Origin of the sequence: Lacrimispora sp. 38-1 (assembly GCF_049890855.1) — a bacterium.
Taxonomy (GTDB): Bacteria; Bacillota; Clostridia; order Lachnospirales; family Lachnospiraceae; genus Lacrimispora.
Window position 1 is genome coordinate 1 of the sequence record NZ_JBANEW010000066.1, and the last position, 57,671, is coordinate 57,671.

Consider the following 57,671-nt stretch of genomic DNA (forward strand, 5'->3'; position numbering starts at 1 on the left):
ATTGCCGGACAGTTCTTTCTCTTTTTAATGATGCACCATCTCTTCATAAAATTCATAGGCTTCTTTATCAGTAAAGCCTTCGTGAACAATTTTCCTGACTGCTGCACACATTTCAACGGGATTTTCACTCTGGAATATGTTTCTTCCCATGTCAACTCCCTTTGCGCCATGGCTGATGGAAAGATAAGCAAGCTCCAGCGCCTCTTTCTCCGGAAGCTTCTTTCCTCCTGCTACCACAATGGGAACCGGACAGGCTGCCACAACCTCTTCAAAATTCTCACAGTAATAGGTTTTAATGATGTTTGCACCCAACTCCGCAACAATTCGTGTAGCCAGCTTAAAGAAGCGGTCTGTGCGTTCCATCTGTTTGCCCACTGCTACAACGCCCATGGTAGGAATGCTGTAGCGGATACCTAAATTAACCGCCTTTGAAAGATTGTCAAGACTGGAAAGCTGTCCATCTGCTCCGATAAAGGTCTGAATCGCCAGACAGTCCGCATTCATACGGATTGCATCTTCAATGTCCACAGCCAGAATTTCATGAGAAAGGTCCTCATCCAGCATGGAGGAACCTGATGTTGTTCGAAGAGCAATACCTTTCTTTCCTGCAGCAGGTACACAGCTTCTGATCGCCCCTCTGGTTCCCATTAAAACATCCACATATGGAAGAATCTTAGGTACAACCAAATCCAGACGTTCCAGACCTGCGGCAGCTCCCATAAAATATCCATGGTCAAATGCAAACATGACCGTATTCTGGCTGGTTTCATCAAAGATATTAGACAGATGCTTTTTCATACCCCAGTCTAAATTATTTGCCCCTTTTACGTGAAACGGCTTATTATTTCCAAAGGGAACCTCCGTATAATAATTGTGTGCAACTTTTACGCCATCAAGATCTGCCATTTTCATTTTCTCCTATTCGTTTTATTCAATTTGCCTCAAATCAGAAATCATAATTGTTCATATTATCTTTGTTAAATATGGTCCGTTCCGGAAGAAGTACAACTCCGTTGTTCACCTCACCGGTAGATTCCCCTTCTACCAGACAGTCATTTGGCAGCACTTCCACAGTACCGATTTTCGGAATGTCTACCTTATCGCCTACCTTTAACTGATTTCCTGCTGATATGTATGCTGCCAGGTAGCTGCCGATTGCACCTTGAACCTGACAATCCCAGAGCCCCCACTGTTCGATAATTCCCGCATTGCAGTAATCCTTGATGGACATGGGGGAAGCGAAGCCGGTGATTGTGACATTCTCTTTTGTAAGCCCTTTGTTCTGAGCCGCCTTACACTGGCCCGGCAGCGCTGTTGAGTCATTGCAGATTATCAAATCGATGTCCGGATTGGCCTCCAGAATAGATGCACCAATGGAAACAGCTTTTTCTGCATCCTGCTCGGAATAGTAATTATCAGGTGCTACATTTTCCCAGTTTGGATAATTTTCCTTAATATACGCTTCTCCTGCCGCCTGCCAGGAATTCTGATCGGCAACTGTTGCCTGGGAATAATGCCAGCAATATTTAATCTTATCAGCTTTTATATCCTTTCCCCTCTTTGTCAGAGAATCCGCTCCCATATCAACCAGCATCTTTCCAAGTATATCCGGAGTACCCTGGGATACCATCAGGGTACGGGCTGTACTTGATACGTCAGAATCCCAGGTAACCACAGTCACTCCTGCTGCTGACGCTTCCTTCAGTGCCGAATCAAGTCCGGTTGCATCTACAGATGAGACACAGATTGCATCCACTCCGCTTGCCACCGCGTTATTAATTACTGAAACCTGATCTGCCACAGCCGCATTGGGACTTCCCTGATAATCTACGTTTATTCCCCATTCTTTTCCGTATTTCTGAGCCCCTTTTCCTGCTGATTCAAAAAACGCATTACCTGTCAGTTTTGGTATGAATACCACTGTCTTTCCGGCGATATCGGAAGCCTTACCATTGTCTTTGACTGCCTCAGCTTTGGTTTCAGCAGCTTTTGCTGCTGCCTCAGTTTCCCCTCCGGATTTGCTGCACCCTGTTACTGCAGTTACTGCCAGCATTCCTGCCACTACAAATGCAATTGCCTTCCTCATAAGAAAATCCTCCTTCTTTTATATAACTCTTTATAAATGAGGCGTAACCCTCTAATTACCTCTCCCGTTCCATTTCATTTTCATAAGATAAGTTTTTAATTGCGGACGGTTAAACACAGCCCGCCCTATTATGATTACCAGTAATAGAATTCCAACCGGTATATCAAGATACTGCTGACTCACTTTAAAGCAAAGAGGCAGACCAAATCTTAATGTACCGATGGCAATTGCCGCCAGCGCCGTTCCAGGGACACTGCCCTTACCGCCCGTACTTAATGTTCCGCCAAGCACTACTGCCGTAATGATGGGCAATGTCAGTGTTGCTCCGATATCACTTTTGGCTGTCCCTAAATAAGAAGTCAGAATAATCCCTGCTACAGACGCACTGACTGCTGAAAGCACATATGTACTCATAATAATCAGTTTTGTGTGTATTCCTGAATATTCTGCTGCATTTTGATTGACACCAACTAAAAACACCTGTCTGCCGTAGCGGGTTTTATGCAAAAGGAGGTATGCCAGAACCGCAAGTATCAAAAAAATAATAACCTGGCTGGGGATAACTCCAAACAGCTTAAATTTGGACAGCTTAAGAAAGCTTTCCGGAAACCCGTTAATTCCTTTATAGCTTTCTGTTGCAGACAGTTTTGAAACCAGAAGCCCAATTCCCGTATAAAGAAAACTTCCGCCCAGAGTGACTACCATAGGCTGAACCTGGCAGTACGCAATAAAAAATCCTGAAATTCCGCCGCATACTCCTGCAGCTGCCATTGCAAGAAAAGAAGCCGCCCAGATATTCACCCCTCCATCCTGCCAGGCTACACCAAGTATAATGGAGGACAATCCAACAATGGACCCTGCCTGAATGTCAATTCCTCCTGTGATCATTACAAAGGTTACAAACAAAGAGATGATGCAGATGGAAATAATATCATTCATGCTGCCAAACAATACTCTTGGCATTAAAAATTTACTGTTTTTTGTTGCAAAAATAACAATTTCAAGTACAATCACCAGAAACAGAATGAATTCCCACTTTTTCCATATCTGCTTCATTTTCAGGGAAAAAGAAGTTCTCATGATTTTTTTCCTCCTTTTTCAGCGGTTCTGGCAGACAAAATATCATGCCGGTTTTTTAGCGCTGCACGGTTTAAAACAGTCGTATTTATTACTACAATCGTCAACAGCAGAAAACCTGTAATGGTATTGTCGTAATCTGATGAAAAGCCTAAGAAGACAAGAATTCTGCTGATGGAAGACATGATCACCGCTCCAATGGATGCACCAGCCAGACTTCCAATACCGCCAGTCAGGCTTAAGCCCCCCAATACACACGCCGCTATTGCTTTCATCTCATATCCATTACCTGCGGTGGGAGTGATAAATCCAATTCTGGAAGCATAAATTATCCCTGCTATTGATGCAAACACTCCGCATAGCACATATGCCATGATCTTGGTTTTATCCGCCGGTATTCCTACCAGTGTAGCTCCAGCGGCATTATCTCCCACTGCCACAAAATATTTTCCTTTCCTGGTTTTCGTAAGAATCAAATGTCCAATAATTACAATTACAAGTGCTGCTCCATAAAAATATGTAACATTGCCTGCCAAAAAACGATTTGATAAAATAGTGAAATCCGCCGGCAGATTTTCTACCCAGGCACCCTTTGTGTATACATAAACAATGCCCCTGACAACTCCATTGACACCCAGTGTAAAGATCAGAGACGGTATGTTTAATACCGCAACTCCTATTCCATTGATCAGTCCGACCAGCGCTCCCACTAAAATTGATGCAGACAAAGCTGCTCCAATTCCGTAACCATCCCGGAGCAGTGTGGCACCCACAGCAGCTGATAGTCCAAGCACCGAACCAATTGATACATCAATTTCCCCTGTCAGGATAACGAATGCAATTCCTGCCGAAAGAAAAGTGAATACAACACTGTCATTAAAACAATTGATTATCGTTTCCGGTTTCCAGAAGCTTTGATTGATCAAACCTACCAGAAAAAAGCACTGTCAGGAACAGAAAGCTGTTTATTTCCCGGTTTTTTATAATTTTCCTCATCCCTTCACCTGCTTTCCTTCACCCACACCAAAGGATGCTGCCATCAGTCCGGACTGGGTAATTTCATGCTTTTTCAGTTCCCCTCTGATTTGCCCCTGATACACTACGACAGCCCGGTCTGATAATTCTACAATTTCTTCCATATCGGAAGAAATCAGCATAACAGCTACCCCCAGTTTTTTAAGTTTATGAATAATCCCATATACATCCTTTCGGGCCGCTGCATCAATACCTCTTGTGGGTTCATCAAGGATCACCAGTCTGGGACCGGTTGCCAATGTCCTTCCAATGACTATTTTCTGCTGGTTTCCGCCGGATAAGCTGCCTGCAGACTGATCCTGTCCTGTTATCTTAATTCTGAAATCATCTACGTATTTGCTGGTTATTTCGTATTCCGTCTTTCTGTTAACAAATAGTTTCCCCATTGATTTCCCAGTAATCAGTGCAGAGGTCATATTTGCAGCCACATCACTGATTCCAAACATTCCGTTAAGACGGCGGTCCTCCGGAACATAGTTGATACCAGCCTTTAATATCTCTCTGGTAGAAAAACCGGTCACATCTTTTCCATCCAAAACGGCCGTTCCGGAAAGCACTTTATCTTTGCCAAATACAGTTACAGCCAGCTCTGTACGGCCTGCACCGACTACTCCGGCCACGCCGAGAATTTCCCCCGGATAGACATTCAGACTGATATCCCGAAATCCATAACCCGAATAATTTTTCAACTCAAAGACAGGCGCCAGCCCGCTATAATCCAGTTCTTCTGCCTCCTGCCTTTCAGCCTCCTTGCAGTCAGCAGGGAGCAGCCCCTTAACCAGCATCTCCCTGGTGAATTCAGTAATTTTTCCCTTCAGCGTAATAACACCGTCTCTCATGATTGCCACATGGGTTGCAATTTGGAATACCTCTGTCAGGCGGTGGGTGATATAGATCATACCAATTCCTTTTTTCTTTAAATCTTCCACAATCTTAAAAAGGCTTTCTACTTCATCAAATGTAAGCGCACTGGTGGGTTCGTCCAGGATCAGAACCCTTGCCTGTCTCATCAGTCCTCTTAAAAGCTCTACCAGCTGCTGCTCTGCTATGGATAAGCTCATAGCCTTCCTTCCCAGATCCAAATCCCAGCCGATTTCATCCTTGATTTCTTTCAATCTTTTTTTAAGAATCCCTGATTTTTCACAGAATCCAATCAGGATATTCTCCTCAACTGTCATATTAGGAAACAGCATAGGTTCCTGAGGTACCATATAAATACCCTTTGCCAGAGAAGCACTTGGCTTGAAAACAGTCATCTTTTCTCCAGCAATGGAAACACTCCCTTCATCAGGCTGATAGATGCCCATAATTATTTTCATCAAAGTACTTTTTCCAGCTCCGTTTCCCCCGATCAATGCCAGCACTTCGCCTTCACCCACGCTTATATCAATTCCTTTTAAAACAGAATTGAGTCCAAACGTTTTTATAATTCCGCTGGCAGTAAACAGTTTTTGATCCTGATACGCTGCTTCTGAATATTTTGTCATTTTTCCCCACCCGCTAATTTGAGATATTTGTTTCAATGCTAAACTTTTGTTACAGTCATCATCATACATGATTCCATACAGCTTGTCAATAGGCTTCAAAAAATTCTATAGTGCTTTTTCACTAATATTTCAATTATTATCTTCATATTTTATGCATTTATTTTGTTTTTTTCACGTTTTATATCATTTTTTTATTTTTAGCTCAGCACTATTGACAGATGATATGCAAATTGTTATACTACATATAGTTGCAAACATTTTATTTATACAACAACTTTTGTAACAATCATAAGAAACCGGAGATGAACAGAATGAACTACGAAGATTCCCTTATCGTCAAGACAGCATGGTATTATTACATAGAGAATATGACGCAGCAAAAAATTTCGGAGCGGCTCGGTATTTCCCGCATGAAGGTAATAAAACTGCTGGATAAAGCGCGGCAGAACGGGGTAATACAGTTTAAAATTTCACAGGAGCGCAGCCATCACCTGCAGGTCGAACAGGACCTGATCAGCAGATGGAATTTAAAAGATGCATTTGTAGTACCAGCCTCACCCGATGATTCCTGCGCGAATGATACAGTTGCCAAAGCTGCAGCCATGTACATCAATGACCGGATCACGGATAATACCTATATCAACATCGGTTATGGGGACACTCTAAGCCGGGTTTTAAACCATTTGGCAACGGTGACGGAAGCACCTGTTTCTGCCGTTTCTCTGACCGGCGGAGTCAGCTACTATCTCCCCAATACCTTTTCAAGCGTTTTTAATGCAAAACTTTATTTATATCCTGCACCATTAATTGTATCAACCAAGGAACTTTGTAATGCAATGCAAGGTGAGCCCTCCATTCAGGAAATCTCCCGAATGGTAAATCTGGCTTCTATGACAGTTATAAGCATCGGAGGAATTAATGAAGATGCAACTATTATAAAAAATGGGATTTTCACAAAAAATGACTTTCTTTACCTTTCCATGCAGGGAGCTGTTGGTGACCTTTTGAGCCATTTTATAGACAAAGATGGAAATCCGGTTGAGACAGATATTGAGGAACGGCTTTTAAGCACCCCCCTGACCACACTCCGCGCTCTTCCAAACGTAATTGGAGTAGCGGCCGGAAGCAGCAAGGTGAAAGCAATCCGGGCTTCTTTAAGTGGCGGATATTTAAATACACTGATTACTGATGAAGAAACCGCTCTGAGCCTGCTGGCTGAAGATCCCGGCTGATAACAAAAACAAAATGGAGGTATCTGCATGTCATCAAATTATCTTTTAGCTATTGACGCCGGAACCGGAAGTGTACGTGCCGTATTGTTTGATCAAAAAGGTAACCAGATTGCCTGTGCCCAGACGGAATGGGAGCACAGAGAAGACCCTCTCTATCCTGGAAGCATGAATTTTGACTGGGTGCATAACTGGGAGCTTGCAGCCGCCTGTATTCACCGGGTCATAACCGGCAGCGCTGTGAATCCCCTGGAGATTGCCGCAATATCCACCACCTGTATGAGAGAAGGTATCGTTCTCTATAATAAAGAGGGTATTGAAATCTGGGCCTGTGCCAACGTCGACGCCAGAAGCAATGATGAAGTAGAACAGCTAATCCGCCAGGATCCGGAACTGGAACGTCTCCTGTATGAGGAATCCGGTCAGTCTTATGCTTTGGATGCCATTCCAAGACTTCTCTGGGTGAAGAATAAGCTGCCGGAAATTTATGAAAAAACCGCTCAATTAGGGATGTTTAACGACTGGCTTTGCTATAAATTAACCGGAATTCTTGCTGTTGAGCCAAGTAATGGCTCTACCTCCGGACTGTTTAACTTAAAATCCCGGACATGGGATCCTTTAATCAACCAGAGGTGCGGCTTACGGACCGATTTGTTTCCTCCTGTAAAAGAATGCGGTACTGTGATCGGGAAAACCATTTCCGGACTGGAGCAGTCTACCGGACTTTCAGAGGGAATTCCCGTGGTTGCAGGAGGCGGGGATGCTCAGCTGGGCTGTATCGGGGTGGGCGTTGTAAACTCAGGAGATGCCGCAGTCTTTGGCGGAAGCTTCTGGCAATATGAATACAATACGGACACACCTGTTATGGATCCTCTTTGCCGGGTCCGTGTCAACTGTCATGCCATTCCTTCTCTCTGGCAGTACGAAGCTCTGGCATTTAAACCGGGTCTTGTGATGCGCTGGTTCAGGGATAGTTTTTGTCTTGCAGAAAAAAAAATTGCATTGGAAACCGGAAGATCTGTTTATGATCTGATGAACGAAGAAGCAGAAAAAATACCACCGGGATGTTACGGAATGATGTGTGCATTTTCAGATATCATGAATTTTATGAACTGGAAGCATGCAGCTCCTACCTTCTCTAATTTTGAACTCGATTCTGACAGATTTAATCATTATACCTTTTACCGGGCAATCCTGGAAAATACGGCTTTCATTACAAAAGGGCATTTAGAGCTTGTAAAAAGTACCACCGGACATTTACCAGAAGAAATTACTTTTGCAGGAGGAGCCGCAAACAGCAGTCTCTGGGCACAGATTTTGTCGGATGTTCTGGGGATTCCGGTTAAAATTCCAAAAGTCAGGGAAGCGACCGCCTTAGGTGCCGCAATTCTTGCAGGTTATGGAATCGGTTTATATCAGGATATATCACAAACAGCAAAAGATCTTGTTATCATAGAACAACAGTTCACACCTGATATGGAAAATCATAGAATTTACGAGGGAATTTACGGAGCATGGAAAGAATTTTACAGCACACAGCTGTCACTTTGTGACCGGAAAATCACAAAGAATATGTGGATTGCCCCAGGCTTATAAACAGAAGTAAATAAAAAGGAGATAAAAAGTATGTATATAATAAATGAATCTGAAAAGGAATACCGGTTCGGAGACAGCGGGCCCAAATATCTAATGAAAGGACCCCGCATGAATTTTGCAGTAGTTCAGTTTCAGCCCGGTGAAGACTTCACTGCACATTACCACAATGTGATGGAAGAGAATTTCTTCATTCTGGAAGGAGAAATAAAAATTGTTGTGGATGGAGTAACTTATCATTTAAAGCAGGGGGATTTTATACATATTGAACCATCAGAGATCCATTACTGCTTTAATCCGTTTCAAACCACAGTGAAAATGATTTCCACTCTGGCACCATATCAGGATTCGGATAAGGTTGAGCTTAAAGATTATACGTTTTAATGTTACTGTTATGCAGATAAGAGACAGCGTTTTGCTGTCTCTTATCTGCTGAATGCTCTTATTTTTCATTTAGGATTGTTCCGGCCAATCTCAGGCAGCTCCACTTTTTATCATTCCAAAAACTCTACATATCCCAAATTGCCGTTTATACGGATTCGGTCTCCATCCTTTATTTGTTTTGTGGCATCAGTCACGCCCACCACCGCAGGCAGACCGTATTCCCGTGTGATGACTGCACCGTGAGTAGCCATTCCCCCTACCTCCGTGACAAGTCCGCTTATGGAGATAAAAGCCGGGGTCCAGCTGGGATCGGTAAATTTTGTCACCAGAATATCGCCTTTTTCTATTTTTCCGGCTTCCTTTAAGTCCAGGACAACTCTGGCCCTGCCCTCCGTTATACCGCCCGAGACAGCAAGCCCAGGTAGTGCACCCTTAGGAACCTTGCGTTTGTATTCCCCTTCCACCACTTCTCCGTCAGAAAAGATGAGGCGGGGCGGAGTCAGGGACGCGTACTTTTCATAATCTGCACGCAATTTATCAATTTTTTTATAATCGGGTTCCTGCTCTCCGGCAAATATGCAGGCAAGTTCCGGAAGACTCATATAGAAAACATCATCAACTCTTCTTAATCCGCCTTTTTCCACAAGCTTTTCAGATTCCCGGATAATCGCCTGTTTGTATTCCCAATAGCGTTTCATCCAGTAATATTTCGGGGATTCCCGCAGGCCCAGGAAATTCCGGTAAAAGGAAAGCTGTTTTGCAAGCTTCCCGGCTTTTCTTTTCCCCCATTTCTTTTTGGCAGCCAGTACCATAGCCTTTACTGCTTCCCCGCTTTCTTTTTGTCCCTGAATCAGCCGTTGCTCCGCGTGGCCTTTGGGTAGTCTTATATCGGCCAATACGGTAGGCAGGATTTTTCCCGGAGCTTCGGCAAAACGGGGTTTTGCAACATCGATTTCCCCGGGGCAGCGCATTCCATAACGGGAGAAAAATTCTTCAAAAGCTTTTGCTGCCTTCTCTCCGCCCTGCCGCCTGCGCAATTCATCAATGCTAAACCAGTCTCCGGCTGTTTCAAGGTATTTTACAACCTCCGGATAATCTCTGGCTGCGTCTGCTATATGGCTGACATAAAATCCCATTTCTGATGTGATGTTTCCCTTTATGGATTTTGATATATCAACGCTCATATTGTCTCTCCCAAGGAGGACTTTGCCAGCTTTATCAATAGGCTTCGTGAGGTAGAAAGTGACTAAAAGAGGTCCTAATCCTTCCGGGTCAAACAGGCTTTTCATGAGATTATCCGTGTCGTTTACAATGTAATCGACCACTGCTTTACCCGTCAGGTGTTCAAGTCCTTTTTTTGTTTTTTGGATTATCGCTTCCATGCGGCGGTTGTAGCCGTCAATGACGGCCGGATCGTTTTTCCTGTAGATTCTGAATCCGGCAGTTATGCACCTGAACACATCCGCCGGTATTGCAAAGTCGCTTTTCTGGCCTTTGGGAATGGATTTTATATAATCTTTTCTTTCCAGGACCTGATTGAATGCGTTACACATAAGCTCATCGGAGTTGGAAAGCTTCTGCCGCACCAGGGCTTTGCCTACCGGGCTGTTAAGGTTATGGGTAATTTCCATATAAGGACGCCCGCCGATTTCCGTAACCTTTACAGTTTTTGACATTAATTTCCAAAGAGACATACCGAGGGGCAGCATGGTGTCTGTCATCATCTGTAAATGACCGGCGGAGATAAAACAGCGTTTAAAGCCATCGGGTGATGGAGGGCAGGGAAAAAGGGTGGTGATTGCCCGGGACTGGACGATGTAGAACCTCTCCCCGTCAAAGCACCATTCGATGTCCTGAGGACTGCCAAATTCCTTTTCGATCTTTTTTCCTATGGCGGAAAGGGCGGTTACTTTAGCTTCCGTAAGACATGCCTCTGCGCCGCTTCTTTTCTTTACAGTGCCTCCCTTGACCGTCCATGTTACCGGAGTCTTACGACCGGATACCAGCTCTTCCCCAAGTCCTTCCACTGCTTCAATGGCAGTTGTAAAACGGTCTGAGGTTATGGGATCAGCAGTAAACATGACCCCTGCCGCCTTTGCCTCCACCATTTTTTGCACAACTACAGCCATCAGGACTTCGCCTTCATCAAACCCGTTTTTTGCCCGGTAGGAAACTGCCCGCTGATTATACAGGGAGGCAAAACAGTTGATGACTGCTTTTATTACAGCTTCAGAACCGGAAACGTTTAAATAAGTGTCCTGTTGACCTGCAAAAGAAGCATCCGGCAAATCCTCGGCTGTGGCAGAGGAACGAACGGCAACCAAGCTGTTATCTCCAAGACCGTCATAGGCAGTCTGGATTAATTTTACTGCCTGAGCGGGTAAAGTAAGTCCGGCAATAGCGGATTTTATGTCACCCTGGGCATGAATGACGGCCGGCTGGATAAAGTTTTTATAAAATTCTGTAGTAATAATAAAACCATCCGGAACCTTTTCAGGGAAACATCGGGCAAGTCTCGAAAGGCTGGCTCCCTTGCCCCCGGACATCATGATGGCGCCTGCCTCTTTATCCTGAATTTTCAGTATATACATCACAGGTATTCCTCCTTATACAGATTGCATTTCAACATGTGTATGGTTTTTTCCAGTTCTTCAGTGATCTCTCCAAGATCACACCGGCCATCGGACATTTCATGGGCATATCCTTCCGCCATAAGGAACATCAGGCGCATGACCACATCAATGTCCACACCTTCCTTAAATTTGGCCGCATCCTCCTTTTTCACCACCAGGCTATAAGAAAACTGCTGGGCTTCCGGCATGATCTTTTTTGTGATGTCAATTACTTCTTCATCCGTTTCATCAAACATACTGATTATAAATTTCAGTATGTTCGGATATTTTTTCAGTATACTCATTTTCATTCTTGAAGCTGCAGTGATGCGCTCAAACAAATCGCTGCATACATCAATTTTATTCCGTTTGTATGCATCAACCATAACAGTTCTTACGTATTCTGACAGGTAAAGGTATAAATCCCTTTTTGTGCCAAAATAATGGAACAGCATGGGCTTGGATACTCCGCTGCCTTTGGCAATGTCCCCCATGGAGGCTTTCTTGTATCCATGCTTTCCAAAACACTTTAACGCTGCCTCAATGATAGGCTGCTGCTTTTCTTCTGACAATTCTTTTAGTTTTTCCATATTTTCACCTTCTAAAATAATATTGACCGATTCGGTTCATAGTTTTATTATAGCGTCATGAACCGATTTGGTCAATACAAGAATATCTACATGTATCGTTAGTTTGGCTAATTTTAGGGAAAGAAGTATCAGATGGTTTCACATTAGAAGAGCATAATATACATTGAAGGTGAAACAATCAGAAACATCACTACATTTGGATAAGAGCCAGGGGAAATCATCAGAATCAAAGATTGGATAAAAAACAGATAAATTGTATCTCAGCTCAATTCCTGTTCAGAGCAGCTCCGGGCAACCAGGGAGGAAAATTGTAGACGAAACACGAAAAAGGAAATATAATGTAAAGTGCTGTTATATCCCAAACTGCACAGCAGGAAGGGGGTGCAACAGTTGGAATACATATTAACCCTTATGCTTTCGGTCATAGCAGGCGTAGTGACTCATTACGTTTGCAAATGGCTCGACCGAAAGGACAAATAACAGTGAGCATAAGAAAACCCAGGGATGGCAGTCCCTGGGTTTTCGTTTGTGCAACAATTGAAATACATAATCCCTTTGTATCTTTATTTTATACCTAAAGTACTTGCGTGTCAACCGTTGTGTCTAAAAGTATCTCAAAGTATCTCAAAACATTCGCAGCTGCCAGGATTATAAAACCATGCACCACAAAGGAATCGTCACCAGGGATAGCAGGGTGGTCACCACCACGCATTTGGTGGCAAAAATATAATCTCCATCGTACTTTGCTGCCAGTATTGCAGTGGTGCTTCCTGCCGGCATACCCGTCAGCAGCACCGATACGCCGGATATCATCGGACTCACAGGAAAGAGGCGGCAGCATATAAAAACCAGAAAGGGAATAAAAAACAGACGAATAAATGTATACTTCATAATCCCCTTATCAAAAATACTGCCTGCTTTCACCTCTGCAAGAATTGTTCCGATTAAAACCATGGAAACCGTTGTGGTACAGCCGCCCACATTTCGAATGGTATTTTCTAAAAATACAGGCATTGATATCTGGGTAATCATAAAAAACAATCCGATATATACTGCAACGATACAGGGGTGGGTAAGAACCTTCTTTACCACGGTCTTCTTATCCGGACTTTCTGTAAAATAAGAGACTCCCGCAGACCACATGACAATTCTCTGGGGAACGAGAAAGATGGACGCATACATCAGTCCCTCTGCCCCGTAAACCCCTTCTGCAATTGGATTTCCCATAAAACCGGCATTAGAGCAGACCGTTCCATACTGAAGCACCTTCTTACGCCGCTCCGGTTCCTTTCTATAAAAGGTATTGGCTATTATCAGACAGCCAAACTGAATCAGTGTGGCAATCACCAGAATAACCGCAAAACCTTTTAAAATATCCATATTAAATTCAATGAGAAAGGAACTGATGATGTTGCACGGCAGGATGAGATCAATAACCAGATCTGTCAGCACCTGTTTTGCACTGTCCGGAAGGATTCCCAGTTTTCTTAAAACTACTCCGGATGCAACCAGCAAAAACAGCATACCCTGGAGGTTTATGAGACTGCTATTTATCATAATTTTCACTCTTCTTTTGTTTTCATATATTCATCCATGGCTTCTGCCACTGTTTTGGAGTAGGCCACAGCCTCAACGACTGTTCTGGCTCCAAGCACTACGTCACCTGATGCAAAGATACCAGGTATGGTTGTCTGCCCATTGTCGTCTGTCATAAGCAGACCGTTCTGGCTGGCTTTTAAGCCCTCGGTGGTATTCACCAGTTTGCTCTTTGGACCCTGGCTGACAGAAATAATGGTGGAATCGGCAAAAATCTGCTCCCTCTCCTCACCCAGTCCTGTCTGTTTTCCATCTGCATCGTGAAGAACCTTAACAAATACAGGACCATTATCCGTTATTTCCACGATCTGCATTCCGAATTGAAATTCAGCACCGTCCAGTCTGGCATAGGCTGTTTCATGTTCACTGGCATTGCTTGCCATACCTCTTGCATAAAGAGTCACTTTTCTGGCGCCGTGGCGAATGGCAGTTCTGGCCACATCCATGGCGGAATTGCCCATTCCTATGATGGCAATGGTATCTCCCAGATGATAGGCGTCCGGATTAGCAAGATAATCAATGGCATAATGGACATTACCCAGAGATTCTCCCTTTACTCCAAGAGTTTTTGGTCTCCATACACCGGTTCCGATAAAGATGCTCTGATATCCATCCCGAATCAGATCTTTTATTTCCAGCGCTGTACCAATTGCTGTATTCGGACGTATTTTCACACCGATTTCCAGCAGTTTTTTCTTATAACGCTCCAGTATGGATTTGGGAAGGCGGAATTCAGGGATACCGTATTGTAAAACTCCTCCAACCTTATCTCTGGCATCAAAAATGGTCACACTGTAGCCCTTTTTTGTAAGCAGGATAGCAATGGTTATACCGGCCGGTCCTGCACCGATCACCGCCACCTTCTTCCCGTTTTCAGGCAGACATTCAATCTTCATCTGATCAAAAATTGTATCAGAAATATAGTTTTCAATACTGCTGATATGGACAGGCTGGCCCTTTTTCCCTAATATGCAGTGGCCTTCACACTGCTTCTCATGGTTGCAGACCAGAGAACAAACCAGAGACATGGGATTATTTTCAAATACCATCTCTCCTGCTTTATTTAAATTTCCCTCTTTAAATGCCTGAATCATCTGGGGAATGGCAGTCTGTATGGGACACCCCTGCCGGCATAATGGTTTTTTGCAGTTTAAGCATCTGTTTGCTTCATCAATTACATGTACAGCCATATTTATTTTCCTTTCGTTTTGCTCTCTATTATTCTTTCCGGTTTCAATTGTTCTTATGTTGCACATTGTATACAATGCAATGTGCTGGACACATCATATCACACTCAAAATCAGAAAATCAATAGGCTGCATGCATGTATAAAAAAAAATAAATTATGACAAAAAAATATCGATTTATCAAGGATTCTTATTAAAAAAAGAGAATTCAAAGCCTTTATGCCCCCATGAAAACAGGCGGCAAAAAACCTTAAATTCTCTTACCTGGTGATTATTTACCCTCGTAGGTAATCATCGCTTCCACATCATATCCGGTAAGTCTGTCTCTTCCGTTTAATCCTGCAAGCTCCATGATAAAACAGATCTTAACCACTTCACCGCCAAGCTCTTCAACCAGCTTGATGATCGCTTCAATGGTTCCTCCGGTTGCAATCAGGTCATCAATAATAACCACCTTCTGTCCCGGTTTAATGGAATCTTTGTGTATCTCCACAGTTGCCTTACCATATTCCAGTTCATAATCAGCAGAAAGAACCTCTCTCGGAAGCTTTCCCTTCTTACGCACAGGTATAAATCCCTTGTGCTCTGCATAGGCTACCGGCACACCAAAAATAAAGCCTCTGGACTCAGGCCCGATTACAGAATCATATTCCACTCCTTTTAACATCTGACGAATGCCATCCACAGCCATGGTAAGTCCGTCCGGGTCTTCCAGAATGGTAGTCACATCACGGAATACAATTCCTGCCTCCGGAAAATCCGGAATGCTTGTGACATAATCTTCTAATTTCTTCATCTTTTATCCCTCATAATCATAAAATTTTCCTGCAGCTTTTCACGCCGACTCACCTATTATAGCGCAAAGAGTCTTCACAGGCAAATATTGTTTTATATTCTTCTATATTATATTCCGGCTAGCTTCTTGGGTGCGCCCCTGCGTAGGTACGCCGCACGGTTTCCTTCTGGGCATAGTTCATATACATCTGTGTTGTAGCCATATCAGAATGGCCAAGCATGGCCTGTACCGCATGAATATCCGCACCGTTGCGGAGCAGATGGGCCGCGAAAGAATGTCTTAACGTATGAGGGGTAATATCGGACTGAATGCCCGCCTTATCACCATAATATTTAATGATCTTCCAGAATCCCTGACGGCTCATGGGTTTTCCGCTGCAGTTGGTAAACAGCCAGTCCGATTCCTGTCCCTTTAAAAGAGTCTGTCTGCCCCGTTCCATATAGGCGGAAAGAGCGAGCTTTGCCACCTTGCCAAAGGGTATCATACGCTCCTTATGCTCATCCCGGCATGTGATATAGCCCACGGTCAGATTCACATCCCTGCTCTCTAAATGAATCAGCTCCGACACCCTGATTCCTGTTGCATAAAGAAGTTCCAGCATGGCTCGGTCTCTCAGCTCTTTGGGGGAGTCCCCGTTTGGCTGGCTTAAGAGGCAGTTGACTTCATCTACAGTCAATATGGTCGGCGCCTTCTTCTCAACCCTGGGCGCCTTTAAAAGCTCTGCCGGATCTCTGGATATCAGACCTTCCCTGCATTCATAATGGAAAAATGCCTTCATGGAAGCCAGACAGCGTGAAATGGTAGTAGTCGCTCTGCCTTCTTTTTCCAGAAACAGGATATAGGAGTTTAAACTTGTCTTCGTCACCTTGTCCACTTCCATAATTCCCTGCTTCCCCAAAAAAGAAGCCATCTGAATTAAATCTCTCTGGTAAGACACCTCAGTGTTTTTTGATGTTTTTTTTATCTCTCTTAAATAAATTATAAAATGATTAATATCGGCTACCATTTCAATATCCCCTGACCTTCCGGTTTCAAAAAATGCCCTAAAATAAGGCTTCTTCCTAACATTATATAGACTATTTTCGATAAAATCAAACACATTTTTTGAGCAGAAAAAGCACTTTACATAACATATACCAGATATTGGTGGCACGCATCGTTATTTCGCAAGATATGGTAACTTTTGGTCAATCATTTTACATTATTTTTTTTAATAGTCCCCTGATTATAAGACAATTTTTAAAAAAACGGGATTAATCCAGGTCTCCAGGGCACTTCCCAGTACAGACAGAAGAAGAATGAAAAAAAGTACGGCAGCCCGAAACCGCTTCCCCTTCTGCAGGCCCCAGTACAGCAAAAGAGTCCACAGCGGCAGATAGCAGAGCCACTGAGGCATGACTGTCATGAAAAAAAACGGCAGTCCCATTAATCCTTTCTGTACGGTAATGACAGACATGACAAATCCCATGGAAAACCCCAGTCCTGCAGTGAACAGACAGTATAAAAAAACCGCATACGCAGTCATCCCGATCAGCAAGGCAATCAGGATCTGAATTATTCTCTGTCTTAAGACTTCCAGGAAAAGCCCCATGCTCTCCTGCCCACTTACGCTTCTGTTTCTGTCTAAAAGCCCCAGATAATAAACTGCTTCATTCTCAAAAGAAGAATACCAGAAATTGGCAATGACTGTTCCTGCCATCAGACCGATAAAAAAGCAGACCAGATACCGGTCATCCGCTCTGACTTTCGTTGATACGGGAATATATCCGCTCCTTACAGCTCTCCTCTTTAGTCCGGATTTCAATCGCATCAGATAATCAGCCATAAAAATCCCCCTACAGGTCTTGTCATAATTTATGCCTGCAGAGGGTCTGTTTATTCCCTTATTTTACATCATACTTCCTGGCATATGCCAGTATCGCCGCAATGGTCTTTCCGTCTGTAATCTCTCCCTGGTAGATCTTTTCTTCCAGATCCTTTACTGTCCATTCTTCCACTTCAATATATTCATCTTCATCTAAATTTTGTCTGGACGGCTCTAAATCCCGTGCCACAAAAATATCAATTACTTCATCACAGAACGCAACCGTAGTATTGACTCTTATGAGAAATTCCAACTTCTCTTTTTCTGTCTTAAATCCGGTCTCTTCCTCCAGTTCTCTGTGGGCACAGTCAATCTTCGGCTCCTCAGGAAAATTCAGTGCTCCCGCAGGAACTTCCAGAGTATAGCGGTCCAGTGCATTGCGGTACTGCCTGACCATAAGTATCGTTCCATCTTTTGTGACCGGAACTACTGCTGCCGCTCCAATATGATGAATAAAATCCCAGTGCGCCAGATGTCCGTTTGCATCTACTGTATCTTCGTAAATTTTCAAAATGCTCCCCTGATATTTAAGGGTTCTGTTTAATCGTTTTACCGGAAGCTGATCCATAATAGCTTCTCCTTTCCTGTCATCGTCCTATATCTTCTCACATTTCTTAAAGCAGGCATCTGATGCCTTTATCACCGCATTGCGGAAACCATATTCCTCTAAAGCAGAGACTGCGGCAATGGTGGTTCCTCCAGGGGAACAAACCTTGTCCTTGAGTGCTCCCGGATGCTCCCCTGATTCCAGCACCATTCTCGCACTGCCGGCCACAGCCTGTGCAGCCATCTCATATGCCGCATCACGTGGCAGACCGTATTTTACGGCGCTGTCAGCCAGTGCCTCTATAAACATATAAACATAGGCCGGAGAACTGCCGCTGACACAGACCACCGCATTCATCAGGCGTTCTTCTACTATCCGCATCTTACCAAGGGAAGTGAAAATGCCGGCAATGGCCTCCTTCTCTTCCTCTGAAAAAGCCTTTTCTTCATAGCAGACTCCTGTCATGCCTTCTCCCAGCAGTGCAGGGGTATTGGGCATGGCGCGAACCACTCTTTTTTCGTCTCCCAGCTTTTCCTTAAGCTGGATCGTGGTAATTCCGGGTGCAATGGATATAATGACATTTTTTTCCGTCACCACATCCCGCAGTTCCCCCAGAACCGGGTTAAAATACTGGGGTTTTACCGCCAGAACAATATATTTTGTAAGGCCTGCACACTCCTGGTTTGATTTTACCCAGTCAATGCCCAGTTCCTTTGATACTTCAGCACAGCGGTCCTGATTTACATCAGTAAAGATAATATCCTCTTTTTCATATTGCTTCAGCAATCCTCTGGCAATTGCGTATCCCATATTTCCGATTCCAATAATTCCTATTTTCGCCATCTGATATCCTCCTGCTTTTAACTGCTATCAATTAGCACCATTCTAACACCATTTTTTTAAATGTCAATGAAGGAAGATATTAATTGACAAAATTGAGATAATAATATATGATTAAACAGTTATAGTGTGTTACTGATTAATCAGGCATTAACTATGCATGAATATTTTTGGAATGTTTATGCTGGTTAGTGCTTTTTTTGTGTCCGGAGACTAAAAAGCTTCCTAATAAGCATTTCAAAATCAAAAATTATTATAATTAAGAAGTTGAAAGGAGTCTTATTAATGAAGGACAGGATTTTTGGAGTATTACAAAGAATTGGCAGATCATTTATGTTACCAATAGCAATTTTACCGGTTGCTGGTCTGCTGCTTGGAATAGGTGGTTCTTTTACTAATAAAACCATGTTAGACGCCTATGGACTTACAAGAGTCATGGGCGAAGGAACCGTTCTCAATGCATTGTTACAGATCATGAATAGTGCAGGTAATATTGTATTTTCGAATTTACCAATTATTTTTGCAATTGGTGTTGCGATTGGTATGGCAAATAAAGAGAAGGAAGTTGCAGCTTTGGCTGCGACAATTGCATTTTTTATTATGCATGCTTCTATTAGCTCATTAATCAGTATTCATAATAATGGAGAAGGTCTTTTAGCAGGTGCTACAACTTCCGTTTGCGGTATTCCATCCTTGCAGATGGGTGTTTTTGGAGGCATTATTGTAGGGTTAGGAGTAGCCGCACTTCATAATAAATTTTATAAGATACAGCTTCCGCAGGTGCTGTCATTTTTTGGCGGAACACGATTTGTACCGATTATTTCCGGAGTGGTATATGTTTTTGTAGGTATTCTTATGTATTATGTCTGGCCGGTTGTTCAGATGGGAATATTTGGAGTAGGAAACGTTGTTTTAAATAGTGGTTATGCCGGAACATGGGTTTATGGGTTTATGGAAAGGCTTCTGATACCATTTGGTCTTCATCATGTATTTTACCTGCCATTCTGGCAGACAAGTATTGGTGGAAGGTTAGAGGTTTCAGGTAAAATGATCGAAGGTGCGCAGAATATTTTCTTTGCCCAGCTTACAGATCCCACTGTAAAACATTTTGCTGTTTCGGCTACACGTTTTATGTCAGGAAAATTCCCTCTTATGATTTTTGGACTTCCAGGAGCAGCACTTGCCATGTACCGTACTGCAAGACCTGAAAACAGAAAGGTTGTCGGAGGATTATTATTGTCAGCAGCACTTACCTCAATGCTTACAGGTATCACGGAGCCTCTTGAATTTACGTTCTTATTTGTTGCTCCTTTACTTTACGGGATTCATTGTGTTCTGGCAGGTGCATCTTATATGATCATGCATATATGCGGTGTTGGTGTAGGCATGACCTTTTCCGGCGGATTTATTGATATGTTCTTATTTGGTATCCTTCAGGGAAATGCAAAGACCAGCTGGATATGGATTGTAATAGTCGGGATTGGATATTTCCTGTTTTATTATATTCTATTCTCATACTTAATCAGGAAATTTGATTTAAAGACACCAGGCCGTGATAAGCAGGAAGAAATAAAACTGTATACAAGAGCCGATGTAAATGCTCAAAAGAATGGAAACAATGAAACCCCGGAAGACGTTGTTTCAGCAGGCATCTTAAAAGGCCTTGGAGGAAAGAAGAATATAGCTTCCGTGGATTGTTGTGCGACAAGACTTCGCTGTACAGTAACAGATGGAAATCTTGTTAACGATGATGTGTTAAAGGCAACAGGTGCCAGTGGAGTCGTGCATAAAGGAAACGGCGTACAGATTATATATGGTCCCAGAGTGACCATTATTAAGTCAAATTTTGAAGACTATTTAGAGACTGCACCAGAGGAAACAGACTTTGATTATACAGGAAACCACGATTCGTCAGAAAGCGTAAAATCTAAGAAAGATAAAAAGGTGATCAATTCCATAATCATTTCCAGCCCGTTTACAGGAGAGGCTGCAGATATTACCACTGCACCTGATGAAGGATTTGCAAAAAAAATGATGGGAGATGGTGCAGTCGTTACACCAACAGAAGAAATAGTTACTGCACCTGAAGATGGGGAAGTCTGCTTCGTTTTTGATACAAAACATGCGATAGGTTATCAAACGGACCTTGGTGTCACAATGATTATCCATGTAGGAATCGATACGGTCAAACTTGCTGGAAAAGGATTTGAGGTATTTGTGGAAAATGGACAAAAGGTCAGGAAAGGGGATAAGCTCCTTAAAATTGATTTAGAGTACTTAAAAACAGCAGCACCATCTGTATGCTCTCCTGTCATCTGCACAGAACTTAAGGATAATCAGGAGATCAGACTAATTGCAAATGGTAAGGTTAAAGCAGGCGAACCATTATTTGCAGTGGATACTTTTGAATAAGTATTTGTGAAATGCATATTGTGAATGTCCTATTCTTTCCGTTTTATTCATGGTAAAATGGAAAGAATAGACATACAGAGAGGATGGCGTTTACGATATGTACCGCATAAGTAAGATATTAAATAACAACAGTATAATCGCAATTGATATGAATGATAATAAAGAATATATTTTATTGGGAAAAGGAATTGGATTTGGGAAAAAGGTATCGGAACGTTTTGAGGCACCAGAGGATTGCTCTGTTTACTCTTTACAGGAAAAGTCAGAACGAGGTACGAACAGAGAGCTGGTTAAGAGCGTTTCACCTGAATACTTTGAATATGCCAATGCAATTTTAGATGAGGCAGAGAAAAGGGTTGGAAAGCTTGACCGGAGCATCCTGTTTCCAATGGCGGATCATATTTCATTTGCGGTACAGAGAATCCAGAATGGGGAGCAGATATATAATCCGCTAACAGAAGATATAAAAGCCTTATTCCATAGCGAATTTAAGGCAGCACTGGTTTTACGGGATATACTAAAAAATGAAAAGAACATTGATATAGATGATGATGAGATCGGATATGTTTCCCTGCACATTCATGCAGCAAAAGAGGATATTCACACCTCAATCTCGATGAAGATGGCTGAGGCGGTAAGAAGATGTATCAACATCATTGAAAATGAAAAAAATTGTAAGATCGATGTGATGTCCCTGTCTTATAACAGGCTTATGGCCAGAATCGTAAAGAACGAAGAATTAAAGTTGAATATCAATGACTATCTGGAATTTAAGATTCCGGAATCCTTTACAATAGCAACTACAATCTGTGACGAGTTAAGCATTGCATTAAAACTGGAAATAAAAGAAGTAGAAATCGGTTATTTAGCCATGCACATAGAACGGGTAATCATGAGTGAAGAATAAACACTTGTGGACGGCCATATGGCGATTGATGTGATCTGAACAAATTAAATTTCAAATTACGTATTGACATTTTCATTTTAATCTCATATACTGTAGCAAAGCAAAGTAATAAACTGTTGAGCAGGAGTAAGTAAGATCTCTTCATCATGCACAGAGAGCTTCCGGTTGGTGAAAGGAAGCGTTGATGTCTGGTCTGAATGGACCTGCGAGGGCGGCTTGAAACCGGTATTTATCTCCGGTAGTAGATGCTGACGGGTTTCCTATCCGTTATCAAGGGGAGGCACATGTTGGTGTGTTATAAGCGGGAGAAGTCTATCTTCTCCAATCAGGGTGGTACCGCGGAACGAGTCACTACAAGCTTCCGTCCCTCTTATCCATAGAATTATGGAAGAGGGACGGGAGCTTTTTTTATTAAAAAATCTTAATCAGGAAAGGAGCCAGTATTATGATTATCACACCGGATTGCAGGGAGATTGAAGCGCTTGGCGCTTCCTACCCTGTCATACCAGTCTGCAGGGAAATTTTCGCAGACATTGTAACCCCCATCACTCTGCTGAGAAAAATCGGGGCATTAAGCAGAAAACACTTTCTGTTAGAAAGCATTGAGGGCGGCGAAACCTGGGGACGCTACTCCTTTCTTGGTTATGACCCTGTCATGAAGGTCAGCTGCCAGGACCATGTGGTCACCATACGCCGTTACGACAGCATCACAGGAGCTGGTCAGGATGAGGTATTTAGATCAGACACTCCCTTTTTAGTTCTCCGGGACATATTAAAGGATTACCGCTCTCCGAAAATTTCCGGACTTCCGCCATTTACCGGAGGCTTTGTGGGTTATTTCGCTTACAGCATGATTGGTTATGCAGAGCCTGTCCTGTCTATCAAAAAAGGGGACTGCAGCGACTTTGATCTGATGCTGTTTGACACAGTGATTGCCTATGACCATTTGAAGCAGAAAATAAGCATCGTGGTAAATATGAAGACGGACCGGATTATGGAAAACTATGGGGCGGCCTGCACAAGACTGGAAAGTATCGCACGGATGATCGGAGAAAATACTCCCCTGAAAAAATCAGCCGTACAGGAAAGGCCTGATTTTCACTGTAACGTTTCCAAAGAGGAATACTGCCAAATGGTTGAAAAAGCGAAGGAATACATCGTGGACGGAGATATTTTTCAGGCTGTCTTATCCAGACAGTTTAAAAGCGAATATCACGACAGCCTCTTAAATGCTTACCGGGTGCTTAGGACCACCAACCCTTCCCCTTACATGGTCTATCTTCACATGGATGAGACAGAGATTATCAGCACTTCTCCTGAGACTTTAGTCCGTTTAAAAGACGGCAGACTGACTACCTTCCCCGTAGCCGGTTCCAGACCACGGGGAAGCAGTGAGGAGGAAGACCGACAGCTGGAAGAAGAGCTGCTTGCCGATGAAAAGGAGCTGTCCGAGCACAATATGCTTGTGGATTTAGGACGGAATGACTTAGGGAAAATCGCTAAGTTTTCCACCGTAGAGGTTACCGGATATAAAATGATCCACCGTTTTTCCAGGATCATGCACATCTGTTCCCAGGTGGAGGCAGACATAAGATCAGACTGTGACGGACTCTCCGCAATTGAAGCGGTACTTCCCGCAGGCACTCTCTCCGGTGCACCGAAGATCCGCGCCTGTGAGATTATCGAGGAACTGGAGCGGGAACCACGAGGTATCTACGGGGGCGCGCTGGGATACATTGATTTTACCGGAAACATGGATACCTGCATTGCCATACGAATGGCTGTGAAGAAAAATGGAACGGTAACCGTTCAGGCCGGCGGCGGAATTGTGGCTGACAGTGTTCCGGAGCTGGAATATGAAGAATCAGGAAACAAAGCAAAGGCTGTAATCCACGCAATTGAAACGGCTGGGGAGGTGAATGACTGATGATACTGCTGATTGATAATTATGACAGCTTCTCCTATAATCTGGTCCAGCTGTTCGGTTCCATTGAACCGGATATTAAAGTCATAAGAAATGATGAACTGACTGTGGAGGAAATCCGTCTCTTACATCCCTCCCATATTATACTCTCTCCAGGTCCTGGATATCCAAAGGATGCGGGTGTGTGCGAAACGGTGGTAAAGGAACTTTCCGGAACTGTTCCCATTCTTGGTGTCTGTCTGGGACACCAGGGCATCTGTGAAGTATACGGGGCGAATATCACCCACGCAAAAAAACTGATGCACGGGAAGCAGAGCCTGATTGACATTGATACCTCAGATCCCATATTCAGGGGGCTTCCAGATACAATACCTGCTGCCAGATATCATTCCCTGATTGCCGAAAAGGGCTCCCTTCCGGACTGCCTGTCAGTGATCGGAACTGACTCCATCGGTGAAGTCATGGCAGTAAAACATAAAGAGTATGCGGTCTACGGACTGCAGTTTCACCCGGAATCCATACTCACACCAGATGGAATGACCATTTTAAAAAATTTTCTGACTATTATATAAAGGAGGCAAACCCAATGATTCAGGAAGCAATCCACAATGTAATTGAAGGACAGGACTTGAGCTTTCAGGCTGCAAGAGAGGTTATGAATGAAATTATGAGCGGGGAAACTACTCCGGCCCAGATGGCAGCATTTTTAACGGCTCTTCGTATGAAGGGTGAGACGATTGATGAGATCACCGCCTGCGCCACAGTCATGAGAGAAAAGGCGATGAAGCTGGAACCGGATTTTCCGGTTATTGATATCGTAGGCACAGGAGGCGATGAGGTTGGAACCTTTAATATCTCCACTACCAGCGCCTTTGTAGTGGCTGCAGGAGGTGTTCCGGTTGCAAAGCACGGGAACAGAAGCGTTTCCAGCAAAAGCGGCGCTGCGGACGTTTTGGAGCAGCTGGGAGTCAACTTAAATCTCACGGCAGAACAGTCGGCAAAGGTTTTAAAGGAGACGGGAATGTGTTTTCTCTTCGCACAGGTTCATCATTCTTCCATGAAGTATGCAGGTCCTGTCAGAAAAGAGCTTGGAGTCCGTACCATATTTAACATTCTTGGACCCTTATCAAACCCTGCAGGCGCCACCATGCAGCTTTTAGGTGTATACGATAAAAAGCTGGTGGAACCACTTGCCCAGGTATTAAGCAACTTAGGAGTGAAGCGGGGGCTGGTTGTCTGCGGATCAGACGGACTGGACGAAGCAACCGTAACGGGTCCAACCCACGTCTGCGAAATCCGTTTCGGGGAGTTGATTTCATATGAAATTACTCCGGAGCAGTTTTCCCTAAGCCGCAGCAGCCTTTCCGACTTACTGGGCGGAACTCCTTCCGATAATGCCAAAATTACAAAGGAAATTTTAGAGGGAACACTTCGCGGTCCAAAACGGGATATTGTGGTTTTAAATTCCGCCCTCAGTCTTTATCTTGGCATTGACAACTGCACCATATCCGACTGCATTCAGACTGCTTCCGACTTAATTGATTCCGGAAAAGCAGCTGCAAAACTGGAAGAATTTGTAAAAGCAGTGAATGAGGTGGCTTTATGATCCTTGATACCCTGGCCGCAGCCTCAAAAAAGCGGGCGGAGGAGGCGAAAAAAACGATTCCGCTCAGTAAGATGGAAAAGATGGCATACAGTGCCTTTGACGCAGGACAGAGGGAATCTGATTTCTCTTTTGAGCGGGTGATTACCTCTCCCGGAATCTCCTTTATCTGCGAAGTAAAGCGTGCCTCTCCCTCAAAAGGGATGATTGCACCGGAATTTCCTTACAGGGAAATTGCCATGGAGTATGAAGCAGCTGGCGCAGATGCCGTTTCCGTACTGACAGAACCGGAATACTTTCTGGGAAAAGGGGAATATTTAACCGAAATCAGCAAGTCTGTTTCCCTTCCTCTTCTGAGAAAGGATTTTACCGTAGATCCTTATCAGATACTGGAAGCGAAAGTGCTTGGCGCCTCGGCAGTTCTTCTTATCTGTACTCTTCTTAATACCGGACAGCTGAAAGAATACTTAAAAATCAGTGACAGCCTTGGACTCAGCGCTCTTGTCGAAGCTCATGATGAGGAAGAAATCCACAGCGCACTTTCTGCAGGAGCCCGGCTGATCGGAGTCAATAACCGGAACTTAAAGACGTTCGAGGTTGACTTTGAAAATTCCATCCGTTTAAGAAGCCTTGTGCCTGCAGGAACCGCATTCATTGCTGAAAGCGGAATACAGACCCCCGACGATGTAAAGCGGCTGTATCAGGCAGGTGTAAACGGAGTCTTAATCGGAGAAAGCCTGATGCGCTCTCCTGACAAGAAAAAGATTCTTCAGGAAATGAGGAAAGCGGCCAATGATGAATTTTGAAAAGAAAATTAAAATCTGCGGCCTCACAGGAAAAGAAGATGTGATTGCCGTCAACACCTATCAGCCGGATTACGCAGGTTTTGTTTTTGCACCAGGAAGGCGGCAGCTGAATTTCAGGCAGGCTGAATTCTTAAGAAATGATCTGCTCCCTGAAATTCCGGCTGTAGGAGTCTTCGTAAACAGTCCGGCAGACGAGATCATTTCCCTGGTAAAAAGTAACATTATTCAGCTGATTCAGCTTCACGGGGAGGAACATGAGACGGATATTCTGGAACTGAAAAACAGATTAGACCGTCCGGTCCCCATTATTAAAGCAATCCGTGTCCAGTCCGCGGCTGATATTTCAGAAGCGGAAAAGCTTTCTGCAGACTATCTTCTTCTGGACTCCTATGTAAGGGGAATTCAGGGCGGAAGCGGGAAATGTTTTGACTGGAACATGATTCCGGCGATTAAAAAACCCTGGTTTCTGGCAGGGGGAATCGGCATGGAAAACATAGAGGAAGCTCTTAAAACCAAAGCATTCTGTCTGGATGTCAGCAGTCTGGCTGAAACAAATGGCAAAAAAGACCCGGAAAAAATAAAAAAAATCATACAAACAGTAAGGAGTGGAAAATCATGTCAAAAGGAAGATTTGGACAGCACGGCGGACAATTTATCCCCGAAACGCTGATGAATGCAGTGACGGAACTGGAGAAAGCCTACAATGCCTGTATGCAGGATGAAGAATTTCTGGCAGAGTTAAAGACACTGCATGAAACCTACACAGGAAGACCTTCTCTGCTTTACTACGCAGAGAAAATGACAGAGGATCTTGGCGGTGCAAAGATTTATTTAAAACGGGAAGATTTAAACCACACCGGATCCCACAAAATCAACAATGCACTTGGTCAGGTTCTTCTTGCAAAAAAAATGGGAAAAACCCGTGTCATCGCAGAAACCGGTGCAGGCCAGCACGGAGTGGCTACTGCTACTGCCGCAGCCTTAATGGGGATGGAATGTGAAATCTTCATGGGAAAAGAGGATACGGACCGCCAGGCATTAAATGTATTCCGTATGGAGCTTCTGGGTGCAAAGGTTCATCCAGTTACCAGCGGTACGCAGACCTTAAAGGATGCGGTAAATGAAACTCTCCGGGAATGGACCAACCGGGTGGAGGATACCCACTACGTTCTGGGTTCCGTCATGGGACCTCACCCATTTCCCACCATTGTGCGGGACTTCCAGAGCATCATCGGAAAGGAAGTCAGGGAGCAGATCTTAAAAGCAGAAGGAAAGCTTCCCGACATGCTGATCGCCTGTGTGGGCGGAGGCAGCAATGCCATGGGCCTGTTTTATGATTTTATTGGAGACAGCTCTGTTAAGCTGGTGGGCTGTGAGGCTGCAGGACACGGCATTGATACAGATAAAAATGCTGCCACCATCTCCACAGGAACCGTGGGTATTTTCCATGGTATGAAATCCTACTTCTGCCAGGATGAATACGGACAGATCGCTCCGGTTTACTCCATCTCAGCAGGACTTGACTATCCGGGAATCGGACCGGAGCACGCCGCACTGTTTGATACCGGAAGAGCAGATTATGTTCCTGTTACCGACAACGAGGCGGTAGATGCATTTGAATATTTATCCCGGAAGGAAGGAATCATACCAGCCATTGAAAGCGCCCATGCCGTGGCTTATGCCAGAAAAGTTGCACCTTCCATGGGAAAGGACCAGGTTATCGTCATTAACTTATCCGGCCGAGGAGACAAGGATGTGGCCGCAATTGCACGTTACAAGGGGGTAGAAATCTATGAGTAGAATCAGTGAAGCATTTGCAAAAGGGAAAGCATTTATCCCGTTTATTACAGCCGGTGACCCGGACCTTGCAATTACAGAGCAGCTGGTTCCTGCCATGGCTAAGGCAGGTGCCGATATCATAGAACTGGGAATTCCTTTTTCTGATCCGGTTGCAGAGGGAATCGTGATCCAGGAAGCTGACCAGCGCGCCCTTGCCTCCGGCACTACCTCAGATAAAATTTTCGAAACTGTCACACGCATTCGGCAAAAAACAAATGTGCCCCTGGCATTTATGACTTACATTAATCCCATATTTGTATATGGAAGCGAGCGTTTCATTAAAAATGCGGCAGAATGCGGCATCGATGCTCTTATCGTGCCAGATATGCCTTTTGAAGAAAAGAATGAACTTCATCCCATCTGCCAAAAGTACGGGATTGACTTAATTTCTCTGATCGCTCCCACTTCTAAGGAACGGATTACGGCCATTGCTTCAGAAGCAGAGGGATTTGTTTACTGTGTTTCTTCCATGGGCGTAACAGGTGTGAGAAAGGAAATCACCTCTGACATCGGAGATATGGTTTCTCTTGTAAAGAATTCCAAAGATATTCCCTGTGCCATAGGCTTTGGAATTTCCACACCGGAACAGGCGAAGGAATTAAGTAAATATGCAGATGGTATTATCGTGGGAAGCGCCATTGTGAAGCTGGCTGCCATGCATGGAAAAGACTGTGTGGAACCGATCTGCAGCTACATAAGAGAGATGAAATCTGCAATAACTGATTGATCCTCCCACTTTGATTAAGCAAATTCCACTTGACATTCATTTAGACCGGTGCTACACTAGTGCCACAAGAGGGAGCTCGTATGCGGGCTGAGAGGAAGTTATCAAACTTCGACCTTTATAACCTGATTTGGGTAATGCCAACGTAGGGATTTATACGAGACGGATGTATTGATCTGGGCCTGTACCTGTTGGTATGGGCTCTTTTTTTGTCCAGAGCCGTAAATCCCTCCAAATAATGAAGGAGGACTACATATGAATTACACCACACAGATGGATGCCGCAAGAAAAGGCATTATGACGCGGGAAATGGAAATCACAGCGAAAAAAGAAGGGATTAAACCGGAGGAGCTTATAAAGCTGATTGCACAAGGTAAGGCAGTTATCCCTGCCAACAAACACCATACCTGCCTGGAGCCAAACGCCATCGGTTCCATGCTGAAAACAAAAATCAATGTAAATCTTGGAACTTCCAGAGATTTAAATGACATGGATCTGGAATTAAAAAAGGTAGAGGATGCGGTTTCACTGGGGGCTGAATCCATTATGGATTTAAGTTCCTTCGGAGATACAAGGAAATTCAGGAAACGGCTGACAGGAGAATGCCCGGCCATGATTGGAACGGTGCCCATTTACGATGCCGTTGTTTATTATCATAAGCCTCTTAAGGAGATAACTTCTGAAGAATGGATTCAGATTGTGGAAATGCATGCCCTTGACGGAGTGGATTTCATGACTATTCACGTAGGCATCAACAAGCAGACAGCGCACCGTTTTAAAGAGGCAAAACGCCTGACTAATATTGTATCCAGAGGCGGTTCCATCATCTTTGCCTGGATGGAGATGACTGGAAATGAAAATCCATTCTATGAGCATTATGACCGTATTCTGGAAATCTGCCGGGAACATGATGTGACATTAAGCCTTGGAGATGCCTGCCGACCTGGCTGCATTGCGGATGCCTCTGATATTTCCCAGATTGAAGAGCTGGTTACCCTTGGGGAACTGACCCGCCGTGCGTGGGAAAAGGATGTACAGGTAATTATTGAAGGACCAGGACATATGCCCCTGGACCAGATCGCCGCCAATATGAAAATCCAGCAGACTATCTGTAAGGGTGCACCTTTTTATGTACTGGGGCCTCTCGTCACTGACATTGCTCCCGGATATGATCACATTACCGCAGCCATCGGAGGGGCCATAGCTGCTGCTGCCGGAGCTTCTTTCCTCTGCTACGTGACCCCTGCGGAACATTTAAGGCTTCCTGATGCAGATGATGTGAAGGAAGGCATTATCTCTGCCCGGATTGCAGCCCATGCTGCTGATCTGGCAAAAGGCATCAAGGGTGCGAAAGAATGGGATTACCAGATGAGTGATGCAAGGAAACGGCTGGACTGGGAAGCAATGTTTGCTCTGTCCATTGATCCGGAAAAAGCAAGAAGGTATCGTGCATCTTCCAAACCGGAAAAAGAAGATACCTGTTCCATGTGCGGTAATTTCTGCGCTATGAAAAATATGAACCGGATTTTAGACGGAGAGATTGTCAACATCTATGACGAATGATATTGACTTAAAAGGAGAAAAAATCATGAATCCGAAAACAAATTTAAATAAAGCTGCTGTCACTCAGACCTCTGCAGGAGTTACCATAAAAAAATTGGCGGCTGGCGGAATGCTGGTAGCACTCACCGTTTCGCTCTCCGGCTTTTCCATTCCCATCGGAGCCTCCAAATGTTTCCCGATTCAGCACCTGGTAAATGTACTGGCAGGGGTATTTTTAGGTCCTGCTTACGGAGTTGCCATGGCATTTGTCTCATCTCTCATCAGAAACTTATCCGGTACCGGAACGCTTCTGGCTTTCCCCGGAAGCATGGTGGGGGCATATCTCAGTGCGCTTCTGTTTAAAAAGACCGGAAAACTTCTTTTGGCCTATGTGGGAGAAATTACAGGAACCGGGCTGATCGGCGCTCTTCTCAGCTATCCGGTTGCAGTGCTGATACTGGGAAAGGAAGTTGCAGTTTTCTTCTTTGTTGTTCCCTTTCTTATGAGCACAGTGTGCGGTACTCTGTTTGCCGCCTTTTTATTAGAAACGTTTCGCAGGCTGGGTCTGCTTTCCTATCTGCGCCAGCTGATTAACTGATGGTTTATGATTGACAAAACGTGTATACTGCAATATGATTAAAAGGTAAAAATAATAAAAAGAGGTGAAGAAATTCCGGTATATCAGATGTTATAAATTCGCAGACATGGATATAGCTGGAAAAGAGTAAAAAAATCAATGGAACAGACGAAAATTAAAAGCTGAATTGTCAGCCTTATTTTTGTGCCTGCTTTTTGATTTTATTTACTCTCAGTCTTTTCTTTATCGATTTAAGAACAGCCGCGGAGTAATGTCCGCGGCTATTATTTTACCAATTTATAAGGAGGCGCTCATTATGCTGTATGAAATCAAAGATTTATTAAAACGACCTGAATTATATCAGGAAACCAGTATTCCTTTTTGGGATGATGAATACATTTCCAGACAAATGCTGAAAGCCCATCTTGATCCGGAATTTGACGGTGCCAGCCGAAAGCTGGATTTTATCCGGAAATCAGCGGAATGGATTGCCAAAACGGTTCCGCCCAAAGACTATCCCCTGCTGCTGGATTTAGGGTGCGGTCCCGGAATCTATGGAGAATTCTTTTCAAAATCCGGATTTAATGTAACCGGAGTGGATTTTTCCTCACGTTCCATTGATTATGCAAAAAAATCAGCTGCTGAAAAAAAGTTAAACATCGATTATTCCTGTCAGAACTATCTTTCCCTTGAATTAAACCGTACATTTGATTTTGCAGTAATGATTTACTGTGATTACGGTGCTCTTTCTCCTGAGAAAAGAAAAATCGTTTTAAAACAGGTTTATGACCGTTTAAAACCAGGAGGTAAATTTTTGTTTGATGCTTTTTCCTTAAATGAATTCGATAGTTTCCAGGAAAAACAGATATGGGATATTCATGAAAGCAACGGTTTCTGGCGGGAGGATGAATATGCTGAATTGAAAAGATGCTGCAAGTATCCTGTTAATGTAACCCTGGATCAATACGTCATTATTTCAAAAACAGGAGCTTCTGTTTACTATCTCTGGAATACCTATTATACAGAAGCGACTCTGATAAAAGAGGTGGAAGCATCTGGCTTTAAAGTCTGTGGTACATATGCAGACGTGTCTGGGACTCCATGGAAAAAGGAAAGCCCAACAATTGCGGTGATTTTAGAGAAATAGTATAAGGGGAGGTGCTTATGCATCTCCCCTGTCTTCCATATTTTCGTATTTCGAATTTATTTCATGGAACCGTTCCGGTTACTTCCGGGCACCATCTTAAACTCAAATGTAAATTCTTCTTCCTCAAACATATATTCTTTCCGGAGTTCCGGTCCGCAGCTTTCCGATCCCATTCCGTTCTGCCGGTAGTCCACACAGAATTCTGTAAAGCCGGAAGGAATCAATTCATAATTATGGGCTTTTTCCGTCAGTTCCTCCTGTGTATATTCTGATGCATGGAAAGAGAATGCCTTATGAGCTGCAACAGTGAGTGACAGACTGCCTCCCTCTATGGTTACAAAGTCACAATCACTGCGGCTTCCGTTTTCCTGTGGTCTTAAATAGTCCTCATGCATTTCTTTTACGCTGGAAGAAAACAGACCATGATAGCTGGCATTTTTCTTATCTATATAGTTTTCGACAGGGCCAAGTCCGAAATAGGTCACCTGATCCATCTGTTTTGAAAGGAACAGTCTGAGACCAAACCGTGGAAGTTCCGGAAACTCCTTATCTCTCTTTACATCCAGCTTTCCGCTTAAAGCGCCATCTGCTCCGATCGTCCATAACGCATCAATCATTAAAATCCGCTGAATGGGTGCTGCTACCATAGACATCACAGTGGATATTTCAAGGCAGCCTTCTTTTTCTTCCCATCTGGTTTCATACCCTCTGGAAGAAGCACGGTGATAGTGAGCCTCCATCCATTTACTTTTAATATCACTGTCATTATCCGTAGGTGCTCTCCAGATATTAATTTCCATAGGACGTTCCAGAATGGAATGGTTTTCAAAGTTCATTTTCTGAAATATTCCTGTCAATTTACTGTAGGTGTAGAAAAAGCTTTTCCCATTAATATGAATATAACGATCGTCTTCGCATACCTCAAATGCTCCGTCCTTCACTTTTTCGTCTAAGAGTGCTGCTGCCGTCTGGTTTCTCATATCTTCGTTTTTCAGCAGAATCTCATCAAATCCAAGAAGGCTTCCTGCTTCTACAAGAGCACTGCTTTCCTTCAGATAATAACTTACCTTTAAGTAACATTTACCTGCTGCCGGAACCTCAAAGTTCAGCGGAAGTCTGCACTCCTGCCGGGGCATAAGCTCGGGCATATCAGCTTCCCCCACAACTTTCTTTGCCTTTAACTCACCATCGCAGGTCATCTCATAGGTGATATATCCATATTCTTTAAAATTGGTGAAATGAAGGTAATTATGAAGCGTCAGTTCTTTTTTCTCCTGATCAAAGGAGACTACACGTACCGGGCGATTTACATTCTTAAACTCCATCAGACCCGTATGCGGTCTTCTGTCCGGATATACAAGACCATCCATACAGAAATTGCCGTCATGAGGATATTCCCCATGATCTCCTCCATAAAGATACATCGGCTTACCGTCAATGGTTCTTCCCTGGTAAATTGCATGGTCACACCATTCCCATACAAAACCGCCACATACACGGTCGTACTGTTCAAACACCTGGAAGTAACCTTCCAGATCCCCAGGTCCATTCCCCATGGCATGACTGTATTCACACAGGATAAATGGCTTTGCAGTCTCACGTTTGGTGTATTCGATAATTTCTTCCAGGCTGGGGTACATCCGGCTGAATAAATCGATATTGGAGAAATCATAAGTTTTATCCACAGCCCGGTATCTGGCACCCTCATAGTGAGTAAGCCTGGTGGGATCGTAAGACTTTGTCCAGGAAAGTGCCGCTTCAAATGTGCAGCCGTAAGCGCATTCATTTCCCATAGACCAGATTACTACGCAGGGACGGTTCTTATCCCGCTCGACCAAAAGCTTTGTCCTGTCAACGGTCGCCTCCGTAAATTCCGGATTGTCCGCAATAGCGCGGTTCCAGCGGTCACGCCATACCTCCGTAGTACGGGTCTCCATATAAATATAGCCGGTACCATGGCTTTCATTATCTGCCTCATCAATGACATAAAATCCATATTCATCACAAAGCTGATAGAACTGAGGCGCATTGGGATAATGGCTGGTGCGGATAGCATTTACATTATGCTGCTTCATAAGTCGCAAATCACGCTTCATCTGATCCAGGCTGATTGTAAAACCGGTAACCGGATCGCTGTCGTGGCGGTTTACACCATGGAACTTAATTTTCTCACCGTTTAAATATACCACACCATCACGATTGGTAATTTCCCTGATTCCCAGACGGTCAACGATTGCTTCCTGGCCGGTCTCAAATACAACCGTATAAAGATACGGGTTTTCTGCATTCCAGAGCACAGGATTTTCTATATCAAATTTTATCTTTCCTTCTGCAGGATATCCCTCTTTTCTGGCAACGGTATTCCCGTTTCTGTCTGTTACGGTTACTGTCACTGGAATCTCTTTACCGCTAAAGGTAATTGCAGCCTCAACATGAGCCTGGCCACCTCTCACAGATGTAGTGAGGAAGTAATCAAAAATCCCTTCTTCCGGTCTCTTCAGCAGATATACGTCCCGGAAAATTCCGGTCATACGGAATTTGTCCTGATCTTCAAGGTAGCTTCCGTCACACCATTTTAGGACGAGAACGGAAAGAGTATTGTCCCCCTCCCGAATCACTCCTGTTACATCAAATTCGCTGGTTCCATGAGAAACCTGGCTGTATCCCACATAGCTGCCGTTTAACCACACATAGAAACAGGAATCCACTCCCTCAAAGTTTAAGTAAGCTCTGGGTGCCTCACACTCTCTCTTATAGACAAAATGATGGACGTATGCACCGCATGGATTCTCAGCCGGAACATAGGGAGGGTCCATGGGGAATGGATATTTGGTATTGGTATACTGGTGCTTGTCATAGCCATAATTTTGAAAACAACCGGGTACCGGAATCTCACCAAACTTAGACGTATCAAAGCCTTCCAGATAAAATTCTTCTTTAACGTCATAAATGCTGTCATAATAGCGAAACTTCCAGTTTCCGTTTAAGAGGCAGAAACGGTCGGAATTTTCTCTTTTATGAATCAGATCAAACTGTGCTGTGGAAGCCGGGATATAATAAGCTCTGTGTGGCATGGTGTTTTCATGAAGCAGATGCAGATTTTCATAATGTCTGGGTACGATCATAGTCGACTCCTCCTTCTTTTCTTATCTTTTATTATAAAAGGACAGAGTCAAAAATCCATATCTTTGATTAGACAAAACATGCACAAAATGATACCAATGATTTTATTTTTTCCTGTAAAGCGGTAGCTTTTGGCTTAAAACTGAGGTTTCCGAGACTTTTAGAATCACCAGCTTTTACCACTTAAATGTAGTCAAAACCATGCCTCATGCAGTCAAAATACAGTCAGGAAATGATATAATCTTCTATAATAGTAAGACGGGTCCGGAATACCGGATACCCGCCTTTAATCAAACTATTCTCTTACTCTTACGTAAACACGGCCAATGATATTTCCATCTGCGTCTTTTGCACTAATTAAAACCAATCCTTTACTCAGTGCTGTGACTTTTCCTTTGCTGGTAACATTTGCTATTGATGAATCCATAGGAGCCCATGTGATATTAGCTGTGTTAGTAAAATCATCCGCTGTCAATCTGGCTGTTTCTCCAATTTTTAAATCAATTGCAAGCCTGTAATCGTCTGCATTCTCTACAACTAATACATTTATGTAGTCCGTATAAGAGCCGTCCACACTCTTAACTGTTATAACTGTGTTACCAGGAGCCAGAGCTGTCACTATACCTTTTTCATTTACTGTAGCTACTGTTGGATCTGAAGAAGACCAGGACATTTGTGTATTTACATTTAAGTCATTATCTACACTTAATCGAAGTGCTTCAGATACCTCTAATACTACTTTTAATTTTGAGTCGGTTATAGGGGGTGTCTGAGACTCAGTAGGCTGTGCATAAGCTTCGTTTGAATTGCCTATTTCGGCACCTGCATTTATGGCACTTACAATATAATAATAAGTTGTTCCATTTTTTACATCAGTATCCGTATAAGAGATATCAGTTATATCCGTTGCAATAGCTGTATATGGTCCTCCTGCAGTTGTGGAGCGTTTAATAGTGTAGCTTGTTGCTTTTTCTACTACATCCCAGGTTAAATCTATTTTTGAATTGCCAGCTGTGGCGTTTAGATTTAAAGGTGTGACAGGAGTTGGCGTTTCTGGTGTTATTACTGTATTGTAAATTTGAATATCATCTAAATATCCGTGATATCCTTTACCAATAGTTGCGGGTACTCCACTTCTTTCAGGATTATATTTAGGTGTTGTTTGAGCCACAGGAGTTTGCATATCATCTAAATATAATTTAATTGAATTAACTTCCATTGTTCCATCCCATGTAAATAAAACATCATGCCACTGTCCGTCACACACATTTTCTGGTGTTTGAAGTTCAAAGTTCATTTGACGTTCTCCAGTTACATGTGCAATATAAAGACTACCAGTTTTTGGTAAAAACCCATAATTACCTATTGTTTGATTTAGTATATCAGAACCTATGCCAATAAAATAACCATAATTATAATTATCACCAGAGGTTCTTATAATATGCTCAATTTTATTAGAAGCTGGTGAAGTTTCTTTTTTGAACTTAAATCTAATAGATTTTGCTCCTGTATGTAAATAATAATTTCCCAAAGCTATATAATCATCATTTCCATTAAAAAACCTTGATCTACCTATACCATTATAGCCAGTATAAAATTTATCACAGTTTTCACCATATGAGGTTCCAATTTGCCTTTGCGTTCCTGTATCGATAACTGTTATATCACTTTCTCCGTCAAATTTATACTCATGTAAAGGTTTACTATCTTCAGCAAAAACAGTAATCTGCCCTAAAACCATTATACAAAGCATAAAACAAATACTCGTTGCCAATCTTAGCAATACTCTCTTACTCATACATGTACCTCCAAAATTTATCTTTTGTAATTATTGTAGTAAACATTCTAAATCAATAAATAAAGCGCAGAAAAGAAAGCCACCTGAATGTACAAATGACTTGTAAATTTTTATTATAATCGATTATAGTATTCTGGGATTTCAGCTTTTTCATTTATGATTTAGAATGCCTTCATCTTATCATCTTGTTTCAATCCGGACAATCGGTATCCTTACCAAACAAATTTAGCACTATTTCACTAACCCCGGATACTGTAGCGCCCCATCCTGATCCGGAGTGAGCTTCAAAAGCTCTGTTATCATCTTACCGTCAACGTCCACCGCATAGATCTTTCCGGAATTCTCAACAGCTGAGATTTACACATAGCCCCGTCTGGCCCCAGGTAATACCAAGCGCTATTATACTGGTTCCATGTATTAGTGACCATAATCCCCGCAGCATTAAACCAGTATTACTTGTCCTGATCCTTTACCCAGCCATCGCGAACCGGCAGACCGGTATCTCCATTATAGTAACGCCAGCCGCCAGCCTCTTCTTTCCAGGATAAACCTGGACATTGACTTTCTGTTTTTCTTCAAGTTTCAAGCTGTACCTTCTTTCTAATTTAAAAATTTTTTTATTCATTTCCGAATATGACATTTTTTTCACAAATCAGGTTGTATAATAACTATATTATTAAAAAATATAGGAGGTATTAAAATGAAAAAATTTTTAAAAGGGCTGGTAATTAGTACATTGATTTTTTGTATGACATGTATACCAGTCTTTGCATCTGAAAAAACATTAGAAGTAAAACCTGATTCTACAACAAAAAACAAAGAGGTGTCCTCCGCTGTGGGGGCTTCAACAATTACTGCACCAGACGGAAAAACTTACACATTACTAGGAACGGTAACACGTGGATATACGCTTAAAGCTTCACTTACTTCAACCGTTACTGCCAGTGATAATGTTCAATTAAAGTTTTATTGTCCCAATAACAACAGAAAAGATTTAATACAAGGAACAGTAACCGCAATTCCAGTTTTAGGTGGAACACAACAAACATATTCATTTATGAACTTTTACGATCCTTTATCAACTACTGATTTGTCAACACTTTCAGGGACAAGCCGATATAGAATTGAGATAGCAATATATGCGATAGGGACCTCCAATCAAGGTACTGTTTATTACCGCGTAGAGCAAAAATAAAAAATTATAAAAGGCATTTGTATTCCAAGGGTGAAGTTGCCTTTCTGGCTTTACCCTTGGGTTTCGCTAAAGTTTAATCAATGTAATACTTATTAATTCCACAAGTTTCAGTTTAAACGAATTCCATACAGGTCTTTATCTCTAACTTTCTGAAATTACAGACACTATATCCCTGTATTCTTTTAATTCAGTCAATCACTTTGCTAATTGTTCGTGGTCTTTTCCGCATTGATTGCAACTATTTTCTATGGCTTTTTCTTTACAGTGTTGAATTGTTTCATCAATGTCCATGTTATTCTCCTGCTCAGAAACAATGGATAATACCTTTTTTCTTGCAATCTCTGAATCCAATCTTACCCATTTTCTATCTTCCATTACGGCCAGGGCTTCCACCCAATCCAGACCGCCACGTTCCGCAAGTCTTTTGATCGTTTGACCATAGTTTGACATTTCCTGTTTTTCGTGTGTGGCAATAACTTCCCACGGCATGGTGAACTTTGTTCCAAGGATAGGAAACTCCATTTAAACACCATTAAATTCTAATTCGGCTAAACCGTTCTGTTAAATGCCACTTCCAGTCAGCCACCATGTTCTCATACTTCGCCCGCTCTATTGCCAGCTCTTTCAGTAAAATATACACACTGGCCTTTCTCGAAATCGTTTACTTTATCATACTAATTCAGAATACGGTTGTATATTGGTCCATCTGGCAACCGGCGCATACCTCTTCCAGATCTTCCTTGCGCTCAAACTCCCAGGGAAACCGGCACAGGTGATCACATACATGTTCCATCATAGGCGTAACTATCTTTTCCATTTCTCTCTGGTCTACCAAATTAAGCTCCTTTCTCTTTCTGGTAATAAAAAAACTACCAACTTAATACTGATAGTTAGTAGTTTTTTACATTTAATTCTATTTTTTATTCTATTTCATTTTAATATCTTTGACAAAATATGACGAGTTGGCCAGAATTCATATAAATGAATATTTTGTATGGAACCTTGGAAAGATTTAAAACTTTCTGCCAGAAACGGTAATGCAGAATATATAGTTTCTGGCTCATCTATCAACATAGTTGTATGGGGAGTCCAATTAAAGCTATTGCCAAATTTCTCTTTTAGGTTAAAAAGATTACTATTGGGATCCGGCGCAACAAATAACACTTTTGAACCACCAAATATTCCAATATGATTAAAAGTAATTTCAAATGGTTTGATTTCCCGTGAAACTCGCGTCACCAAATTAATCAGTTCATTTTCTTCTACTACAGAAAAAGTCCCTAATGTTATATGCTGGGGCAAATCTTTAGTATGTGTACCAATAAAGCCTTCTTCATATAGCCTATTCTGAAAGGCAGCAAGATGTTGTTCGGTTTTGTCATCATATCCAGCCATCACGCATAGAAATTTCTTTTCCATTTTTTCACCTCTCACAATATAATATCTTCATGAGTAGAATATCACCATGCTTACTAACTAGCAATATTAAGTTCTCAATGTACCATTTTACTTTCACAATCTCTTCACAGATCCATCAAACTCCTACCAGAGCAGAACGGTTTGTGCTACACTCATAAAATGTCCTGGACTCATCTTCCACATAAACATTCTTACCGCTACGCTACTCCTACTTTACTCCCATAAGGTAATACTGTTAAGCACCGTATTCAAAGTCCTTGGATTCCTTATAGCTTATCCAGGAATGTTTCCAGTTCACCTTTACCACAATCGCAACCTTATCCGTCAAATCATACCCTTCAAACGTGCATAAACAAAGGGTTTTGTCGCATTAGACAAAACATGCACAAAATGATATTCTTATTTGCATATATGGTAAATTTTTTTATTAAAAAACATCAGGAAATTGATTAACAATACCATTCGTCATCATATCAGCCATAACCAATGCCTGTTCTTCTATTTGATCATATCCTGTAATACTTTCCGAATACTTACCGGTAAGCATATTAACAGCTTCATCTTTCGTCATTTCCAGATGCTGATACAGCATTTTCTTCCAATCTTCCCGAGACCAATAGGGGTTGATACTTGCAAGGAAATCAGCTATTTCATCAGCATTTTCATACCATCTCTTTTCCGCATCTGCAGCGGCATTACTATCACCGGCCTTGGCTGCATTTACCAGCTCTGCAGCAATTACAAGATGATTTGTAAATAAATCTGCAAATGTAGAAGCTTTCCTATCTCCATAAAGAAGCTTCAGAATTTCTTCAAAGTCTTTCGGATTCCTAAGCAGTCGGTTTGTGACTAAATCTGTATCCGGCAAATCAAATACCAAACTTAAGATAGTCAGCCTGGTCCAGGTAATATGCTGCTCCCAAAGTTTACGTATATAATCGCTTAAGTCCGCTTGTGATTTACTTATTTCATTATAAGTATTGTATCCATCTGAAGAAAAATATCCTAATCCCGGATTCAGACAAATAACTTGCCCGACAAATAGATTTTCTGGGTCTAATCCAGGATTAGCAGTCATGATTTCATCTATAGTTGTATCAAACATCTGGGCAATTGAAAATAATGTGTCCCCTGGACATATTCTATAACAAATTGTTTTAAATGGGTATTGCGGCATTCATTCACGACCTAATAAAATATATCTTAAATTATTAGTATGATCAGACATATAAAAGGTAACCAATAATTTTAAAAATATCTGATTTATTTATCAAAAAACGTTCTGAAAATCATATGTTATTGGTATAACAATTAAGGAGATTCACAATGATTACTGAACAACAGTATGTAATACTTTCACTAGAGCTAAATATATTTTTTGGACGTATTATGAAAGAGCATTCCTTATTTTTGGAAGCTGGCTTTACTCCGGCCAATCCTGACTTTTCAAAAGCTGCAGATGAGTACAAACGCCACTTTGAGACTATTTTACAAAATGCCGTGATATTAGGAAATGGGATTATCAGCCCTCTTGTTGTCTCTTCTGGTGAAATCGTCACGGGTTATACCCTTGGCAGCGAACAAAAAACACAATACTTTACCGGTATAACCATTAACCAGGAGATCACGAAGCTGGAAGAGGCACTTTGCGGCGTAATTAATCCCATGATAACTCCAGCACTGGTACAGCAGGTGAGCCAGCTAAATGCCATAGTAATTCCACTGCTGGAAGGACTTATTGACTTTAAAACAACAATATTGAATAATGTATCGGCCTGCCGCATGTTCACCGCAAACTACCCACTGCTCATTGACCATATACTGCGCGAGGCAAATATGTATTATACTCATTTAATTGCACTGGAAAAGCGTCAGAACCCAGAGCACAATTTAACAGAAACAGAACTGTTTTGGGATCAGATCATGATGGAGCATGCCTTATTTATCCGGGGTCTGCTTGATCCAACCGAATGCGAGCTCATTAATACTGCCAATGATTTTGCCGGACAATATAATGATCTGATGCAGGCGGCAAGGACAGCTACAGATATGACAATTCACAGTGTAACAGATATAACCCTGCAGGAAACGATGAAGTACCGTGATTTCAAAGAGGCGGGGACAAAAGGAATCAATGAATGTAAGATATACAGCGTTATTCTGCCTTTGCTTGCAGATCATGTACTGCGCGAATCAAATCATTATATCCGGCTGCTTCAGCAGATGACTTAAATTCTTTTTTATGCATTCTTCTAATAAAATCAAAATAAATAACGTACTACAAAACTTTTTTCCAAATGGTTTTGCAGCACGTTCTTTATTTATAACCCAAAAAACATTCCTCTCAGTATGTGGTCAGCAGAATATTATATTTATCTTAAAAATCAATTGACAGATCTTTAAATTCTTTCATAAGTTTTTCATAATCTCTGTTTTCATGATCAAAATAAATAACGTTCATTCCCATGCTTTTAGGAATAATAAGATTTTTCTCCTGATTGTCAATGAATACACATTCATCAGCACTTACATTCAGACTTTGTATCGTTTTCAGAAAAATTTCATTATAATCTTTTCCCGAACCAATTTCTGCCGAAACAGTGACAGCATCAAATATTTTATTCCAGTCATAGTATTTGACAATGGTATCTATACGATCTTTTTTGTTATCAGTAACCATACCTATTTTATAATTTTCCTGTTTCAATTCATCCATAATTGCTGTCATTCGCATATCTATAGGAGTATTTATAAAGGATTCATATAATATATTTATATCAACCTCAGTATTTAATCCTTCACACAATTTCCCCCATATTTCTCCGTGACTTGTTTTCCCGTATAAAAGGTCCTCATTATATTTGTAATACTCATTTTTAAATTTATTAATATCTAAACCTGTTTTCATGCAAATATAATTACATATGGACATGGAACCTGTTGCATCCGTGGTTAGTACACCATCAAAATCAAACAATATTGCCTTAATCATATTAGCCTCCGTTTCCGTTATGTAAATAATCATTGTTTATCAGATTATGGTTTTAAATATCACTTATTATAGCACAGTATTAAATATGATATAACCCTTCTCGTGTTATCCGGAAGCCCGTCTTTATCTGCTTTGCAGCCTTAGTTGAAATAAATTTTATTTATTAATCTATTAATTGAAATTTTCATCATATCAGTTATAATTATAATCAAGCGTTGGCTTATATATAATATTTAATAAAAAAGGGGAATATTGACTATGAAAAAATCAAAACTTTTAACAACAGCACTTCTAATCTCTTCATTCACTTTAATAACTGCCTGCAGCAAATTTACAGATACAAAAGCAACAACGCCTCCCACAATGGAAAGTTCTACTATATCTTCAACAGAAGATACGGTTGCAGATACATCTGCAGATACAGAGGAGTTGCCAAATTTAGATAATCTTAAAGATAAACTGAGAAATTTTGCTTCCCAAATTGGAATTAGCGAAATAACAGATGCTTACTATGATAACATTAAAAAAATAGATTCTGATACTATTTTTTTGGATGTCGTATTAACAACTAATTTATATAAAGTAAAATGCAACTGTTCTTATAGAGGCTTTACTGATTCATGGACAATTCTTTCTGCAGAAAACAATGAAACTAATCACACTTACTATATTTTACCTGGAAATGAAGATTCTGTAGATCTTTACGATTACGCTACAGATAGTCTCATCTCAAAAAAGAAGGAAAATTCAGAAAAAAAGGATGTAGTAAAAGAATTTAATGAAAGCATGGAAAGTATCAACGAAGACTATGACGCCAAACTAAATAGCATTGCTGATAAATATAACCAAAAAAATTGATATTTTTTCCAGCTGTGTAGACAGATATAAAAGAGTGGATAAAATCATACCATACATGCCGAAAGGAGATTCTCTCCATGTACACAAATACAGGCTATATGAATTTAACGGAAGATGAACTGGAAAATACAAAAATCCCCTTAAGGGTCAACAGCTGCGGAGTCTACCGCCTGGTCTCTCTCCCAGTTATGTCAACCTTTCGTCCTCTCGGCCGTTCCGACTATCAGCTGCTCTATATCGCGGCAGGAAAAGCTTTTTTTACAATTGACGGAATTGCCACTGAAGTTTCAGAAGGCAGTATGGTTTTATATCTCCCCCATACTCCCCAGCAATATGCTTACTATATAAACGATAAACCGGAAGTTTACTGGCTCCACTTCACAGGCAGCGAGGCAGCGTCTCTTACCAGAGAAGCGGGGTTTACCGAAAAACAGGTTCTGTATACCGGAATATCTTCCAAATACCAGGAACTGTTCCTGTCCGTAATCCGGGAGGTACAGCTTACGCGCCCCTCCTATGAAGAACTGTCAGCCCTTTATTTAAAGCAGCTTTTTCTCCTTCTGAAACGAATCAGAGAAGAAGGCGGCTTTCAGAAAACAGAAATTCAGAAAGAAATGGAAAAAGCAGTCCGTTTTTTTCATGAGAATCTGGCGAAAAACATCCAGGTCGAGGCCTATGCGAGACAGCTTCACATGAGCACCTGCTGGTTTATCCGGAGCTTCAGGGAATATGCCGGAATGCCTCCCGGAAGATATTTAACCGATATACGGATCAGGAAAGCCAAGGAACTATTAGAAAGCACGGACTACAGCATCGGTGAAATAGGCGGAATCATAGGCTATGAAAATCCCCTCTATTTCAGCCGTATCTTTAAAAAAACAGCCGGAGTATCTCCTGCAGAATACAGGAAGGCGGCAAGGTGAGATCATCCCCTGCCGCCCTTCTTCTACCGTTCAATGACACTATAGGTCTGCCGGTATTCCTTGGCTGTCATTCCCATATATTTTTTGAAAATTCTTCTGAAATAATCCACGTCTTCATATCCGCACCGGTAAGCAATCTCACTGCCGGTTAAATTGGTCTCAATCAGCATTCTGCATGCCTTATTAAGCCGGGCTTCATGAATTCCTTCCGTCAAAGTCTTCCCATAAACCGCATGATACGTCCGCCCTAAATAATCCGGGCTGCATTCCAGCTGTTCCGCTAATATGGAAGCCGATAATGGTTCCTTTAAGTGGTTTCTGATATACTGCCCTGCCTGATTGGCCAGAAGCACCTTCTGCCCGTTTATCTCCATTGGAGAAAGTGAATCACTCAACTCGCACAATAGTTCTAAAAGGACCAGATTTAATATGGTTCTGTCTTCCCTGCATACGTTCTGTCTCTTGATAAACCGTCGAAACAGTTCTTCAAACTGCTGCGGCTTTCCAATCCGAATAAGCTGGGGAAGAGACATAATATCTGTCCCTGTTTCTTCTGCCTTCTCCTCCAAATGAAAATGGAGCCAGTAAAAATTTAAGTCTTTATCAAACTCCCTGGTCCCCCAGTGATGTCTTCCCGGAAAGAGGATCAGGGCTTCCCCCTCCTCCACTTCGTATTCCACATCCTCTTCCGCGATCCCAAGCACACCGGAATTGACATAGATGATTTCAAAAGAATCCATGACACGGTCTGCGTGCCGGCCCTTCCCCCCTGTAACCAGATATCCTGCATTTAATGCCCTCACTGGAAGAACTGCCTTTAGATGTAAGTAATGTTCCATGTGTCGCCCCCCTGTCGTCTTCAAGTCGGAATCATCCAGTTTTTCGCTTCTTTTTCCTCTTGCAACCTTTGACTCAAACTGGCAATATAGAGAAAGTATTTTTATTTCTTTAAAAAGGATAGCAGATCTACGAATAAAAGAAAAGGGGAACACGGCAGATTTGCCGTTTCGATAATATGGTTACTTATTTGATCAGAAAAAAATCCGCGTTTTACAGCCAGGAAACACCACCCATGACAGCCGCAGATTTTTCAAAAGGAAGAAATCTTTTTATTGCCGAGGGGTGCTGTGCCAATGGTATCGTTACGCTCACCACAGGTGCTTTCCTCTCCGGATACGCCAGTTCACTGGGAGCCGATGACTCCTTAAACGGCATCATTGGTTCCTTTCCCATTCTTCTGTGCAGCCTCCAGATGTTTTCTTCCATTCTCTTAGAAAGCCTCAGAAGAAAAAAAGGACTGATAGTCAGCTTTTCCTTCGTTCACAGGCTGCTGCTCTCTCTGATGTTCTTTCTGCCGCTGTTTATCACACAGCCGGTGATTCGCCTGGCAGCAGTGGTCATTCTTTATGGAATTGCTCATTTTTTCGGTGCATCCATCGGTACCGGAACCGGCAACTGGATTCTCCAGCTGGTTCCGCAAAATATCAGAGGAGATTATCTGGGAAGAAAGGATTCCTTCGCTTTTGCATTCTCCACAATTTTAAGCCTTATTATGGGGCGGATCATGGACTGGTTTCGAAACAGCGGCATGGAACAAACCGGCTTTTATGTAGTCGGTGCTACCGTTCTTCTCATTGCCTGTACAGATTTCTGGTGCCTGTCATCGATCAGGGAACCGGAAAGTACTCCGCAAAAGCAGAAATTAAAGGATGTTCTTCTTGCGCCAATCTCTGACTTAAAATACCGGAAGGTTATGTTCACTTATATATTCTGGAATCTGGCACTGCAGATCGCCGGTCCTTTTTTCAGCGTATACATGGTCACCGGGCTGAAGATGGATTATACTTATATCACATTCCTTGGACTGATTTCATCCACCGTCCGGATTCTGGCAGCCTGGCTTTGGGGAAAACTGGCAGATGCCACCTCCTGGCTTCTTGCAGGAAGGCTTTCCATGGGACTGCTTGGTTTTATCCATATCAGCTGGCTTTTTATGACTCCTGATACCTGCTACGCCCTGCAGCCGGTTTTACAGGCACTGTCCGGTGCTGCATGGGGCGGAATTGCAATATCCGTTTTTAACCTGCAATATCATTATGCACCTGAAGAAAAACGGGTTTTATATGTCAGTGCCAATTCATCCTATGCAGGACTTTGCGGCTTCTTCTCCACCCTTTTAGGCGCCAGTCTGCTGACCATACTCCCTTCCTTCCAGATCGGAGACCTTCCAGTCAGCGGAATGCAGATTCTCTTCCTGCTGTCCGGGTCCCTGATCTTAGGATGTGTTCTCTACATGGGAAAACTGAAAAAATACTGACCGGTTACCTGTCCTTTCTCCTGTCTTTGCAGGATTCCCGGATCACAAGCTCCGGATTTAATACCCGTTCCACCCGGCTCTCTTCGTCCGGGATTCCATGGATCTTTTCCAAAAGCAGTTCAGCCGCCATTGCCCCCAGCCGTTCCTGCGGGTGGGCAATGGTGGTCAGCTTCACCATGCCGTTTTCTGCAATAAAGGAATTGTCATATCCGGTAACAGAGATCTCATCTGGCACGGAGATCCCTTCTTTCTCTATGGTCTTAATGACCTCAAAGGCAATCTGGTCGTTGTAGCAAACAATCCCGTCAACAGGGACCTTTTCATCCAGCATGATCTTTAGAACCTCCGAAGGTTTGGCAGACCGGTCCTCTGTGTGATACCAGATCACCATATCCGGATCGTAGGAAAACCCGCTTTCCTGAAGAGCGTTTACGAAGCCTTTGTGCCTGTCTCTTCCCTGGCTGTCATCTGCCTTAAAAATCCCCAGTATATGCTCATGCCCAAGATCAAGGAGATACTTCGTCACCAGATATCCGCCCAGGCAGTCATCAAGCCTGATATGGGGCTTGTTCTTCATCTGGGTGTAATAACCCTGTATAAACACATAAGGTATTTTATAAAAATCCAGCTTGTCATAAAGTCCCCTGTGGCCGCAGAGAATCTCACTCTTGCTTGGTTCAATAATGAGTCCGTCCACGTCCTTTTCCAGTATTTCTTCTAAGCATCTGCTCTCTTTTAATCTGCTGTTCCCCGTATTTTTAATAATGATGCTGTAACCGTTTTCCGTCAGTACCTGGTCGATTCCCTGAATCAGCCGCGGGAAAATATAGTCGGACAAATAGGTGGTAATCACCGCTATATTGCCCGACCCTTTTTTCCTTCCCGCTTTTCTGGACACAAAGGTACCTCTGCCATGTTCCGCTTCAATGTAGCCTTCCTGTTCCAGTATGGACAGGGCTTTTCTCACCGTATGACGGCTGATATGGAAGACCTCCGAAAGCTGGTTCTCCGAAGGAAGGCGGTCTCCCGGCTTCTTCTCTCCGGAGATGATTTCTTTTTTCAGTTCTTCCATTAATACGTAATACTTTGTTTTTCCGCTGTCCGACACTGTAAGGACTCCTTGTTATTTTTTCTGCCCATAATAGGCATCCGGTCCGTGCTTTCTCATAAAATGTTTATCCTGCATGGACTGGGGTGCTGGTTTTACTGCTGGATTTAACAGCTCTGTCATTAAATTCATTTTGGCAATCTCTTCTAAAACAACTGCATTGTGAACTGCATTGGCCGCATCCGTTCCCCAGGTAAACGGACCATGGTTTTTGCACAATACCGCTGGAACATGCATGGGATCAAGTCCTTTAAAGGTCTCTATAATCACAGTTCCCGTATTTTTTTCATAACCTTCGTCAATCTCTTCCTGAGTTAAATTTCTTGCGCATGGAATCTCTCCATAGAAATAATCCGCATGGGTGGTGCCATAGCAGGGCAGAGCTCTGCCTGCCTGGGCCCAGGAGGTTGCCATCGGGGAATGGGTATGTACAATCCCGCCTATCTTATCAAATGCCCGGTACAGCTCCAGATGGGTGGCGGTATCAGAGGAGGGATTTAACTCCCCCTCCACCTGATTGCCGTCTAAATCCATGACTACCATATCCTCCGGTTTCAGCTTATCATAATCCACTCCGCTTGGTTTAATGACAAACAAACCCTTTTCCCGGTCAATGCCGCTGACATTTCCCCAGGTGTAGGTAATCAGCCCTCTCCGGGGCAGTTCCATATTTGCTTCATATACACTTAATTTCAGTTCTTCCAGCATCTTATCGCCTAAATCCTTTCCCTATGAGTATAAGCTGTCCACAGCTGCACGTTCAATTGCCAGTCCATTTTTATACCGTTCCATAAATGTCTGAAATCCTGATACATCTTCCGGATCCGGTTCCATGGTTTCACCCGCCATATCCTTAAATACACGTTCTGAAAGGTACTGATCCAAAGTCTCCCCTTCCCTCTTGCGAAGGAGATAGGATGCAAGGAGTGCTGCTCCCCAGGCTCCGCCTTCTCCAGCCGTTTCCATTACAGAAACAGGGACTCCCACAGCCGCCGCCATAATCCTCTGCCCCGTTTCTCTGGTCTTAAACAGACCTCCGTGTCCGAGAAGCACATCCAGCTTCACGCCCTCTTTAAACAGTATCTCCATTCCCATATTTAAGGCTCCTAAAGCGGTATAAAGGTGGACTCTCATGAAGTTGGCCAGATTAAATCTGCTGTTGGGAGTACGAACGAATAACGGCCTTCCCTCTTCAAAATGCGTGATGTGTTCTCCTGACAAATACCCGTAGGATAAAAGTCCCCCGCCATCTTTATCCCCCTCTAACGCTTTCCTGTAAAGAGCGGTAAAGAGTTCGTTCTTATCCGGCTTCATGCCCATGGTCCCGGCAAACTCCTCAAATAAGGATACCCATGCATTTAAGTCGGAAGTACAGTTATTGCAGTGGACCATGGCAACAGCATCCCCTGCCGGAGTGGTAACGAGATCAAGCTCTTCATAAACTCTGGAAAGTTCCTTTTCCAGAACCACCATGGCAAAAACACTGGTTCCTGCAGATACATTTCCAGTTCTCCTTGCAACAGAGTTGGTAGCTGTCATTCCTGTTCCTGCATCACCTTCCGGCGGGCAAAGAGGAATGCCGGGTTTTAAGTTCCCGCTTACATCAAGAAGTGCTGCTCCCTCTGCTGTCAGCACACCTGCTGCTTCACCTGCAGTCAGAACTTCAGGCATAATATCCCTCAGCTTCCATGGCAGGTTCCTGTCAGAGATAAGTTCATCAAACTGGCTGATCATGTGCTTATTAAAATCTTTTGTCTGGCTGTCCACAGGAAACATTCCGGCGCAGTCACCAATGCCTAAAACTCTCTTTCCGGTCAGCTTCCAGTGGACATACCCTTCCAGAGTAATCAGGTAATCAATTTCAGAGACATGGTCCTCACCATTTAAAATAGCCTGGTATAAATGGGCAATGCTCCATCTTTGAGGAATGTGGAAAGAAAAAAGCTCGGTCAGCTGGCTGGCCGCCTCTTCCGTCATGGTGTTTCTCCATGTCCGGAATGGAACCAGTAATTCCCCTTTTTTATCAAATGCCATATACCCGTGCATCATGGCAGAAAATCCAATGGCTCCAATGGAGGTAAGGGTTACCCCATATTTTTCTTTCACTTCTTTGGCCATCTTTTTATAGCTGTCCTGAACACCTTCCCATATATCTGTGATGCCATAGGTCCAGATTCCGTTTTCGTAGCGGTTTTCCCAGTCATGGCCGCCGGTAGCGATGGGATTATGATTCTCATCTACCAGGACTGCTTTGATTCTTGTGGATCCAAGTTCGATCCCCAGTGCGGTATTTCCTTCCCGGATTGCTGCTATTAATGTTTCGTTATCCATAGAAACCCCCTCAAACTTTCTATCAGCATCAGCGGTATGCCGCCGAATTCCATCTCAGTTCATTTTTAAAATCCCGGATATTTGTATTCTCATCAATATAAACAGCTTCAATTCCCATGGCTTCGGCCCAGTCACCCAGCTGCTCTGCAGTCAGATCGTAAGAAAATGCCGTATGATGGGCACCACCAGCTAAAATCCAGCATTCCGCACCAGTTATTAAATTGGGCTCCGGAGTCCAGAACGCAGTTGCAACCGGAAGCTTTGGCATGGGCTTTTCTACCTTTTTACAGTTGACGGTATTGATAATAAGGCGGAACCGGGTTCCTAAATCGATGAGGGAAGCAGCAACTCCTCTGCCCTCTTTTGCAGTAAATACAAGTCTTGCAGGATCTTCCCTGTCACCCATGGACAAGGGATTTACTTTGATGCCTGCTCTGCCCTCTGCAATGGATGGACATACTTCCAGCATATGGGCCTGAAGAATCCCTTCTTTCCCCGGAACCAGATTATAAGTATAATCCTCCATGAAAGAAGTTCCCTTCGCATCCTTTGTGCCCTCCGTCATCAGCTTCATTAAACGCACCATGGCTGCTGTTTTCCAGTCGCCTTCTCCGCCGAAGCCGTATCCCTTTTCCATCAGACGCTGGATTGCAAGGCCTGGAAGCTGTTTTAAGGACCCCAAATCTCCAAAATGGGTAACAATCGCCTGATAATCCTTTTCTCTTAAAAATGCCTCCAATCCAAGCTCAATCTGAGCCTGAACTGCCACATGTTTTTTAAACTCCTCAGGATCCCTTCCTTCCAGCAATATGTCATAGCGATCGTAATACTCTTCCACAAGTGCAGACACATCTCCCGCTTTTACATCCTGAACATATTCAGCGGCTTCATTAACCGGATATGCATCGATCTCCCAGCCGAATTTTACCTGAGCCTCTACCTTATCTCCTTCCGTTACTGCAACATTTCGCATATTGTCCGCAAAACGCACCACACGGATATGGCTGCTTTCCACAATTCCCACTGCAGTCCTCATCCAGGAAGCAATTCTTCTTTTTACAGAATCATCATCCCAGAAACCTGCAATCACCTTTCTTACCAGCCCCATTCTGGTCACCATATGTCCGAATTCCCGGTCTCCGTGAGCGGACTGGTTCTCGTTCATGAAATCCATATCAATGGTGTCATAAGGGATTTCCTGGTTAAACTGGGTATGTAAATGAAGCAGGGGTTTTCTGTATTCCTGCAGACCCAGGATCCATGACTTTGCCGGAGAAAATGTGTGCATCCAGGTGATGACACCTGCGCAGTTCTCATCGTCATTCGCCTGACGGAACAGAGACCGTATGGACGCATTGTCAATGAGCACAGGCTTTAAAACCACTTCATAGGGCAGGATACCGGAGGCATTAAGCCTCTCAGTTATAATTCCTGCATGTTCTGCTACATCCCTTAAGCAGGCTTCTCCATAAAGGTCCTGAGAGCCTGTTGCAAACCAGAATTGATACGCTTTTTGTTTCATATGTATAACCCCCTCCTGTTTGATTTATTTACCCAGACGAATTACATTCCAGGATGCCTTATGTAACATACTGGTTACCATGCCTCCGTCTAAAGAAGACTGGCTGGTCTGTTTTGGTGCTACCTTTTCATTAAAAGGTCCGTTTACTGCAAGCAGATCATCGCTTTCCAATACGATGTGCTCCAGAATACGGTATCCCTCAAAGCTTCTGACATCGGTAGTCATTTCTGCATCGTCCTTAATAGAACGGTTCACTGCGAAGATAGTCACTTCATCCTTCTCCCCGTTATAAACAGACACCGCTTCCACTGCTGTCACATCTTCATGTCTGGAAGTGTCAAATTTCGGTGTGCTGATAACAGGAAGAAGCGCGGTACCCCTGCCGAAAGCAGATGCGTGCATAAATGGATAGAAAATTGTCTGCTTCCAGACTGCTCCGCCGTCTGCCTCTGTCATAATAGGTGCAATCACGTTAACCAGCTGTGCAAGACATGCCATCTTCACCCGGTCTGCATGCTTTAACAGGGTGATCAGCATCAGTCCCACTAAAAGCGCATCTTCAAAATTATAGATGTCCTCTAACATAGGCGGTGCTACCTGCCATGGATGGTTTTCCGTTATATCATTATCAGCAGCATTGGAATGGTACCATACATTCCACTCATCAAAGCTGATTTTAATATCCTTTTTGCCCCTCTTTTTCGCCTTTACATAATCGCAGGTGGCAATTACCGTGCGGATAAACTGATCCATGTCGTCAGAGCAGGCCAGGAAGTCCTCGCTGTCTCCCTTTTCATTGCCATAATACTGGTGCATGGAAACATAATCCACGTGATCGTAGGTATGCTGGAGGGTAACAGCTTCCCAATCCGGGAAGGTAGGCATAGTGAGTGAAGAGCTTCCGCAGGAAACCAGCTCAATGGAAGGATCGATAATCTTCATGGCTCTTGCTGTCTCTTCCGCAAGACGGCCATATTCCTCCATGGTCTTATGTCCCAGCTGCCATGGTCCATCCATTTCATTGCCAAGACACCAGGTTTTGATATTATGAGGTTCCTTATATCCATGGCTGATTCTCAAATCGCTGTATTTGGTATTGCCAGGGTGATTGCAGTATTCCAGAATGTTGCATGCATCGGCAATCCCTCTTGTCCCTAAGTTAACCGCCATCATAACATCAGATCCTGCACTTCTTGCCCATTTGGTAAATTCATTTAATCCAACTTTATTCTCTTCAATGCTCTTCCATGCAAGCTCCAGCCTTCTCGGACGCTCACTCACCGGACCCACACTGTCTTCCCAGTTAAAGCTGGAAACAAAGTTTCCTCCTGGATACCGGATAATGGGAACATTTAAATCTCTGATCATTTCCTTTACGTCACTGCGGAAACCATATTCATCTGCCGTGGGATGCTCCGGACAATAAATACCGTCATAAACTGCTCTGCCAAGATGTTCAATAAAAGAACCGTAAATCCTTTCATCAATCTCCGAGATACGGAATTCTTTGTCAATCACCATTTTTACTTTGTTACATGCCATTAGTCGAGTCCAACCTTTCTAAACGATAATTAGTTTTATTCTCCGAATACCTTGCGGTAGTCATCCTGAAATTTCTTAATTCCCTGATCCGTTAAGGGATGTCTGGTCATCTGTTCTAACACCGGATAAGGTACTGTAGCGATGTCCGCGCCGGCTTTGGCACAGTCAATCACATGGATTGGGTTGCGGATGCTGGCCGCTATGATCTCTGTCTCAATCTCATGAATTGAAAATATTTCAGTGATCTCTTCTATCAGATCAATTCCAGGCATTGAAATATCATCAAGTCTTCCTAAGAAAGGAGATACATAGGTGGCTCCTGCCCTAGCTGCCAGAAGAGCCTGGGCTGCGGAAAATACCAGAGTCACATTGGTCTTTATCCCTTCCCCTGTCAGCACTTTAACTGCCTTTAATCCTTCTGCAGTCATGGGGATCTTAACAACCATATTGGGATGGATGGCTGCAATCTGCCGCCCCTCTTCTATCATCCCTGCTGTATCTGCAGTAGTCGCTTTCACTTCACCGCTGATGGGACCATCCACGATGGATGCAATCTCTTCTATCACCTGTTTAAAATCCCTTCCTTCTTTGGCAATCAAAGACGGATTGGTGGTAACACCGCAGATAATTCCCATCTCATTGGCTTTTCTGATTTCTTCAATGTTCGCCGTGTCTACAAAAAACCTCATTGATTTCTACCTCCTGATTTTTCCATGAGAGTGAACCAGTCATCCTCTTACTTACAATTTATAACTTGTACGCACCATTGCACAAGTTGTTTTTATTTATTTTACCATATCAGCCCTGTTTTTTCCAAATAATTCATTAACACATAAAATGGTATATAGCACAAGAGATCCGGGCATTCCTATTTAAATCTATGTTTTTTCCACAATTGCATGAATAAAGCAAGATAAAATGCACAATTTTATTTTTTAATTTTGTTAATGTTTGTTAACACTTTTAAAGAAAAATGGGGTATATTATTACATGTAACCCCCCCCAATACATTATATAGTTTTTGCTACACCCCATAAGAAACGAAATACCTTCTCCGAAAAAAGACCAGCTTCCCCAGCTGGTCTTTTTCATTTTCCTATTTAGTTTTTCTTCTTTTTATTTCTGCGTTCATTTAAAATGCGTTCGAAGTCATCTGCATCGCCTTCTTCCATAAGACGGCGTCTTCGTTCTTCTTTTCGAAGTGCAATTTCTTTGGACTCTTTTCTTTTCTTCTTCACTGCAAATGCTGTCCCTGCTGCTACAGCAAAAGCTGCGGCGGCAATGAAAAGAGTTCCAAAAACTCCAATCCCCTTTTGTGAATTGTTATTTGTGTCCGCCTTTGTCTCTTCCTCATGTTTACCAGAAGACTCTTTCGAAGGCTGTTCACTCTGGGACTCCTCTTCGGCCTTTGCAAATAAGTACGCCTGTCCAACTGCCCTGTCATTATAAGTATAGCGGATGAGAGCCACAGCACCTTTGGGACTGCCCGCCGGCAAGTCCGTTACCAGTTCCCTGTCAATCTCAGAAAACTCTGCCCCCTTGGGAACGGTGACTGCCGCGTCTGGCTCCAGTTCAAGATCCGAAGGCTGATAACTTTTCGTTCCAATGGTAACAGGGGTATCCCCGGCGGTATATTCCGTTTCATTGCCTGTTACAGGCAGATTTTCAAACTGGGTAAATCCAAATTCAAGGAGGTTCTTTCCATCAATAAAATACTGCCTTGGACTCCCCTTTAAGATAACGGAAATCAGCCTTCTCCCATCTTTTTCCGCATAAGTCACAAGGGTATTGCCGGCTTTAATCAGATAGCCGGTTTTTCCTGCGACAGCCGCAGGATAGTAAAATTCACTGGATTCATCCGTGGTCTTTACCAGCCTGTGTTCATTATATATAGTCAGCCCTTCCGGATTATTGGCAGTGGGAGGAATCTTATGGCTGACGGCAGAACTGATCTCCACCAGTTTTTTATTATTATAAGCAGCACGGGCGATGAGTGCCATATCATATGCAGTCACATGCTGGGTGTCTCCATTTAATCCGGATGGATTTTCAAAATGGCTTTCTGTGCATCCAAGCTCCGTCAGTTTGTCATTCATCATTTTGACAAATCCTTCTCTGCTTCCTCCCACATGCTCCGCCAGAGCATTGGCAGCCTGGTTGCAGGAATGCAGAATTAGAGAATAGAGGCAATCCTCTACAGACAGCGTATCCCCATTGGTAACATTCAGTTTATTTCCGCTTCCTTCTTCCACATTGTAGACAGAATCCTTTGAAAATGTCACCATATCGGTCAGATCACTGTTTTCCAGGACTATTAAAGCAGTCAGTATCTTCGTAATACTTGCCGGCGGATAAGCGGCGTGTATATTTTGTCCAAAGATAACGGTGCCTGTATCTGCATCAATCACAATTCCCGCTTCTGCCTGAATACCCGTGTCAGACGGCCAATCCGGTTTTGCATAAACGTTCATAAGAAACAGCTGGCAAATCAGTACGCAGCTTAACAGTACTTTTATCCGACGTTTCACGTATCATCCTCCTGACATGAAATATGCCCTAAAGCCGCACCAGAATAAGTATACGGTTTTAGGGCACTATTTTACTTCGCGTAATCTGTAACTCTGGACTCCCGGATCACGTTAACCTTAATCTGTCCCGGATACTCTAAGGAATCCTCAATCTTCTTAGAAATATCACGGGCCAAAAGTACCATATCATCATCGTTAATCTGATCAGGAACTACCATAATCCGAACTTCGCGTCCTGCCTGAATGGCAAAGGACTTGTCCACTCCCTTAAAGGAGTTGGTGATATCTTCTAACTGTTTTAATCTGTTTGTATATGTTTCCAGAGTCTCCCTTCTGGCACCAGGTCTTGCCGCAGAAATGGTATCTGCAGCCTGAACGATGCAGGCAATCAGACTCTGTGGTTCTACATCTCCATGATGTGATTCCACGGTGTTCAATACGATTGCGGATTCTTTGTATTTCTTACATAACTCCAGACCCAGCTGAATATGAGAACCTTCCATCTCATGATCCACAGCTTTTCCAATATCATGTAATAAACCGGCACGTTTTGCCATACGGATATCAAGACCGATCTCTCCGGCTAACAGCCCGGATAACTGAGCGACCTCGATGGAATGCTTTAATGCATTCTGTCCATAGCTTGTTCTGTATTTCAGCTTGCCAAGCAAACGTATGAGTTCCGGATGAAGCCCGTGAATGCCCACTTCAAGTGCGGCGGCTTCTCCTTCCTCACGCATATTGGTCTCAACTTCTTTTTGCGCCTTCTCCACCATCTCCTCGATTCTGGCTGGGTGAATACGTCCATCCACAATGAGGCGTTCCAACGCGATTCTCGCTACTTCTCTACGAACCGGATCAAATCCGGATAAAACAACTGCCTCCGGGGTATCATCAATAATTAATTCCACACCCGTCAGGGTTTCTAACGTACGGATATTACGGCCTTCTCTACCGATAATACGGCCTTTCATCTCGTCATTGGGAAGCTGAACAACTGAAACGGTTGTCTCTGCCACATGGTCAGCCGCACATCTTTGAATGGCAGTAACCACATATTCTTTTGCTTTCTTATCAGCTTCTTCTTTTGCTTTGTTTTCCAGTTCCTTAATTAATTTCGCAGTGTCATGTTTAACATCATCTTCAACAGATTTTAAAAGATATTCTTTTGCCTGTTCGGAGGTAAGTCCGGAAATTTTTTCCAGTTCCTGAATGCCTTTTTCATAAAGAGATTCCACTTCGGAATTTCTCTTATTCAGGGCTTCCTCTCGAGCAGCAAGACCTGCTTCTCGTTTTTCCATAGTCTCAGACTTCTTGTCCAAGTTTTCTTCCTTGCTTAATACTCGTCTTTCATAACGTTGAAGCTCAGCTCTTCTCTCCCTGGTTTCCTTTTCCAGTTCGTTCTTAGTCTTTAAAGACTCTTCTTTCGCCTCAAGGAGAGCTTCACGCTTCTTTGTCTCAGCGGTCTTTAATGCTTCATCTATTATTTCCCGGGATTTTTCTTCTGCAGAGCCAATCTTGCTTTCGTAAGTGTTCTTACGATATGCGGTCGCAGCAGACCAGGCAATAAAAGCAACTACTACTGATGCAATGATCAAAATCAATGCAGCC

At 43.0% G+C, this 57,671-nt stretch carries 51 protein-coding genes, 1 riboswitch and 1 other annotated feature (1 of these 53 running past the window's edge); of the genes, 20 read left to right on the forward strand and 31 right to left on the reverse strand.

Features of this window, described 5'->3' with window-relative positions; genetic code table 11:
* Positions 1–24: 24 nt before the first annotated feature.
* From lsrF to V7D18_RS19470, 5 genes are all read right to left on the reverse strand, one after another.
* A complete protein-coding gene (gene lsrF / locus V7D18_RS19450) occupies positions 25–906 on the reverse strand; it encodes a 3-hydroxy-5-phosphonooxypentane-2,4-dione thiolase (protein ID WP_426156647.1) in 882 nt (293 codons plus the stop codon).
* Between the two features lie 40 nt (positions 907–946).
* Positions 947–2,086, reverse strand: a complete 1,140-nt coding sequence (locus V7D18_RS19455; protein ID WP_426156649.1) for a substrate-binding domain-containing protein — start codon at positions 2,084–2,086, stop codon at positions 947–949.
* 51 nt (positions 2,087–2,137) lie between these two features.
* Entirely contained in the window at positions 2,138–3,166 is a 1,029-nt protein-coding gene (locus V7D18_RS19460) for an ABC transporter permease (protein ID WP_426156651.1), read from the reverse strand.
* Entirely contained in the window at positions 3,163–4,089 is a 927-nt protein-coding gene (locus V7D18_RS19465; RefSeq protein WP_426156652.1) for an ABC transporter permease, read from the reverse strand. Before V7D18_RS19465 ends, V7D18_RS19460 begins: the two co-directional genes overlap by 4 nt.
* Positions 4,090–4,155: 66 nt before the next feature.
* The gene (locus V7D18_RS19470; protein ID WP_426156654.1) at positions 4,156–5,685 is read right to left on the reverse strand and encodes a sugar ABC transporter ATP-binding protein; all 1,530 of its coding nucleotides are present in this window, start codon (positions 5,683–5,685) and stop codon (positions 4,156–4,158) included.
* A 311-nt stretch (positions 5,686–5,996) separates the two neighbouring features.
* Between V7D18_RS19470 and V7D18_RS19475 the strand changes: the two genes are divergently transcribed.
* The 3 genes from V7D18_RS19475 to V7D18_RS19485 are packed head-to-tail and all read left to right on the forward strand — an operon-like array spanning position 5,997 to position 8,891.
* The gene (locus V7D18_RS19475) at positions 5,997–6,917 is read left to right on the forward strand and encodes a sugar-binding transcriptional regulator (protein ID WP_426156656.1); all 921 of its coding nucleotides are present in this window, start codon (positions 5,997–5,999) and stop codon (positions 6,915–6,917) included.
* 27 nt (positions 6,918–6,944) lie between these two features.
* Positions 6,945–8,510: an autoinducer-2 kinase gene (gene lsrK / locus V7D18_RS19480; protein WP_426156658.1), complete on the forward strand. Its 1,566-nt coding sequence runs from the start codon at positions 6,945–6,947 to the stop codon at positions 8,508–8,510.
* 30 nt (positions 8,511–8,540) lie between these two features.
* The gene (locus V7D18_RS19485; protein WP_426156659.1) at positions 8,541–8,891 is read left to right on the forward strand and encodes a cupin domain-containing protein; all 351 of its coding nucleotides are present in this window, start codon (positions 8,541–8,543) and stop codon (positions 8,889–8,891) included.
* 110 nt (positions 8,892–9,001) lie between these two features.
* On the opposite strand, the gene V7D18_RS19490 is transcribed toward V7D18_RS19485, so the two are convergent.
* The 9 genes from V7D18_RS19490 to proC form a co-directional block, all read right to left on the reverse strand.
* Positions 9,002–11,482 (reverse strand): phosphoenolpyruvate synthase, encoded by a 2,481-nt coding sequence (locus V7D18_RS19490; protein WP_426156661.1) that lies wholly within the window; start codon positions 11,480–11,482, stop codon positions 9,002–9,004.
* On the reverse strand, positions 11,482–12,093 hold the full coding sequence (locus V7D18_RS19495) for a TetR/AcrR family transcriptional regulator (protein ID WP_426156663.1): 612 nt from the start codon (positions 12,091–12,093) through the stop codon (positions 11,482–11,484). The genes V7D18_RS19490 and V7D18_RS19495 overlap by 1 nt, the downstream gene beginning before the upstream one ends.
* Before the next feature lie 648 nt (positions 12,094–12,741).
* The gene (locus V7D18_RS19500) at positions 12,742–13,650 is read right to left on the reverse strand and encodes an AEC family transporter (protein WP_426156665.1); all 909 of its coding nucleotides are present in this window, start codon (positions 13,648–13,650) and stop codon (positions 12,742–12,744) included.
* A 5-nt stretch (positions 13,651–13,655) separates the two neighbouring features.
* Positions 13,656–14,879 carry an NAD(P)-dependent oxidoreductase gene (locus V7D18_RS19505; protein WP_426156667.1) on the reverse strand — a complete coding sequence of 408 codons (1,224 nt, stop codon included), beginning with the start codon at positions 14,877–14,879 and terminating at the stop codon, positions 13,656–13,658.
* Positions 14,880–15,147: 268 nt separating this feature from the next.
* Positions 15,148–15,672, reverse strand: coding sequence for an adenine phosphoribosyltransferase (locus V7D18_RS19510; protein WP_097004804.1), 525 nt, complete (start codon positions 15,670–15,672; stop codon positions 15,148–15,150).
* A 118-nt stretch (positions 15,673–15,790) separates the two neighbouring features.
* A complete protein-coding gene (locus tag V7D18_RS19515) occupies positions 15,791–16,678 on the reverse strand; it encodes a site-specific tyrosine recombinase (RefSeq protein ID WP_426156669.1) in 888 nt (295 codons plus the stop codon).
* Positions 16,679–16,897: 219 nt separating this feature from the next.
* Entirely contained in the window at positions 16,898–17,497 is a 600-nt protein-coding gene (locus tag V7D18_RS19520) for a stage II sporulation protein M (RefSeq protein WP_426156671.1), read from the reverse strand.
* 58 nt (positions 17,498–17,555) lie between these two features.
* On the reverse strand, positions 17,556–18,104 hold the full coding sequence (locus V7D18_RS19525; protein ID WP_426156672.1) for an NUDIX hydrolase: 549 nt from the start codon (positions 18,102–18,104) through the stop codon (positions 17,556–17,558).
* 27 nt (positions 18,105–18,131) lie between these two features.
* A complete protein-coding gene (gene proC / locus V7D18_RS19530; RefSeq protein ID WP_426156674.1) occupies positions 18,132–18,926 on the reverse strand; it encodes a pyrroline-5-carboxylate reductase in 795 nt (264 codons plus the stop codon).
* 282 nt (positions 18,927–19,208) lie between these two features.
* Between proC and V7D18_RS19535 the strand changes: the two genes are divergently transcribed.
* From V7D18_RS19535 to V7D18_RS19590, 12 genes are all read left to right on the forward strand, one after another.
* On the forward strand, positions 19,209–21,335 hold the full coding sequence (locus V7D18_RS19535; protein ID WP_426156676.1) for a glucose PTS transporter subunit IIA: 2,127 nt from the start codon (positions 19,209–19,211) through the stop codon (positions 21,333–21,335).
* A 97-nt stretch (positions 21,336–21,432) separates the two neighbouring features.
* The gene (locus tag V7D18_RS19540; RefSeq protein WP_426156678.1) at positions 21,433–22,242 is read left to right on the forward strand and encodes a PRD domain-containing protein; all 810 of its coding nucleotides are present in this window, start codon (positions 21,433–21,435) and stop codon (positions 22,240–22,242) included.
* Positions 22,243–22,349: 107 nt separating this feature from the next.
* Positions 22,350–22,614: a binding site (T-box leader), on the forward strand.
* A gap of 76 nt (positions 22,615–22,690) precedes the next feature.
* Positions 22,691–24,169: an anthranilate synthase component I family protein gene (locus V7D18_RS19545; protein ID WP_426156810.1), complete on the forward strand. Its 1,479-nt coding sequence runs from the start codon at positions 22,691–22,693 to the stop codon at positions 24,167–24,169.
* The gene (locus tag V7D18_RS19550) at positions 24,169–24,738 is read left to right on the forward strand and encodes an anthranilate synthase component II (RefSeq protein ID WP_426156680.1); all 570 of its coding nucleotides are present in this window, start codon (positions 24,169–24,171) and stop codon (positions 24,736–24,738) included. Before V7D18_RS19545 ends, V7D18_RS19550 begins: the two co-directional genes overlap by 1 nt.
* A gap of 14 nt (positions 24,739–24,752) precedes the next feature.
* On the forward strand, positions 24,753–25,772 hold the full coding sequence (gene trpD / locus V7D18_RS19555) for an anthranilate phosphoribosyltransferase (protein WP_426156682.1): 1,020 nt from the start codon (positions 24,753–24,755) through the stop codon (positions 25,770–25,772).
* A complete protein-coding gene (trpC, locus tag V7D18_RS19560; RefSeq protein WP_426156683.1) occupies positions 25,769–26,575 on the forward strand; it encodes an indole-3-glycerol phosphate synthase TrpC in 807 nt (268 codons plus the stop codon). The genes trpD and trpC overlap by 4 nt, the downstream gene beginning before the upstream one ends.
* Complete coding sequence (locus V7D18_RS19565; RefSeq protein ID WP_426156685.1) at positions 26,562–27,245, forward strand: phosphoribosylanthranilate isomerase; 684 nt, start codon at positions 26,562–26,564, stop codon at positions 27,243–27,245. Before trpC ends, V7D18_RS19565 begins: the two co-directional genes overlap by 14 nt.
* Positions 27,191–28,375 (forward strand): tryptophan synthase subunit beta, encoded by a 1,185-nt coding sequence (gene trpB / locus V7D18_RS19570; protein ID WP_426156687.1) that lies wholly within the window; start codon positions 27,191–27,193, stop codon positions 28,373–28,375. The genes V7D18_RS19565 and trpB overlap by 55 nt, the downstream gene beginning before the upstream one ends.
* Positions 28,368–29,141: a tryptophan synthase subunit alpha gene (gene trpA, locus V7D18_RS19575; protein WP_426156689.1), complete on the forward strand. Its 774-nt coding sequence runs from the start codon at positions 28,368–28,370 to the stop codon at positions 29,139–29,141. Before trpB ends, trpA begins: the two co-directional genes overlap by 8 nt.
* Before the next feature lie 58 nt (positions 29,142–29,199).
* A riboswitch (TPP riboswitch) is annotated at positions 29,200–29,308 on the forward strand.
* An 85-nt stretch (positions 29,309–29,393) separates the two neighbouring features.
* The gene (gene thiC, locus V7D18_RS19580; protein WP_426156691.1) at positions 29,394–30,701 is read left to right on the forward strand and encodes a phosphomethylpyrimidine synthase ThiC; all 1,308 of its coding nucleotides are present in this window, start codon (positions 29,394–29,396) and stop codon (positions 30,699–30,701) included.
* A 25-nt stretch (positions 30,702–30,726) separates the two neighbouring features.
* Positions 30,727–31,278, forward strand: a complete 552-nt coding sequence (thiW, locus tag V7D18_RS19585; RefSeq protein WP_426156693.1) for an energy coupling factor transporter S component ThiW — start codon at positions 30,727–30,729, stop codon at positions 31,276–31,278.
* Between the two features lie 295 nt (positions 31,279–31,573).
* Positions 31,574–32,404, forward strand: coding sequence for a class I SAM-dependent methyltransferase (locus V7D18_RS19590; protein ID WP_426156694.1), 831 nt, complete (start codon positions 31,574–31,576; stop codon positions 32,402–32,404).
* Positions 32,405–32,460: 56 nt separating this feature from the next.
* Here V7D18_RS19590 and V7D18_RS19595 read toward each other — a convergent pair whose 3' ends face one another.
* The 3 genes from V7D18_RS19595 to V7D18_RS19605 all read right to left on the reverse strand — a co-directional run bounded on the left by V7D18_RS19595 (position 32,461) and on the right by V7D18_RS19605 (position 37,753).
* Complete coding sequence (locus V7D18_RS19595; RefSeq protein WP_426156696.1) at positions 32,461–35,529, reverse strand: glycoside hydrolase family 2 TIM barrel-domain containing protein; 3,069 nt, start codon at positions 35,527–35,529, stop codon at positions 32,461–32,463.
* 293 nt (positions 35,530–35,822) lie between these two features.
* On the reverse strand, positions 35,823–37,325 hold the full coding sequence (locus V7D18_RS19600) for an Ig-like domain-containing protein (RefSeq protein ID WP_426156697.1): 1,503 nt from the start codon (positions 37,323–37,325) through the stop codon (positions 35,823–35,825).
* Between the two features lie 299 nt (positions 37,326–37,624).
* A complete protein-coding gene (locus V7D18_RS19605) occupies positions 37,625–37,753 on the reverse strand; it encodes a hypothetical protein (protein ID WP_426156699.1) in 129 nt (42 codons plus the stop codon).
* A 272-nt stretch (positions 37,754–38,025) separates the two neighbouring features.
* Here V7D18_RS19605 and V7D18_RS19610 point away from each other — a divergent pair, with 272 nt between their 5' ends.
* Positions 38,026–38,520 (forward strand): hypothetical protein, encoded by a 495-nt coding sequence (locus V7D18_RS19610; protein ID WP_426156700.1) that lies wholly within the window; start codon positions 38,026–38,028, stop codon positions 38,518–38,520.
* Between the two features lie 195 nt (positions 38,521–38,715).
* On the opposite strand, the gene V7D18_RS19615 is transcribed toward V7D18_RS19610, so the two are convergent.
* The 4 genes from V7D18_RS19615 to V7D18_RS19630 all read right to left on the reverse strand — a co-directional run bounded on the left by V7D18_RS19615 (position 38,716) and on the right by V7D18_RS19630 (position 41,116).
* Entirely contained in the window at positions 38,716–39,009 is a 294-nt protein-coding gene (locus tag V7D18_RS19615) for a hypothetical protein (protein ID WP_426156702.1), read from the reverse strand.
* Positions 39,010–39,199: 190 nt separating this feature from the next.
* A complete protein-coding gene (locus V7D18_RS19620; protein WP_426156704.1) occupies positions 39,200–39,355 on the reverse strand; it encodes a hypothetical protein in 156 nt (51 codons plus the stop codon).
* A 95-nt stretch (positions 39,356–39,450) separates the two neighbouring features.
* A complete protein-coding gene (locus tag V7D18_RS19625; RefSeq protein ID WP_426156705.1) occupies positions 39,451–39,939 on the reverse strand; it encodes a 2'-5' RNA ligase family protein in 489 nt (162 codons plus the stop codon).
* 427 nt (positions 39,940–40,366) lie between these two features.
* Positions 40,367–41,116, reverse strand: a complete 750-nt coding sequence (locus V7D18_RS19630) for a LysM peptidoglycan-binding domain-containing protein (protein WP_426156707.1) — start codon at positions 41,114–41,116, stop codon at positions 40,367–40,369.
* A 149-nt stretch (positions 41,117–41,265) separates the two neighbouring features.
* Between V7D18_RS19630 and V7D18_RS19635 the strand changes: the two genes are divergently transcribed.
* Entirely contained in the window at positions 41,266–42,171 is a 906-nt protein-coding gene (locus V7D18_RS19635; protein WP_426156709.1) for a DUF2935 domain-containing protein, read from the forward strand.
* A 145-nt stretch (positions 42,172–42,316) separates the two neighbouring features.
* Here the strand turns inward: V7D18_RS19635 and V7D18_RS19640 are convergent, their stop codons facing one another.
* Positions 42,317–42,931: an HAD family hydrolase gene (locus V7D18_RS19640; protein WP_426156711.1), complete on the reverse strand. Its 615-nt coding sequence runs from the start codon at positions 42,929–42,931 to the stop codon at positions 42,317–42,319.
* Between the two features lie 258 nt (positions 42,932–43,189).
* Here V7D18_RS19640 and V7D18_RS19645 point away from each other — a divergent pair, with 258 nt between their 5' ends.
* Both V7D18_RS19645 and V7D18_RS19650 read left to right on the forward strand, forming a co-directional pair.
* On the forward strand, positions 43,190–43,789 hold the full coding sequence (locus tag V7D18_RS19645) for a hypothetical protein (RefSeq protein WP_426156713.1): 600 nt from the start codon (positions 43,190–43,192) through the stop codon (positions 43,787–43,789).
* 77 nt (positions 43,790–43,866) lie between these two features.
* A complete protein-coding gene (locus V7D18_RS19650; protein WP_426156714.1) occupies positions 43,867–44,712 on the forward strand; it encodes a helix-turn-helix domain-containing protein in 846 nt (281 codons plus the stop codon).
* A gap of 23 nt (positions 44,713–44,735) precedes the next feature.
* Here the strand turns inward: V7D18_RS19650 and V7D18_RS19655 are convergent, their stop codons facing one another.
* Positions 44,736–45,551, reverse strand: a complete 816-nt coding sequence (locus V7D18_RS19655) for a helix-turn-helix transcriptional regulator (RefSeq protein WP_426156716.1) — start codon at positions 45,549–45,551, stop codon at positions 44,736–44,738.
* A gap of 233 nt (positions 45,552–45,784) precedes the next feature.
* Here V7D18_RS19655 and V7D18_RS19660 point away from each other — a divergent pair, with 233 nt between their 5' ends.
* The gene (locus V7D18_RS19660) at positions 45,785–47,029 is read left to right on the forward strand and encodes an MFS transporter (protein ID WP_426156718.1); all 1,245 of its coding nucleotides are present in this window, start codon (positions 45,785–45,787) and stop codon (positions 47,027–47,029) included.
* Between the two features lie 4 nt (positions 47,030–47,033).
* Here the strand turns inward: V7D18_RS19660 and V7D18_RS19665 are convergent, their stop codons facing one another.
* From V7D18_RS19665 to rny, 8 genes are all read right to left on the reverse strand, one after another.
* A complete protein-coding gene (locus tag V7D18_RS19665) occupies positions 47,034–48,101 on the reverse strand; it encodes a GntR family transcriptional regulator (RefSeq protein ID WP_426156812.1) in 1,068 nt (355 codons plus the stop codon).
* A gap of 51 nt (positions 48,102–48,152) precedes the next feature.
* On the reverse strand, positions 48,153–48,845 hold the full coding sequence (locus tag V7D18_RS19670; protein ID WP_426156720.1) for an L-ribulose-5-phosphate 4-epimerase: 693 nt from the start codon (positions 48,843–48,845) through the stop codon (positions 48,153–48,155).
* 21 nt (positions 48,846–48,866) lie between these two features.
* Entirely contained in the window at positions 48,867–50,468 is a 1,602-nt protein-coding gene (locus V7D18_RS19675) for a xylulokinase (RefSeq protein ID WP_426156722.1), read from the reverse strand.
* Positions 50,469–50,496: 28 nt separating this feature from the next.
* On the reverse strand, positions 50,497–51,990 hold the full coding sequence (araA, locus tag V7D18_RS19680; RefSeq protein ID WP_426156724.1) for an L-arabinose isomerase: 1,494 nt from the start codon (positions 51,988–51,990) through the stop codon (positions 50,497–50,499).
* A 24-nt stretch (positions 51,991–52,014) separates the two neighbouring features.
* Positions 52,015–53,532, reverse strand: a complete 1,518-nt coding sequence (locus tag V7D18_RS19685; protein WP_426156726.1) for an alpha-N-arabinofuranosidase — start codon at positions 53,530–53,532, stop codon at positions 52,015–52,017.
* A 35-nt stretch (positions 53,533–53,567) separates the two neighbouring features.
* Entirely contained in the window at positions 53,568–54,221 is a 654-nt protein-coding gene (gene fsa, locus V7D18_RS19690) for a fructose-6-phosphate aldolase (protein ID WP_426156728.1), read from the reverse strand.
* Between the two features lie 411 nt (positions 54,222–54,632).
* Positions 54,633–56,060, reverse strand: a complete 1,428-nt coding sequence (locus V7D18_RS19695) for a D-alanyl-D-alanine carboxypeptidase family protein (RefSeq protein ID WP_426156729.1) — start codon at positions 56,058–56,060, stop codon at positions 54,633–54,635.
* A gap of 71 nt (positions 56,061–56,131) precedes the next feature.
* Positions 56,132–57,671: the 3' portion of a ribonuclease Y gene (gene rny / locus V7D18_RS19700; protein ID WP_426156730.1), read on the reverse strand. 20 nt of this gene lie beyond the right edge of the window; 1,540 of the gene's 1,560 nt are visible here — the last part of the coding sequence; its start codon lies beyond the right edge, outside the window; it ends in the stop codon at positions 56,132–56,134.

Excerpts from the sequence above, each read along its gene's own strand:
- lsrF (WP_426156647.1), bottom strand. The coding sequence starts at position 906 with ATGGCAGATCTTGATGGCGTAAAAGTTGCACACAATTATTATACGGAG.
- V7D18_RS19455 (WP_426156649.1), bottom strand. The coding sequence starts at position 2,086 with ATGAGGAAGGCAATTGCATTTGTAGTGGCAGGAATGCTGGCAGTAACT.
- V7D18_RS19460 (WP_426156651.1), bottom strand. The coding sequence starts at position 3,166 with ATGAGAACTTCTTTTTCCCTGAAAATGAAGCAGATATGGAAAAAGTGG.
- V7D18_RS19470 (WP_426156654.1), bottom strand. The coding sequence starts at position 5,685 with ATGACAAAATATTCAGAAGCAGCGTATCAGGATCAAAAACTGTTTACT.
- V7D18_RS19475 (WP_426156656.1), top strand. The coding sequence starts at position 5,997 with ATGAACTACGAAGATTCCCTTATCGTCAAGACAGCATGGTATTATTAC.
- lsrK (WP_426156658.1), top strand. The coding sequence starts at position 6,945 with ATGTCATCAAATTATCTTTTAGCTATTGACGCCGGAACCGGAAGTGTA.
- V7D18_RS19485 (WP_426156659.1), top strand. The coding sequence starts at position 8,541 with ATGTATATAATAAATGAATCTGAAAAGGAATACCGGTTCGGAGACAGC.
- V7D18_RS19490 (WP_426156661.1), bottom strand. The coding sequence starts at position 11,482 with ATGTATATACTGAAAATTCAGGATAAAGAGGCAGGCGCCATCATGATG.
- V7D18_RS19495 (WP_426156663.1), bottom strand. The coding sequence starts at position 12,093 with ATGGAAAAACTAAAAGAATTGTCAGAAGAAAAGCAGCAGCCTATCATT.
- V7D18_RS19500 (WP_426156665.1), bottom strand. The coding sequence starts at position 13,650 with ATGATAAATAGCAGTCTCATAAACCTCCAGGGTATGCTGTTTTTGCTG.
- V7D18_RS19505 (WP_426156667.1), bottom strand. The coding sequence starts at position 14,879 with ATGGCTGTACATGTAATTGATGAAGCAAACAGATGCTTAAACTGCAAA.
- V7D18_RS19510 (WP_097004804.1), bottom strand. The coding sequence starts at position 15,672 with ATGAAGAAATTAGAAGATTATGTCACAAGCATTCCGGATTTTCCGGAG.
- V7D18_RS19515 (WP_426156669.1), bottom strand. The coding sequence starts at position 16,678 with ATGGTAGCCGATATTAATCATTTTATAATTTATTTAAGAGAGATAAAA.
- V7D18_RS19520 (WP_426156671.1), bottom strand. The coding sequence starts at position 17,497 with ATGGCTGATTATCTGATGCGATTGAAATCCGGACTAAAGAGGAGAGCT.
- V7D18_RS19525 (WP_426156672.1), bottom strand. The coding sequence starts at position 18,104 with ATGGATCAGCTTCCGGTAAAACGATTAAACAGAACCCTTAAATATCAG.
- proC (WP_426156674.1), bottom strand. The coding sequence starts at position 18,926 with ATGGCGAAAATAGGAATTATTGGAATCGGAAATATGGGATACGCAATT.
- V7D18_RS19535 (WP_426156676.1), top strand. The coding sequence starts at position 19,209 with ATGAAGGACAGGATTTTTGGAGTATTACAAAGAATTGGCAGATCATTT.
- V7D18_RS19540 (WP_426156678.1), top strand. The coding sequence starts at position 21,433 with ATGTACCGCATAAGTAAGATATTAAATAACAACAGTATAATCGCAATT.
- V7D18_RS19550 (WP_426156680.1), top strand. The coding sequence starts at position 24,169 with ATGATACTGCTGATTGATAATTATGACAGCTTCTCCTATAATCTGGTC.
- trpD (WP_426156682.1), top strand. The coding sequence starts at position 24,753 with ATGATTCAGGAAGCAATCCACAATGTAATTGAAGGACAGGACTTGAGC.
- trpC (WP_426156683.1), top strand. The coding sequence starts at position 25,769 with ATGATCCTTGATACCCTGGCCGCAGCCTCAAAAAAGCGGGCGGAGGAG.
- V7D18_RS19565 (WP_426156685.1), top strand. The coding sequence starts at position 26,562 with ATGATGAATTTTGAAAAGAAAATTAAAATCTGCGGCCTCACAGGAAAA.
- trpB (WP_426156687.1), top strand. The coding sequence starts at position 27,191 with ATGTCAAAAGGAAGATTTGGACAGCACGGCGGACAATTTATCCCCGAA.
- trpA (WP_426156689.1), top strand. The coding sequence starts at position 28,368 with ATGAGTAGAATCAGTGAAGCATTTGCAAAAGGGAAAGCATTTATCCCG.
- thiC (WP_426156691.1), top strand. The coding sequence starts at position 29,394 with ATGAATTACACCACACAGATGGATGCCGCAAGAAAAGGCATTATGACG.
- thiW (WP_426156693.1), top strand. The coding sequence starts at position 30,727 with ATGAATCCGAAAACAAATTTAAATAAAGCTGCTGTCACTCAGACCTCT.
- V7D18_RS19590 (WP_426156694.1), top strand. The coding sequence starts at position 31,574 with ATGCTGTATGAAATCAAAGATTTATTAAAACGACCTGAATTATATCAG.
- V7D18_RS19595 (WP_426156696.1), bottom strand. The coding sequence starts at position 35,529 with ATGATCGTACCCAGACATTATGAAAATCTGCATCTGCTTCATGAAAAC.
- V7D18_RS19600 (WP_426156697.1), bottom strand. The coding sequence starts at position 37,325 with ATGAGTAAGAGAGTATTGCTAAGATTGGCAACGAGTATTTGTTTTATG.
- V7D18_RS19605 (WP_426156699.1), bottom strand. The coding sequence starts at position 37,753 with ATGGTCACTAATACATGGAACCAGTATAATAGCGCTTGGTATTACCTG.
- V7D18_RS19610 (WP_426156700.1), top strand. The coding sequence starts at position 38,026 with ATGAAAAAATTTTTAAAAGGGCTGGTAATTAGTACATTGATTTTTTGT.
- V7D18_RS19615 (WP_426156702.1), bottom strand. The coding sequence starts at position 39,009 with ATGCCGTGGGAAGTTATTGCCACACACGAAAAACAGGAAATGTCAAAC.
- V7D18_RS19625 (WP_426156705.1), bottom strand. The coding sequence starts at position 39,939 with ATGGAAAAGAAATTTCTATGCGTGATGGCTGGATATGATGACAAAACC.
- V7D18_RS19630 (WP_426156707.1), bottom strand. The coding sequence starts at position 41,116 with ATGCCGCAATACCCATTTAAAACAATTTGTTATAGAATATGTCCAGGG.
- V7D18_RS19635 (WP_426156709.1), top strand. The coding sequence starts at position 41,266 with ATGATTACTGAACAACAGTATGTAATACTTTCACTAGAGCTAAATATA.
- V7D18_RS19640 (WP_426156711.1), bottom strand. The coding sequence starts at position 42,931 with ATGATTAAGGCAATATTGTTTGATTTTGATGGTGTACTAACCACGGAT.
- V7D18_RS19645 (WP_426156713.1), top strand. The coding sequence starts at position 43,190 with ATGAAAAAATCAAAACTTTTAACAACAGCACTTCTAATCTCTTCATTC.
- V7D18_RS19650 (WP_426156714.1), top strand. The coding sequence starts at position 43,867 with ATGTACACAAATACAGGCTATATGAATTTAACGGAAGATGAACTGGAA.
- V7D18_RS19655 (WP_426156716.1), bottom strand. The coding sequence starts at position 45,551 with ATGGAACATTACTTACATCTAAAGGCAGTTCTTCCAGTGAGGGCATTA.
- V7D18_RS19660 (WP_426156718.1), top strand. The coding sequence starts at position 45,785 with ATGACAGCCGCAGATTTTTCAAAAGGAAGAAATCTTTTTATTGCCGAG.
- V7D18_RS19665 (WP_426156812.1), bottom strand. The coding sequence starts at position 48,101 with ATGGAAGAACTGAAAAAAGAAATCATCTCCGGAGAGAAGAAGCCGGGA.
- V7D18_RS19670 (WP_426156720.1), bottom strand. The coding sequence starts at position 48,845 with ATGCTGGAAGAACTGAAATTAAGTGTATATGAAGCAAATATGGAACTG.
- V7D18_RS19675 (WP_426156722.1), bottom strand. The coding sequence starts at position 50,468 with ATGGATAACGAAACATTAATAGCAGCAATCCGGGAAGGAAATACCGCA.
- araA (WP_426156724.1), bottom strand. The coding sequence starts at position 51,990 with ATGAAACAAAAAGCGTATCAATTCTGGTTTGCAACAGGCTCTCAGGAC.
- V7D18_RS19685 (WP_426156726.1), bottom strand. The coding sequence starts at position 53,532 with ATGGCATGTAACAAAGTAAAAATGGTGATTGACAAAGAATTCCGTATC.
- fsa (WP_426156728.1), bottom strand. The coding sequence starts at position 54,221 with ATGAGGTTTTTTGTAGACACGGCGAACATTGAAGAAATCAGAAAAGCC.